The organism is Mesonia profundi (assembly GCF_031085155.1).
Lineage (GTDB): Bacteria > Bacteroidota > Bacteroidia > Flavobacteriales > Flavobacteriaceae > Mesonia > Mesonia profundi.
This window is the reverse complement of record NZ_JAVHUL010000001.1, coordinates 1-57231: the sequence shown is the minus strand read 5'-3', so window position 1 is coordinate 57231 and position 57231 is coordinate 1. Positions and strand designations below refer to the sequence as shown.

At 36.3% G+C, this 57231-nt stretch carries 60 protein-coding genes and 1 rRNA gene; 18 read left to right on the top strand and 43 right to left on the bottom strand.

The window, feature by feature from the left end:
• Positions 1-33: 33 nt before the first annotated feature.
• From rpsN to rpsL, 18 genes are all read right to left on the bottom strand, one after another.
• Positions 34-303: a 30S ribosomal protein S14 gene (gene rpsN, locus RBU60_RS00300; RefSeq protein WP_308862611.1), complete on the bottom strand. Its 270-nt coding sequence runs from the start codon at positions 301-303 to the stop codon at positions 34-36.
• Between the two features lie 2 nt (positions 304-305).
• Entirely contained in the window at positions 306-857 is a 552-nt protein-coding gene (rplE, locus tag RBU60_RS00295; protein WP_308862610.1) for a 50S ribosomal protein L5, read from the bottom strand.
• 2 nt (positions 858-859) lie between these two features.
• On the bottom strand, positions 860-1171 hold the full coding sequence (rplX, locus tag RBU60_RS00290; RefSeq protein WP_308862609.1) for a 50S ribosomal protein L24: 312 nt from the start codon (positions 1169-1171) through the stop codon (positions 860-862).
• A gap of 10 nt (positions 1172-1181) precedes the next feature.
• Positions 1182-1550, bottom strand: a complete 369-nt coding sequence (gene rplN / locus RBU60_RS00285) for a 50S ribosomal protein L14 (protein ID WP_308862608.1) — start codon at positions 1548-1550, stop codon at positions 1182-1184.
• 2 nt (positions 1551-1552) lie between these two features.
• A complete protein-coding gene (gene rpsQ / locus RBU60_RS00280) occupies positions 1553-1810 on the bottom strand; it encodes a 30S ribosomal protein S17 (protein ID WP_308862607.1) in 258 nt (85 codons plus the stop codon).
• 15 nt (positions 1811-1825) lie between these two features.
• Entirely contained in the window at positions 1826-2017 is a 192-nt protein-coding gene (gene rpmC, locus RBU60_RS00275; RefSeq protein ID WP_308862606.1) for a 50S ribosomal protein L29, read from the bottom strand.
• Between the two features lie 10 nt (positions 2018-2027).
• Positions 2028-2447 carry a 50S ribosomal protein L16 gene (rplP, locus tag RBU60_RS00270; RefSeq protein WP_111541887.1) on the bottom strand — a complete coding sequence of 140 codons (420 nt, stop codon included), beginning with the start codon at positions 2445-2447 and terminating at the stop codon, positions 2028-2030.
• Positions 2448-2465: 18 nt separating this feature from the next.
• Positions 2466-3191 carry a 30S ribosomal protein S3 gene (gene rpsC, locus RBU60_RS00265; protein ID WP_308862605.1) on the bottom strand — a complete coding sequence of 242 codons (726 nt, stop codon included), beginning with the start codon at positions 3189-3191 and terminating at the stop codon, positions 2466-2468.
• 8 nt (positions 3192-3199) lie between these two features.
• Positions 3200-3607: a 50S ribosomal protein L22 gene (rplV, locus tag RBU60_RS00260; protein ID WP_308862604.1), complete on the bottom strand. Its 408-nt coding sequence runs from the start codon at positions 3605-3607 to the stop codon at positions 3200-3202.
• Between the two features lie 8 nt (positions 3608-3615).
• Entirely contained in the window at positions 3616-3894 is a 279-nt protein-coding gene (gene rpsS, locus RBU60_RS00255) for a 30S ribosomal protein S19 (protein WP_308862602.1), read from the bottom strand.
• A 6-nt stretch (positions 3895-3900) separates the two neighbouring features.
• Positions 3901-4728, bottom strand: coding sequence for a 50S ribosomal protein L2 (gene rplB / locus RBU60_RS00250; protein WP_308862601.1), 828 nt, complete (start codon positions 4726-4728; stop codon positions 3901-3903).
• Between the two features lie 10 nt (positions 4729-4738).
• Positions 4739-5029, bottom strand: coding sequence for a 50S ribosomal protein L23 (gene rplW / locus RBU60_RS00245; RefSeq protein WP_308862600.1), 291 nt, complete (start codon positions 5027-5029; stop codon positions 4739-4741).
• 5 nt (positions 5030-5034) lie between these two features.
• Positions 5035-5664 (bottom strand): 50S ribosomal protein L4, encoded by a 630-nt coding sequence (gene rplD / locus RBU60_RS00240; RefSeq protein ID WP_308862599.1) that lies wholly within the window; start codon positions 5662-5664, stop codon positions 5035-5037.
• Complete coding sequence (gene rplC, locus RBU60_RS00235; RefSeq protein ID WP_308862598.1) at positions 5664-6278, bottom strand: 50S ribosomal protein L3; 615 nt, start codon at positions 6276-6278, stop codon at positions 5664-5666. Before rplC ends, rplD begins: the two co-directional genes overlap by 1 nt.
• A gap of 204 nt (positions 6279-6482) precedes the next feature.
• On the bottom strand, positions 6483-6788 hold the full coding sequence (rpsJ, locus tag RBU60_RS00230) for a 30S ribosomal protein S10 (protein ID WP_111541895.1): 306 nt from the start codon (positions 6786-6788) through the stop codon (positions 6483-6485).
• Positions 6789-6799: 11 nt separating this feature from the next.
• The gene (fusA, locus tag RBU60_RS00225) at positions 6800-8908 is read right to left on the bottom strand and encodes an elongation factor G (protein WP_308862597.1); all 2109 of its coding nucleotides are present in this window, start codon (positions 8906-8908) and stop codon (positions 6800-6802) included.
• Between the two features lie 5 nt (positions 8909-8913).
• Complete coding sequence (gene rpsG, locus RBU60_RS00220) at positions 8914-9390, bottom strand: 30S ribosomal protein S7 (protein ID WP_308862596.1); 477 nt, start codon at positions 9388-9390, stop codon at positions 8914-8916.
• Positions 9391-9413: 23 nt separating this feature from the next.
• The gene (rpsL, locus tag RBU60_RS00215; RefSeq protein WP_117157697.1) at positions 9414-9788 is read right to left on the bottom strand and encodes a 30S ribosomal protein S12; all 375 of its coding nucleotides are present in this window, start codon (positions 9786-9788) and stop codon (positions 9414-9416) included.
• 175 nt (positions 9789-9963) lie between these two features.
• Here rpsL and RBU60_RS00210 point away from each other — a divergent pair, with 175 nt between their 5' ends.
• The 6 genes from RBU60_RS00210 (at position 9964) to rlmB (ending at position 18906) form a co-directional block, all read left to right on the top strand.
• Entirely contained in the window at positions 9964-11658 is a 1695-nt protein-coding gene (locus tag RBU60_RS00210; RefSeq protein WP_308862595.1) for a POTRA domain-containing protein, read from the top strand.
• Positions 11659-11776: 118 nt separating this feature from the next.
• Positions 11777-14878, top strand: a complete 3102-nt coding sequence (locus RBU60_RS00205; RefSeq protein WP_308862594.1) for a SusC/RagA family TonB-linked outer membrane protein — start codon at positions 11777-11779, stop codon at positions 14876-14878.
• 13 nt (positions 14879-14891) lie between these two features.
• Positions 14892-16394: a SusD/RagB family nutrient-binding outer membrane lipoprotein gene (locus RBU60_RS00200; protein WP_308862593.1), complete on the top strand. Its 1503-nt coding sequence runs from the start codon at positions 14892-14894 to the stop codon at positions 16392-16394.
• 40 nt (positions 16395-16434) lie between these two features.
• Complete coding sequence (locus RBU60_RS00195) at positions 16435-17199, top strand: hypothetical protein (protein ID WP_308862592.1); 765 nt, start codon at positions 16435-16437, stop codon at positions 17197-17199.
• Between the two features lie 18 nt (positions 17200-17217).
• Positions 17218-18069 carry a hypothetical protein gene (locus RBU60_RS00190; protein WP_308862591.1) on the top strand — a complete coding sequence of 284 codons (852 nt, stop codon included), beginning with the start codon at positions 17218-17220 and terminating at the stop codon, positions 18067-18069.
• 102 nt (positions 18070-18171) lie between these two features.
• Positions 18172-18906 carry a 23S rRNA (guanosine(2251)-2'-O)-methyltransferase RlmB gene (rlmB, locus tag RBU60_RS00185; protein ID WP_308862590.1) on the top strand — a complete coding sequence of 245 codons (735 nt, stop codon included), beginning with the start codon at positions 18172-18174 and terminating at the stop codon, positions 18904-18906.
• A gap of 598 nt (positions 18907-19504) precedes the next feature.
• Here the strand turns inward: rlmB and RBU60_RS00180 are convergent.
• On the bottom strand, positions 19505-20293 hold the full coding sequence (locus RBU60_RS00180) for a rhomboid family intramembrane serine protease (protein WP_308862589.1): 789 nt from the start codon (positions 20291-20293) through the stop codon (positions 19505-19507).
• 92 nt (positions 20294-20385) lie between these two features.
• Here RBU60_RS00180 and RBU60_RS00175 point away from each other — a divergent pair, with 92 nt between their 5' ends.
• The gene (locus RBU60_RS00175) at positions 20386-21663 is read left to right on the top strand and encodes a replication-associated recombination protein A (RefSeq protein WP_308862588.1); all 1278 of its coding nucleotides are present in this window, start codon (positions 20386-20388) and stop codon (positions 21661-21663) included.
• Here RBU60_RS00175 and RBU60_RS00170 read toward each other — a convergent pair.
• The 4 genes from RBU60_RS00170 to radC all read right to left on the bottom strand — a co-directional run bounded on the left by RBU60_RS00170 (position 21660) and on the right by radC (position 25136).
• On the bottom strand, positions 21660-22400 hold the full coding sequence (locus tag RBU60_RS00170; RefSeq protein WP_308862587.1) for a hypothetical protein: 741 nt from the start codon (positions 22398-22400) through the stop codon (positions 21660-21662). The two genes, RBU60_RS00175 and RBU60_RS00170, sit on opposite strands and share 4 nt — an antisense overlap.
• Before the next feature lie 71 nt (positions 22401-22471).
• A complete protein-coding gene (locus tag RBU60_RS00165) occupies positions 22472-23158 on the bottom strand; it encodes a YjjG family noncanonical pyrimidine nucleotidase (protein ID WP_308862586.1) in 687 nt (228 codons plus the stop codon).
• The gene (locus RBU60_RS00160; RefSeq protein WP_308862585.1) at positions 23148-24434 is read right to left on the bottom strand and encodes a DUF7033 domain-containing protein; all 1287 of its coding nucleotides are present in this window, start codon (positions 24432-24434) and stop codon (positions 23148-23150) included. The genes RBU60_RS00165 and RBU60_RS00160 overlap by 11 nt, the downstream gene beginning before the upstream one ends.
• Before the next feature lie 3 nt (positions 24435-24437).
• Positions 24438-25136: a RadC family protein gene (gene radC / locus RBU60_RS00155; protein WP_308862584.1), complete on the bottom strand. Its 699-nt coding sequence runs from the start codon at positions 25134-25136 to the stop codon at positions 24438-24440.
• 137 nt (positions 25137-25273) lie between these two features.
• Between radC and RBU60_RS00150 the strand changes: the two genes are divergently transcribed.
• Positions 25274-25723, top strand: coding sequence for a DUF1569 domain-containing protein (locus tag RBU60_RS00150; RefSeq protein WP_308862583.1), 450 nt, complete (start codon positions 25274-25276; stop codon positions 25721-25723).
• Position 25724: 1 nt separating this feature from the next.
• On the opposite strand, the gene RBU60_RS00145 is transcribed toward RBU60_RS00150, so the two are convergent.
• The 3 genes from RBU60_RS00145 to RBU60_RS00135 form a co-directional block, all read right to left on the bottom strand.
• Positions 25725-27080 (bottom strand): UDP-N-acetylmuramate--L-alanine ligase, encoded by a 1356-nt coding sequence (locus tag RBU60_RS00145; protein WP_308862582.1) that lies wholly within the window; start codon positions 27078-27080, stop codon positions 25725-25727.
• Positions 27081-27292: 212 nt separating this feature from the next.
• Positions 27293-27721, bottom strand: coding sequence for a hypothetical protein (locus RBU60_RS00140; protein ID WP_308862581.1), 429 nt, complete (start codon positions 27719-27721; stop codon positions 27293-27295).
• A gap of 87 nt (positions 27722-27808) precedes the next feature.
• Positions 27809-27967 carry a hypothetical protein gene (locus tag RBU60_RS00135; protein ID WP_308862580.1) on the bottom strand — a complete coding sequence of 53 codons (159 nt, stop codon included), beginning with the start codon at positions 27965-27967 and terminating at the stop codon, positions 27809-27811.
• Between the two features lie 137 nt (positions 27968-28104).
• Between RBU60_RS00135 and RBU60_RS00130 the strand changes: the two genes are divergently transcribed.
• On the top strand, positions 28105-34572 hold the full coding sequence (locus RBU60_RS00130; RefSeq protein WP_308862579.1) for an alpha-2-macroglobulin family protein: 6468 nt from the start codon (positions 28105-28107) through the stop codon (positions 34570-34572).
• 9 nt (positions 34573-34581) lie between these two features.
• Here the strand turns inward: RBU60_RS00130 and RBU60_RS00125 are convergent, their stop codons facing one another.
• The 4 genes from RBU60_RS00125 to hpt all read right to left on the bottom strand — a co-directional run bounded on the left by RBU60_RS00125 (position 34582) and on the right by hpt (position 37582).
• On the bottom strand, positions 34582-35103 hold the full coding sequence (locus tag RBU60_RS00125; RefSeq protein WP_308862578.1) for a DUF4136 domain-containing protein: 522 nt from the start codon (positions 35101-35103) through the stop codon (positions 34582-34584).
• A gap of 301 nt (positions 35104-35404) precedes the next feature.
• Positions 35405-36424: a GTPase ObgE gene (gene obgE, locus RBU60_RS00120; RefSeq protein ID WP_308862577.1), complete on the bottom strand. Its 1020-nt coding sequence runs from the start codon at positions 36422-36424 to the stop codon at positions 35405-35407.
• Positions 36425-36478: 54 nt separating this feature from the next.
• A complete protein-coding gene (locus RBU60_RS00115) occupies positions 36479-37051 on the bottom strand; it encodes an adenylate kinase (protein WP_308862576.1) in 573 nt (190 codons plus the stop codon).
• Complete coding sequence (gene hpt / locus RBU60_RS00110) at positions 37052-37582, bottom strand: hypoxanthine phosphoribosyltransferase (RefSeq protein WP_308862575.1); 531 nt, start codon at positions 37580-37582, stop codon at positions 37052-37054.
• 159 nt (positions 37583-37741) lie between these two features.
• Here hpt and RBU60_RS00105 point away from each other — a divergent pair, with 159 nt between their 5' ends.
• The 3 genes from RBU60_RS00105 to RBU60_RS00095 all read left to right on the top strand — a co-directional run bounded on the left by RBU60_RS00105 (position 37742) and on the right by RBU60_RS00095 (position 41284).
• Entirely contained in the window at positions 37742-38899 is a 1158-nt protein-coding gene (locus RBU60_RS00105) for a 5-(carboxyamino)imidazole ribonucleotide synthase (RefSeq protein WP_308862574.1), read from the top strand.
• Positions 38900-39088: 189 nt separating this feature from the next.
• Positions 39089-39577, top strand: a complete 489-nt coding sequence (gene purE / locus RBU60_RS00100) for a 5-(carboxyamino)imidazole ribonucleotide mutase (RefSeq protein WP_308862573.1) — start codon at positions 39089-39091, stop codon at positions 39575-39577.
• A gap of 216 nt (positions 39578-39793) precedes the next feature.
• Positions 39794-41284: a carboxypeptidase-like regulatory domain-containing protein gene (locus tag RBU60_RS00095; protein WP_308862572.1), complete on the top strand. Its 1491-nt coding sequence runs from the start codon at positions 39794-39796 to the stop codon at positions 41282-41284.
• A 6-nt stretch (positions 41285-41290) separates the two neighbouring features.
• Here RBU60_RS00095 and RBU60_RS00090 read toward each other — a convergent pair whose 3' ends face one another.
• Positions 41291-42250 (bottom strand): lipid A deacylase LpxR family protein, encoded by a 960-nt coding sequence (locus RBU60_RS00090; RefSeq protein ID WP_308862571.1) that lies wholly within the window; start codon positions 42248-42250, stop codon positions 41291-41293.
• A 48-nt stretch (positions 42251-42298) separates the two neighbouring features.
• Positions 42299-42544, bottom strand: a complete 246-nt coding sequence (locus RBU60_RS00085) for a hypothetical protein (RefSeq protein WP_308862570.1) — start codon at positions 42542-42544, stop codon at positions 42299-42301.
• 261 nt (positions 42545-42805) lie between these two features.
• Between RBU60_RS00085 and RBU60_RS00080 the strand changes: the two genes are divergently transcribed.
• The gene (locus tag RBU60_RS00080; RefSeq protein WP_308862569.1) at positions 42806-44833 is read left to right on the top strand and encodes a M3 family metallopeptidase; all 2028 of its coding nucleotides are present in this window, start codon (positions 42806-42808) and stop codon (positions 44831-44833) included.
• Positions 44834-44853: 20 nt separating this feature from the next.
• Positions 44854-46128, top strand: a complete 1275-nt coding sequence (locus RBU60_RS00075; protein WP_308862568.1) for a chloride channel protein — start codon at positions 44854-44856, stop codon at positions 46126-46128.
• A gap of 108 nt (positions 46129-46236) precedes the next feature.
• Here RBU60_RS00075 and RBU60_RS00070 read toward each other — a convergent pair whose 3' ends face one another.
• From RBU60_RS00070 to ruvC, 3 genes are all read right to left on the bottom strand, one after another.
• Positions 46237-46788, bottom strand: a complete 552-nt coding sequence (locus tag RBU60_RS00070; RefSeq protein ID WP_407660185.1) for a glutathione peroxidase — start codon at positions 46786-46788, stop codon at positions 46237-46239.
• 52 nt (positions 46789-46840) lie between these two features.
• Entirely contained in the window at positions 46841-47395 is a 555-nt protein-coding gene (locus RBU60_RS00065) for a ferritin (RefSeq protein ID WP_308862567.1), read from the bottom strand.
• Positions 47396-47489: 94 nt separating this feature from the next.
• Positions 47490-48047 carry a crossover junction endodeoxyribonuclease RuvC gene (gene ruvC, locus RBU60_RS00060; protein ID WP_308862566.1) on the bottom strand — a complete coding sequence of 186 codons (558 nt, stop codon included), beginning with the start codon at positions 48045-48047 and terminating at the stop codon, positions 47490-47492.
• Positions 48048-48271: 224 nt separating this feature from the next.
• Here ruvC and RBU60_RS00055 point away from each other — a divergent pair, with 224 nt between their 5' ends.
• Both RBU60_RS00055 and RBU60_RS00050 read left to right on the top strand, forming a co-directional pair.
• The gene (locus RBU60_RS00055; protein ID WP_308862565.1) at positions 48272-48742 is read left to right on the top strand and encodes a hypothetical protein; all 471 of its coding nucleotides are present in this window, start codon (positions 48272-48274) and stop codon (positions 48740-48742) included.
• Positions 48743-48799: 57 nt separating this feature from the next.
• Complete coding sequence (locus tag RBU60_RS00050; protein WP_308862564.1) at positions 48800-49153, top strand: hypothetical protein; 354 nt, start codon at positions 48800-48802, stop codon at positions 49151-49153.
• 4 nt (positions 49154-49157) lie between these two features.
• Here the strand turns inward: RBU60_RS00050 and RBU60_RS00045 are convergent, their stop codons facing one another.
• The 5 genes from RBU60_RS00045 to RBU60_RS00025 all read right to left on the bottom strand — a co-directional run bounded on the left by RBU60_RS00045 (position 49158) and on the right by RBU60_RS00025 (position 53593).
• Entirely contained in the window at positions 49158-49634 is a 477-nt protein-coding gene (locus RBU60_RS00045; protein ID WP_308862563.1) for a hypothetical protein, read from the bottom strand.
• Between the two features lie 52 nt (positions 49635-49686).
• Positions 49687-50844 carry a tetratricopeptide repeat protein gene (locus RBU60_RS00040; RefSeq protein ID WP_308862562.1) on the bottom strand — a complete coding sequence of 386 codons (1158 nt, stop codon included), beginning with the start codon at positions 50842-50844 and terminating at the stop codon, positions 49687-49689.
• Complete coding sequence (locus RBU60_RS00035; protein WP_308862561.1) at positions 50845-51444, bottom strand: energy transducer TonB; 600 nt, start codon at positions 51442-51444, stop codon at positions 50845-50847. It abuts the gene before it with no gap.
• A gap of 135 nt (positions 51445-51579) precedes the next feature.
• The gene (locus tag RBU60_RS00030; RefSeq protein ID WP_308862560.1) at positions 51580-53232 is read right to left on the bottom strand and encodes a M56 family metallopeptidase; all 1653 of its coding nucleotides are present in this window, start codon (positions 53230-53232) and stop codon (positions 51580-51582) included.
• Position 53233: 1 nt separating this feature from the next.
• The gene (locus RBU60_RS00025; protein WP_308862559.1) at positions 53234-53593 is read right to left on the bottom strand and encodes a BlaI/MecI/CopY family transcriptional regulator; all 360 of its coding nucleotides are present in this window, start codon (positions 53591-53593) and stop codon (positions 53234-53236) included.
• Between the two features lie 134 nt (positions 53594-53727).
• On the opposite strand from RBU60_RS00025, the gene RBU60_RS00020 reads away from it, so the two are divergent.
• Both RBU60_RS00020 and RBU60_RS00015 read left to right on the top strand, forming a co-directional pair.
• Positions 53728-54231 (top strand): DUF456 domain-containing protein, encoded by a 504-nt coding sequence (locus tag RBU60_RS00020; RefSeq protein ID WP_308862558.1) that lies wholly within the window; start codon positions 53728-53730, stop codon positions 54229-54231.
• Position 54232: 1 nt separating this feature from the next.
• A complete protein-coding gene (locus RBU60_RS00015; protein WP_308862557.1) occupies positions 54233-55006 on the top strand; it encodes a 2-keto-4-pentenoate hydratase in 774 nt (257 codons plus the stop codon).
• An 81-nt stretch (positions 55007-55087) separates the two neighbouring features.
• On the opposite strand, the gene RBU60_RS00010 is transcribed toward RBU60_RS00015, so the two are convergent.
• From RBU60_RS00010 to rrf, 3 genes are all read right to left on the bottom strand, one after another.
• Positions 55088-55639, bottom strand: a complete 552-nt coding sequence (locus RBU60_RS00010; protein ID WP_308862556.1) for a nitroreductase family protein — start codon at positions 55637-55639, stop codon at positions 55088-55090.
• A gap of 5 nt (positions 55640-55644) precedes the next feature.
• Positions 55645-56781 (bottom strand): DegT/DnrJ/EryC1/StrS family aminotransferase, encoded by a 1137-nt coding sequence (locus RBU60_RS00005; protein WP_308862555.1) that lies wholly within the window; start codon positions 56779-56781, stop codon positions 55645-55647.
• A gap of 375 nt (positions 56782-57156) precedes the next feature.
• Positions 57157-57231, bottom strand: a 5S ribosomal RNA gene (gene rrf / locus RBU60_RS14170); the annotation flags it as partial.

Below are 57231 nucleotides of genomic sequence, written 5' to 3'. Positions count from 1 at the left end.
CTATCTGGAAGAACCTGCAACCTATTTATAATTTTACCAGCTTGCCTTCTTAACACCTGGAATTAATCCTTGATTAGCCATTTCTCTAAACATTACACGAGAAAGACCAAACTGTCTCATATACCCTTTTGGTCTACCTGTTAATTTACAACGGTTATGTAAACGTACAGGAGAAGAGTTTGCGGGTAATTTTTGTAATGCTTCATAGTCACCTGCTTCTTTCAAAGCGGCACGCTTTGCAGCATACTTCTTTACCATTTTTTCTCTCTTTACCTCACGGGCTTTCATTGATTCTTTAGCCATAATTAATTCTTTTTAAAAGGTAACCCTAGTTCAGTTAACAATGATTTCGCTTCTTTATCTGTAGGTGCAGAAGTCACAAAAGTAATATCCATTCCTGAAACTTTGTTCACTTTATCGATATTAATTTCTGGGAAAATTATTTGCTCAGTTACCCCTAAGTTATAATTTCCTCTCCCGTCAAATCCAGTAGCTTTTATTCCGTTAAAATCACGTACACGCGGAAGTGAAGCTGTGATTAAACGATCTAAAAACTCATACATGCGATCTCCTCTTAACGTAACCTTGGCGCCAATTGGCATACCTTTACGTAGTTTAAATGAAGCAACATCTTTCTTAGATATAGTTGATACGGCTTTTTGACCAGTAATCGCAGTAAGTTCGTCTACAGCGTGATCAATAAGTTTCTTGTCAGCTACAGCTGCTCCAACTCCTCTACTAAGAACAATCTTAGAAAGTTTAGGAACCTGCATTACATTTTCGTAACTGAATTCTTCTGTAAGAGCTTTAATGACCTTGTCTTTATACTCTTGTTTAAGTCTTGGTACGTAACTCATAACTAAATTACTTCATTAGATTTTTTTGAAAATCTTACTTTTTTGTCTCCTTCTACCTTATACCCCACACGTGTGGTGTTCCCGTCTTTATCTAATAAAGACAAGTTAGATATATGTATAGGTGCTTCTTTTTTCACAATGCCTCCTTGCGGATTAGATGCGCTTGGCTTCTCATGTTTTGAGATCATATTCACACCTTCAACAATTGCTTTATTTTTCGCCATCAACACTTTGTGTACTTTCCCCTCTTGACCTTTATGATCACCAGCAATTACACGTACAGTATCTCCTGATTTTATTTTAAGCTTTGTCATTTTTTCTGTATTAAAGCACTTCTGGTGCCAGTGATACAATCTTCATAAATTGTTTATCACGAAGTTCTCTTGCAACAGGTCCAAAAACACGTGTTCCTCTCATCTCACCCGTTGGGTTTAATAAGACACAAGCATTATCGTCAAAACGGATATATGATCCGTCAGCCCTACGCACTTCTTTTTTGGTACGAACAACAACTGCTGTTGAAACTGCTCCCTTCTTAATGCTTCCATTAGGAGTAGCTTCTTTTACACTAACAACGATTTTGTCTCCAACAGAAGCATAACGCTTCTTTGTACCTCCCAATACTCTAATTGCTAAAACTTCTTTAGCTCCGGTATTGTCTGCTACTTTTAATCTAGACTCTTGTTGTACCATAATTACTTCGCTCTTTCAATTATTTCTACTAATCTCCAACATTTAGATTTACTCATAGGTCTTGTTTCCATGATCCTAACTGTATCTCCTTCGTTGCAGTCGTTTGTCTCGTCGTGTGCTACGTATTTCTTAGTTTTCAAAACGAACTTCCCGTACATGGGATGTTTCATTTTTTTTACTTCAGCAACTACAATAGATTTCTCCATTTTGCTACTCGTAACAACACCTACCCGTTCTTTTCTTAAGTTTCTTTTTTCCATCTTACTTCAGCAGAATTATTGTAATTCTCTTTTTGTGATTTCTGTAGTCAAACGCGCGATAGTCCTTCTCACAGATCTTAACTGTGCAGGGTTATCTAAAGGCGTGATTGCATGTGCCATCTTCAAATCTCTATAAGATTGTTCAGAGCTAGCTACTTGTTCCTGCAACTCATCTACAGATAATTCTTTTACTTCTGATTGTTTCATAATTAAAAAATTATTCTTGATAATCTCTAGCTATAATAAATTTGGTTCTCACCGGTAATTTTTGAGCTGCTAAACGCAATGCTTCTTTTGCAATGGCTTGAGGCACCCCTCCAATTTCGAATAAAATTCTTCCCGGTTTGACAACTGCTGCCCAATACTCTACGTTACCCTTACCTTTACCCATACGAACCTCAAGAGGCTTTTTAGTAATTGGCTTGTCTGGGAAAATTTTGATCCATAAAGATCCTTCCCTTTTCATATAACGAGTGGCTGCAATACGTGCAGCTTCAATTTGGCGCGCAGTAACAAAATTAGAGTCTAATGATTTGATTCCGAAAGTACCGTTTGAAAGCCTATGCCCTCTTCCGGCATTTCCTTTCATACGTCCTTTTTGTTGCTTACGATATTTTGTTCTCTTAGGCTGTAACATTTCTTATTCTTTAAAAAATTACTTTCTACGACGTGACTTGTTACCACCTCGACCAGATCCAGATCCAGATTTTCCTCCTTGCTTCTTAGACAATCCAACAAGTGGAGAAAGTTCTCTTTTTCCGTAAACCTCACCTTTCATGATCCATACTTTAATACCCAATCTACCGTAAGTAGTGTGAGCTTCCACTAAAGCATAGTCAATATCGGCTCTAAAAGTGGAAAGAGGAATTCTTCCATCTTTGTACGACTCTGAACGTGCCATCTCTGCTCCGTTTAAACGGCCAGAAATTTGGATCTTGATTCCTTCAGAATTCATACGCATTGCAGCAGCAATAGCCATCTTTATTGCACGACGGTATGAGATTCTATTCTCAATTTGCCTAGCAATACTTGCTCCTACTAGATGTGCATCAACTTCAGGTCTTTTGATTTCAAAAATATTAACCTGAACCTCTTTTCCAGTAATTTTCTTAAGCTCCTCTTTTAACTTGTCTACCTCTTGCCCACCTTTCCCAATAATAATACCAGGTCTAGCTGTAGTGATAGTAACGGTTACAAGTTTAAGCGTACGCTCAATAATTACTCTAGATACACTAGCTTTAGAAAGACGAGCATGGATATACTTTCTAATCTTATCGTCCTCAGCTAATTTATCGCCGTAGTCATTTCCTCCGTACCAATTAGATTCCCATCCACGAATGATACCAAGTCTATTTCCGATTGGATTTGTTTTTTGTCCCATACTACTTCTTAGCTTTGTGTATTATTTTTAGATCCCAACACTAATGTAACGTGGTTTGATCTTTTTCTTATTCTATGTGCTCTTCCTTGTGGTGCAGGACGAAGTCTTTTCAACATACTCCCACCATCCACACGAATTTCTTTTACAAACAACTCTGCCTCTTCAACACTCGCATCTTCATTTTTTGCTTGCCAGTTAGCTATAGCCGACAACAAAAGTTTCTCCAATCTACGAGAAGCTTCTTTAGAATTGAATTTCAAGATTTGAAGCGCTTTTTCTACACCTTCACCCCTTACTAAATCCGCTACTAAGCGCATTTTTCGTGGGGAAGTAGGGCAGTTATTTAGTTTTGCAAAAGCTATCTGCTTTTTAGCTTCCTTTATTTGCTCTGCTCTTTCTCTTTTACGAACTCCCATAGCTTCAATTATTTTTTACCTTTATTTTTCGCACCTTGATGTCCTCTATACGAGCGAGTTGGTGAAAATTCTCCTAGTTTATGACCTACCATATTCTCTGTTACATATACAGGCACAAATTGCTTCCCGTTATGAACTCCTATAGTTTGCCCTACAAAATCTGGAGTAATCATAGAAGCTCTAGACCATGTTTTGATCACAGACTTCTTACCAGACTCAACATTTTGAGCTACCTTTCTCTCTAACTTATAGTGAACGTAAGGTCCTTTTTTTAATGAACGTGCCATATCTTATTATTTCTTTCTACGTTCTACAATATACTTATTACTCGACTTGGTTTTAGAACGAGTTCTGAAACCTTTAGCAGGAAGACCTTTTCTAGATCTTGGATGACCTCCAGCTGATTTTCCTTCTCCACCTCCCATTGGGTGATCGACAGGGTTCATCACCACAGGTCTTGTTCTAGGTCTTCTTCCTAACCATCTACTTCTACCAGCCTTACCAGACACTAACAACTGATGATCACTATTCGAAACAGCACCAATAGTCGCCATACAGCCCGCTAATATCATTCTGACTTCACCAGAAGGAAGTTTAACTGTAGCGTATTTCCCTTCTCTCGCCATCAATTGAGCAAAAGAACCTGCACTTCTAGCCATTACAGCTCCTTGTCCAGGACGAAGCTCAATACAAGAAATAATAGTACCTAATGGAATTTGATTTAACGGCATTGCATTTCCAATTTCTGTAGCTACATCTGCAGTACCAGAAACTAAATTTTGACCCACCTGTAGACCATTTTGAGCGATCACGTAACGCTTCTCTCCATCTTGGTAATTTAACAACGCAATAAAAGCAGTTCTATTCGGATCATATTCTATAGAAGCGACAGTTGCAGGAATTCCTGATTTGTCTCTCTTAAAATCGATGATACGATAGCGCTTTTTATGACCACCACCAATGTAGCGCATGGTCATTTTCCCTTGACTGTTTCTACCTCCAGATCTTTTGTTCGGAGCGAGCAAGCTCTTCTCCGGCTTATCAGTACTAATGGCGTCATACCCATTAACTACTCTAAAACGCTGACCAGGAGTGATTGGTTTTAACTTTCTAACCGACATTCTCTAATTCTTAAAGATTAGTATATAAATCTATAGTTTCTCCTTCCGCCACCTGTACAATTGCCTTCTTATAAGCATTTGTTTTACCAGTTACAACCCCCGTTTTTGTATAACGAGATTTGCGATCAGGACGGACATTCATTGTGCGAACTTTTTCAACCGAAACGCCATAAGCAGACTCAACTGCATCTTTAATTTCAATCTTGTTCGACTTATTATTTACTACAAATGCAAAGCGATTGTTTAATTCACTATCGCTAGTTGCTTTTTCTGTAATAATAGGTTTTATTAAGATACTCATAACGTTTATTTACTCAAGTTCGTTTCAATTCCTTCTAACGCACCTTCTAAAACTACCACTTTTTTAGCATTAAGTATTTTATAAGTACTTAGCTCAGAGGAAGTTATAACTTCAGAAGTTTTTAAATTACGTGATGACAAATATACATTTTTATTTGAATCACCCAAGATTATTAGAGATTTTTTACTATCAGCACCAATTCCCTTTAAAACTTCAATTAAGTTTTTTGTTTTTGGAGCATCAAATTTAAAATCTTCTACCACAACTATTTCGTTGTTTTTAGCCTTCTGACTAAGAACTGATTTACGTGCAAGACGCTTTAAGTTCTTATTCAATTTAAAACCATAATTTCTTGGTCTTGGTCCAAAAATACGACCTCCACCTCTAAAAATACCAGACTTAATACTACCAGCTCTAGCGGTACCAGTACCCTTTTGCTTTTTGATTTTTCTAGTACTTCCTACGATCTCTGCGCGTTCTTTAGCTTTATGCGTTCCTTGTCTTTGATTAGCCAAGAATTGCTTTACATCTAAATATACAGCATGATCATTAGGCTCTATTCCGAAAACAGCATCAGAAAGGTTTGCCTCTCTACCTGTTTCTTTTCCTTTAATATCTACAACTGCTACTTTCATTACTTCTGAATAGTTACGTAAGCGTTTTTGTGACCAGGAACACACCCCTTAACAACAATCAAATTCTTGTCTGTCACAACTTTTAACACTTTAAGATTTTGTACTTTCACTTTTTCTCCACCCATTCTTCCGGCCATACGCATTCCCTTGAAAATTCTCGCAGGATACGACGCAGCACCAACCGAACCTGGCGCTCTCAACATACTTTGCTGACCGTGAGTTCTTGTAGATCCTCTAAAGCCGTGTCTTTTCACGACTCCCTGAAAACCTTTTCCTTTAGAAGTCCCTGCTACATCAACAAATTCTCCTTCGGTAAAATGTTCTACGGTGATTTCATCACCTAATTTGTGTTCACTCTTATAACCTTGGAACTCGACAACTTTGCGTTTAGCAACAGTACCAGCTTTTTTAAAGTGCCCTTGAGCAGCTTTAGTGGAAGCTTTGTCTGATTTGTCATCGAAACCAAGTTGAAGTGCTTCGTACCCGTCAACCTCATTGGTTCTGACTTGGGTAACTACGCATGGTCCAGCTTGAATAACGGTACAAGGAATGTTCTTCCCGTTCTCGTCAAAAATGCTGGTCATACCGATTTTTTTTCCTATTAACCCAGACATAATTATTTATTTAAATTATTTATTTAAAAATATTCAGGATTGAAAATACCTTCCAATCCTGAATGTATCTTTCCGTTTTTCCTTCGCACGAAGCTCCAGACATGTAGTTCCCTGCATAGGCAGGAATCTGTTTTACCTTCTTGCAAAATAGAAATCTCACAAAACCAGTTTGGATTTAGAGATTCCTGCTTCCGCAGAAATTTATTAAACTTTAATCTCTACTTCCACACCACTTGGCAACTCTAATTTCATTAACGCATCAATCGTTTTTGAAGAAGAAGAGTAGATATCTAATAGTCTTTTGTAAGAACTAAGTTGAAATTGCTCTCTTGCTTTTTTGTTAACGTGCGGAGAACGCAATACGGTAAATATCTTTTTATGTGTTGGCAATGGGATTGGACCCGTTACTACAGCTCCAGTAGTTTTTACTGTTTTTACAATCTTCTCAGCAGATTTATCTACCAAGTTATAATCGTAAGATTTTAATTTTATTCTGATTTTCTGACTCATGTTACTTGATATTAGTCGTTAGTTCCTTTTGCTGCTTTGATCACTTCTTCAGAAATATTTGAAGGAGTTTCAGCAAAGTGAGAAAATTCCATTGTAGAAGTTGCTCTACCCGAAGATAAAGTTCTTAGCGTAGTTACATAACCAAACATTTCTGCCAAAGGCACTAATGCTTTAATTACTTTCGCCCCAGATCTATCTGACATATCGTTAACTTGACCTCTTCGTTTGTTAAGGTCACCTACGATATCCCCCATATTTTCCTCTGGAGTTACCACCTCATTCTTCATCATTGGCTCAAGAATAATTGCACCAGCTCCTTTTGCCGCTGCTTTATAACCCATTTTTGCTGCCAACTCGAAAGATAGTTGATCTGAATCTACAGGATGAAAAGAACCATCCTTTAAAGTAACTTTTAAACTATCCATCTGGAAACCAGCCAAAGGTCCGTTTTTCATCGCTTGAGTAAATCCTTTCTCTATAGATGGGATAAACTCTTTTGGAACACGTCCACCTTTAATTTGATCTACAAACTGCAAACCAGTTCCTTCGAAATCCTCATCAACAGGACCCATTTCAAATACAATATCAGCAAACTTACCACGACCACCAGATTGTTTCTTATAAACCTCTCTATGCTCTGTAGTCTTAGTTACCGCTTCTTTGTACTCTACCTGAGGCTCACCCTCACTCACCTCTACTTTAAATTCCCTTTTTAAACGATCTACTAGAATTTCGATATGCAATTCTCCCATACCAGAAATAATAGTTTGACCTGAAATCTCGTCCGTTTTCACCACGAAAGTTGGATCTTCTTCTGCTAATTTAGCTAAAGCCATCCCCATCTTATCCACATCTGCCTTAGTCTTTGGCTCTACCGCAATACCAATTACTGGTGCTGGAAAAGTCATAGATTCTAAAACAATAGGATGATCTAAATCGGTCAAAGTATCTCCCGTTTTAATATCTTTAAACCCAACTGCTGCTCCAATATCTCCAGCCTCAATTCTATCAATAGGCTCTTGCTTGTTAGCGTGCATTTGATACATTCTAGAAATTCTTTCTTTTTTACCAGATCTATTATTCAAAACATAAGACCCAGCATCTAAAGAACCTGAATACGTTCTAAAGAAAGCTAAACGACCTACAAAAGGATCGGTAGCAATTTTAAATGCTAATGCAGAAAAAGGAGAGTCTACATTTGGCTTACGAGATTCTTCGGCACCTGTATCAGGATTAGTTCCTTCAATAGCCTCAATATCTACCGGAGAAGGCAAGTAACGCATTACAGCATCTAACATCGCCTGAACTCCTTTATTTTTAAAAGCAGAACCACACATCATAGGTATGATAGACATATCTATAGTAGCTGCTCTTAAAGCTGCAATAATTTCATCTTCTGTAATAGAACTTTCATCCTCAAAGAATTTCTCCATTAAGGTTTCATCATATTCTGCCACAGCTTCAACTAGCTCAGCTCTGTATTTATTTACATCTTCTAAAAGTTCTGCAGGAATCTCAATTTCACTATAAGTCATCCCGAAGTTATCATCATCCCAAACAACTGCTTTTTTGGAAATCAAATCAACTACACCTTTAAAATCTAACTCATCACCAATAGGAACCTGCAATGGTACTGGATTACCTCCAAGCATCTCTCTAACTTGCTTACACACATTAAAGAAATCTGCACCCTGACGGTCCATTTTATTTACAAATCCTAATCTAGGTACTTTATATTTATCTGCCTGCCTCCAAACGGTTTCAGACTGTGGCTCCACACCATCTACCGCACTAAACAAAGCAACAACACCATCCAATACACGCAAAGAACGCTCTACCTCTACTGTAAAGTCAACGTGACCTGGAGTATCGATAATATTTACTGTAAACTCTGTATCTTTATACATCCATTTACAGTGCGTTGCAGCAGAAGTAATTGTAATACCTCTTTCCTGCTCCTGCTCCATCCAGTCCATAGTAGCAGCACCTTGGTGCGTCTCACCTATCTTATGATTTACCCCTGTATAAAACAAAATACGCTCGGTAGTGGTTGTTTTTCCAGCATCAATATGCGCTGCAATACCAATATTTCTTGTATATTTTAAATCTCTTTGTGCCATTGTTTCTAGAATCTAAAGTGTGAGAATGCTTTATTTGCTTCTGCCATTCTATGCGTATCTACTCTTTTCTTAACCGCAGCACCCTCTTCTTTAGCCGCAGCTAAAACTTCAGCAGCTAATTTTGCAGCCATTCCTTTTTCGTTACGTTTACGCGAAAATGAGATTAACCACTTCATAGCGGTTGATACTTTTCGGTCTGGTCTAATCTGGTTTGGAATTTGAAATGTAGCTCCTCCAACACGTCTACTTCTCACTTCAACGTGAGGCATAACGTTAGATAAAGCATCTTTCCACAACTCTAAAGCGGTTTTTTCTTCGTCCTGATTTTTTTCCTCTACAATCGCCATGGCGTCATAGAAAATCTTAAAAGCTACCGATTTCTTACCATCCCACATCATCATGTTAACGAAACGCGTCACTAACTGATCATTAAACTTTGGATCCGGTAAAAGAGGTCTCTTTTTTGCCTGTTTTTTTCTCATGTCTTCTCTTTAAAAGTTGTTAATTACTTCTTAGGGCGTTTGGCACCGTACTTAGATCTTCTTTGCGTTCTTCCTTCAACACCTGCGGTATCTAAGGCTCCACGAACAATATGGTATCTAACTCCTGGTAAATCTTTTACCCTTCCACCTCTAACTAATACTATCGAGTGCTCTTGTAGATTGTGTCCCTCTCCTGGAATGTATGCGTTAACTTCCTTACCGTTTGTTAACCTTACTCTCGCTACTTTACGCATCGCTGAGTTAGGTTTCTTAGGTGTAGTTGTATAAACACGCGTACAAACTCCACGACGTTGTGGGCACGAATCCAAAGCAGCCGATTTACTCTTCTTAGTTATTTTGGTTCTTCCTTTACGTACTAATTGTGAAATTGTTGGCATAATTTCTTTTACACTAATTATGTTAAAAAATATTTCCCCTATTTTTAGGGTTTGCAAATTTAGAAATAAATCTGAAATATTCAAATAAATATGAATTAAATTTCAGTGAGATTTTGATTCTTAGCAAATTGTACGCTATTTTCGTTTTATCTTCGTTATCCCTAAAAAGACATTCTTGAAATTCAAAACACTCCTTTACCCCTTTTTTTTACTCAGCTTTAATTCTAGTTTTAGCCAAGAGCTACATCTGTTTCTATTCAGCGAAAGCGAAAAAGAGCAAGAAATTATAACCGAAATAAATTATAAAAAAAATCATGCCAACATCAATTCCATGCAAATTGCCTTGACGGATTTTAAACAACAGCTTTTTAAAAGAGGCTATATTGATGCTGAAATAAAGAAAGCCAAAAACAAGAATCCGGAAGCTACTAAAACCTACAGCTATCAAATTTCTCTTCAGCAAAAATACACCTATATACATACCCAACTTCCAGACAGCTTTTCTGAAAAAGTAAAAAAGAAACTCTTTAAAGAAGTAGACCAAAAAAACTATACCCCCATTCCATTAATGCAGCTAGAAGAAAAAATTAATGAGATCAATAATTTTCTAGCCAATCAAGGAAAACCATTTACGTACTCTGAATTAAAAGAAATCAGTAAAAGAAATGATTCTCTCTTCGGAAAACTACAAAACACTCCCTCCAGCACCCGAAGCATTTCCAAAATTGAAATTAAAGGCTATGAGAAATTCCCAAAAAGTTATACTCAGCACTATCTCCACTTAAGAAAAGGACAATTATTCAATAAACAGGTAATCGACGAAAAAGTAGACCGACTCGAAAACCTAAGTTTTAGCGAATCCACCCGAAACCCCGAAGTGCTTTTTCAAAAAGACTCCACTACCGTCTTTCTTTACTTAAAAAAGAAAAACTCGAATAGTTTTGACGGATATGTAGGATTCGCGACCAACGAAGAAACCCAGAAGCTAGAATTTAACGGTTATTTAAACCTACAGCTCGAAAACAATTTTAATGCTGGAGAGAAATTCAGCATTCTTTATCGAAACGACGGCGAACAACAATTAGAATTTGACGTTAATCTAGAATTACCCTATTTATTCAACACCCCATTGGGAGTAGAATTGAATCTCAATTTATTTAAAAGAGACTCTACCTACACCAACACGCAAAAAAGCATCCAAGCGAATCACCAGCTCAACCCAAATTTAAAATTTAGCATAGGTTACTTCAACGAAAGCTCTAACAACCTACAAAACGAAAACCTCATTTCTTTCAATGAGGATTTTGACAGCAAAAGGCTCTTAATGGGAGCACAAATTTACTTAAAGCGTCATCCAAATTTATTTTTCCGAAGAAATTCTTTTATCAATACAAAAGTTGGCATAGGTTCACGAAAGACAAATTCAAAGAAAGAACCACAACAACTCTACAACATCAAAGTTCAATATCAATATTTGCTCAACCCCAGAAATGCCATAAGCTTAAACAACACATCTGGGTTTTTAAATTCAGGTTCCTACCTTACGAACGAACTTCCTCGCATAGGCGGAATCAATAGCATTAGAGGGTTTGAAGAAAACAGCATCAACGCTAAACTATTCAGTGCCTTTCAGTTAGAATACCAATACCTACTTTCTGCAAGTATTTACGCCCATACCATTACTGACTTCGCCTATTTAGAGACTCCAGAAATCAAAAACAAAGAAAACTTGCTAAGCTTAGGCTTTGGAATGGGACTAAAAACCAAAGTAGGTCACTTAAAACTCATGTTCGCTAACGGAAAAACAAAGGGACAAGGCTTTAATTTTAGCAACACTAAAGTGCACTTACAACTAATGGCTAGATTTTAACATTTGACGGGATTTATCATCGGATATCAAAACAAAAAGTAAAATATAAAGGAAAATAGTTGTGTAATTAAGTTTTTATTAAGATTTTTGGCATTGGCTAATTCAAATAAATTATAAAATGAGAACAAAGTTTAGTGGAATTCTAACGCTACTTCTAGCGTTTGTCGTGCAAATTACGTTTGCACAAGAAAAAACAGTTTCCGGGACGGTGACCGATGATCAAGGTCTCCCGTTACCAGGAGTTAACATTATTATCAAAGGAACTTCGTCAGGTACACAAACTGATTTTGATGGTATTTACAATTTGGAGGCATCAAATGGCTCAACATTAGTGTTCAGCTACATTGGTTTTGAAACCCAAGAGGTTACTGTAGGCGCGGCAAGCTCTTACGACGTTACTATGGAAGCAGGGAACACCCTTGATGAAGTAGTTGTAACTTCTTTTGGTATTAAAAGACAAAAGAAACAGTTGTCCTACCAATCTGAAGAGGTTGATGCAGAACAACTTAATGTAGTGCAGCCGCAAAACGTGGCACAAGGTTTAACTGGAAAAGTTGCCGGACTACAAATTAACACTACTAACAACGGAGTTAATCCTGGGACAAAAATTGTCTTAAGAGGTCTGCGTTCTATTAGTGGAAACAGTACAGCTCTTGTCGTTATTGACGGTAGTATTGCTTCTGAAGGTGCTTTTAACGCATTAAACCCAAATGACGTGGAGTCTGTAAACATCTTAAAAGGTGCTACAGCTGCTGTACTTTATGGTAGTGATGCCGCAAACGGTGCCTTGGTTGTAACAACTAAGAAAGGTTCTACTGAAAAGTTTAAAGTAGCAATTAACTCTACTACAACTTTTCAAGAAATTGCTTATATGCCAGAGTTTCAATCTGAATATGGTATTGGATGGCAAACACAGTACGAAAGAATTGAAAACACTAACTGGGGACCACGTTTTGATGGTGTGGTTAGACCTATTGGGCCTACCCTTTTAGACGGAAGTTTTCAGTCTGTACCTTACGCTCCTGTTCAGGACAACTTAAAAAACTTTTACGATACGGGTGTAACTTTACAAAACACCGTTTCTATTAGTGGAGGTGATGACACCAGTAGTTTTTACCTTTCTATTGGAGAGCAAGACACAAAAGGAATTGTTCCTGGTGACAAGTACAACAGAAACACGTTTAGATTTAATGGATCCAAAACTTTAGGTGATTTGACACTATCTGTAAATACAAGTTATTTCAGAGATGATACCAGCGTATCAGGTCAACAAATTGGAGCACAAGATCGTCCATTATATTGGTTTATCTTAAACACTCCTAACAACATTCCATTATCTAACTACCGTGACTGGAGAAACAACAAGTTTGCTAATCCTGATGGTTTTTACAACGGATATTACGAGAACCCTTTCTGGGCAGTTGACAACAACCGTGATAATGACAAGAGCGGGAGGTTCACCAGTAATATTTCTGCAGAATGGCAAGCTAATGAATGGTTAAGCTTTACAGGTAGAATGGGTATAAATACTCTAAGCACTATTGGTAAAGAGTATAGAAATGGGTTATCCTTTAATGATGATATCACTTACTCTAGACCAAACGCATCAACTTCGTTTGTAACCGATTATGAGCGACAGTATTTACAGTACACTTCTACTTTTATTGCTAATGGAGAATTTGACTTATCTGATTCTTTCTCTTTAGATGCTTTATTAGGTGCTACTAATTTTACTAGTGAAGACAGAAGAAGTCAAATTACTGCTAATAATATAAGTGTTGATGGTTTTTACGACATTTCTAACAGTGCAGGACAATTACAAGCTGCAGTAAATGAAGAAACGTACAGAACATACGGTTACTTAGGACAGTTAAATTTTGGATACAACGATTATTTATTCTTAGATGTGAGCGGTCGTTATGACTACACTTCTAGTTTACCTAGTGATGAAAATAGTTATTTCTACCCAGGGGTAGGACTTTCTTTTATCGCAACAGATGCTATTCCTAGTATTAAAGGAAATGTTTTAAATTACTTAAAAATAACCGCAAATAACTCTACGGTTTATAATGATTTAAAACCTTATGAAGCGGTTGAAAATTATTTACAGCCAGCATATTTCCCTTTTGCTAATACTAATGGTTTTACCATTCAAGGAACAGCTACAGATTCTGATCTTAAAAAGGAGAAAATTAACACTACAGAATTTGGTGCTAACTTCGCCTTCTTAAAGAATCGTTTAACGCTTGACGCCTCTGTATTTAAAACGACAACTACAGACCTTCTTACGCAGGTAACACCTTCTGTTACTTCTGCAGCAAGCTCTCTATTAACCAACATTGGTGAATTAGAAGGAAAAGGAGTAGAATTAACTTTAGGAGCTAAAATATTGAGCTTCCCAGAATCTGATTTCTCTTGGGATGCAAACATCAACTTTAGTGCTTATGAAACTGTAGTAAATGAAGTTTCAGAGCAAACAGATCAAGCAATTGTACAAGCATTTGCAGATGGTGGGATCTATGCTTCTGAAGGAGAGGCTTTCCCTCAAATTAAAGGTAGTTCTTATGTAAGAGATGATCAAGGAAGTGTTGTGGTAGACCAAAGCACTGGTAATCCAATTATTGGAGATGTGGTAAGTTTAGGTAAAACTACACCAGACTATATCATTGGCTTAACGTCTAACGTAAGATATAAAGGCTTTACTTTATCTACTACTTGGGATTATAGAACAGGACACGTTTATTACTCACAGTTAGGTCACCAGTTAGAATTTACAGGAAGATCTATGGCTAGTGTTTCATCTAATCGTCAAGATTTCGTAATTCCTAATTCTGTATACCAAAGTGGAACAGATGCTAATGGTAACCCTCAATATGTAACTAACACCAATATTCCAATTACAGGTGGTAGACAAAACTATTGGACCAACCATTACAACAATATTGCAGAAAATTATGTAAAAGATGCAACTGCAGTTAAATTGAGAGAGCTTGCCATACGCTACTCTGTGCCTTCTGACTTCTTAAAGAACACTCCTTTAAACAAAGTTAGTCTTGGAGTAGTTGGTACCAACTTATTAACTTGGTTACCAAAAGAAAACAGATATGCAGATCCAGAATTCAATAACAATACGGCTAATTCAAATGCAGTAGGTCTTGGTGGTTATTTTCAAACACCTCCTACAAGAACATACGGGTTTAACATTAATGTAGAATTCTAAAAAAAAAATGAAAATGAAAAAATATATTAAATACGTACAAGTATCGCTATTAGCACTCGCTATTAGTTCTTGTGATAACGATAATTACTTAGATGTCAATGTAGACCCTAACAACCCTACAGAGGTATCTCCAGATTTGATCTTACCAACGGCTCAAAACTACACGGTTAGAAACATGTACCTAGGTGTTGGGGGTAGATACACTAATACCTTTGGTAACATCATGATGGCTAACTGGAGTGAGACTGATGGTTATTCTTGGTATGATGATGAGTTTGGTTATATTATGGGCTCTAATTTTTACGATAGAATTTTTGATTACAGTTATATAAATACGTTAAAAACGTATCAAGAAGTAATCAATGCAGGTGATGAAACTACCGATAATTTTACTGCTATAGCAGAAATTATGAAAGCTTACCATTTTCAAATGTTAGTAGATGGTTACGGAGACATTCCTTATTTTGAAGCTTTACAACGAGAAAATGCTGCAACACCTGCATATGATAGTGCAGAAGCTATTTATGATGATTTAATTATCAAATTAGATGAAGCTATAACCACTATTAAGGAGGCAGATTCAGATGATCAAGTACCAGGTTCTGGTGATATCGTATTTAACGGTAATATGACTTCTTGGATCCAATTTGCCAATACTTTAAAATTGAGAATCTTAGTTCGTCAATCAGGAATGAGCAGCAAGCAAGCTTATATTCAAGAGAATATGAACAATATCGTTGCTGAAGGAAGCGGTTTCTTATTAGAAGATGCTTTAGTTAACCCTGGTTATTCGAATGATGATGGTAAGCAAAATCCATTTTTTCAGGATTTCGGAGAAAATATTGCTGGAGAAGCGGTTAACAATAATTTAGCCACTTGTGCTTCTGAGTTTGTAATCGATTTCTTACAAAATGCAAGTGATCCTCGAATTGATAGACTTTATGAAGAACCAGCTGGTGGTCATAAAGGAACACCTCAAGGTTTAACAAACTATCCTGACGGATTTGAAGCTGCAGACGTTTCTAATATTGGTCCTGGGCTATTGAAAGGTTCTACACAATCTTCTCCTATCATGTTAGCTGCAGAGAGTCTATTCTTACAAGCTGAAGCAGCTCAAAGAGGTTACTTAAGTGGAAATGCACAAGCTTTATACGAGCAAGCAATTACTGCTTCATTTAATTTCTTAGGTGCAGATGCTAATGAAGATGGTTCTACAGATGATGATGCTGCAACGTATTTTGGACAAAGTAAAACAAATGTAGGTTGGAGTAGTAGTGATCCTATTGAAGCTATTATTACCCAAAAATGGATCGCGTTAAATGGAACTAATGGATGGGAATCTTGGGTTGAGTACAACCGAACTGGATATCCTGCTAACGTACCTGTAGCACTAAACCAAACGAATGCAGACAGACCTGTAAGATTATCTTACCCAGCTTCTGAAAGAGTTGGAAATGCTGCTAATGTACCAAACCAACCAAATGAGTTTTCAGATAAAATTTTCTGGGCAAACTAAAAAAAAATAAAAGATGAAAAATATAAATAAATTTTTAATCGTGATTTTTGCATCTCTCGCAATGACTTCTTGTTTTGTAGATGATGATACAGCGATAGATGATTATGACCAAGGACCTAACTTAGTTGGGTTCACCGATGGCAAAGTAAATGCCAGTGTGACGGCAGATGGTGAAGATAAAACCTATATGGTAGCTACTGAAGTAGTAGGGCCTACAAAAAACGAAATTACTGAAAATGTAACTTTTGATATTTCTGTTGATGCCGCTTCTACTGCCGAGGCGGGAGTTAACTATGAGTTAAGTACTACCTCTGTAACTTTAGAACCAGGGCAAAACTTAATTAAAAGTTTCCCTATTACTATTTTAACGGCTGGTTTTGAGCCTCCATTAGAAACTGATCCAGTATTGATCTTAAATGTAACTAATGTAACAGGTGGTAACGGCGCAATCGCTAATGGTAGAACGAGACAAATAGAGATAACTATTAAATACCTTTGTTTCTCAGATTTAGCTGGTACTTACTTAGTAGAATATTCATCAGGCCCACAGCCACATGTGATTACCCAAGTTGAAAGTGGTGTTTATGAAATGAGTACTCTTCCTGGTTTCCCAGGTTCTGGTTATACAACCAATTTCTCTGATGTATGTGACGAATTAACCATTACAGGATGGCTTTTTGACGATGCTAACCCAATTCATGGAGTAGGCTTTGTTGCTGAAAATGGAAATATAGAGTGGACATCTATTAGTGTAGAAGGAGTAGCGGGCTACGAGAATTTGTCTTTTACAATGATTAAACAATAATAAAAACAAATTTTAATTATGAAAAACACATATAAATCAATATTAGTACTATTTGTCGGTATTCTTCTTTTCTCTTGCGATAGTCGTAAAGATGAGGATGCAGAGCCAATAGGATCCACAGAATTTTTACCAGAAGCCACCGTGACGGCAGATGTTTCTGAAGGTCAAATAGAGCAAGGTTCAATGATTACTTACGTAATTGAATTAGATAAGCCCTTTGCATACCCTACTCAGTTTAAAGCTACCTTAGCGGAAGGCAGTTCAGAAGGGATTAGAGTTGGACAAGACGTAGTATTAGGAACGACGAAAATTGCAGCCTATACTACTTCTACTGAAATTACAGTTAGTTTTCCTGATGATGGTTTTCCTCAAGAAACGTTGACGGCTAAAATTATTATTGAGCCTACGAATGCCACCAATGCAGCTAACTTAGAGAATGATCTTTCAACTAAAGTTTACACTTACGAATTATTAAATGTAAACAGTAATGAAGGTTTGACTGTTGGTATGAACTGGAATGAAGACCAAGCAACAGATATCGATGTTGTTGCCTATGACTCTGAAGGTTCTGAGCATTCTTTCGTAGCTACTGGAGATGTTCCTGAAGTTGAAGTACTTATTTTAAATACAGATGCTGATGGTACTTACTACGTAGGTATTGATCCTTACGAGTTAATTGAAGAGCAATTTGAATTTAACTTTGGGTTACATAAACCAAATGGAGAAACTGTTAGCTTTGAAGGAGTATTTGATAATGAAAACTTAGAGCAGTACACAGCAGATGTATCTCCTAGTTTAGAAACAGATACTTACAGGCTTTTAAAGATTGTTAAAACTGGAAGTGATTATACCATTAGTCAACTACCATAAGTTTTATATAGTCTAAGACTTTATGAAAACCACCTCCTAAAAGAGGTGGTTTTTTTATTATATATTGTTATTAAAGGCTGCTTTTTTTATTACTTTTGGAGCATGAGTGATTCAAAAATTTTCGGGCTTCATGCGGTCAAAGAAGCATTAGAAACCCAACAAGATATCGATAAGCTGTTTATTCAAAAAGCCATCTCCAGTGCTGGTATAAAAGAAATTGAACACGCTGCTAAAACTGCTAACATTCAGATTTCTTATGTGCCCTTAGAGAAGTTAAACAAACTTTCCAAAAATGGAAATCATCAAGGTGTTATTGCAAGTTGCTCTCCCATTCCTATCTTAGACATAGAAAACTTGGTAGAGAATGCTTTTAAAAGCACCCCTACTCCTATCTTTATTCTGTTAGACCAAATAAGCGATGTAAGAAATCTAGGAGCCATTATTAGAACTGCAGAAGCTATTGGAGCGCAAGGAATCATTCTTCCTAAACAAGGTACTGCTTCTATTAACGAACAAACCGTAAAAACTTCTACGGGAGCCATTTTTAATATCCCTATTTGTAAAGTAGACCATTTAAAAGATGCTTTGTTTTTCTTGAAATCCTATGACGTAAAAAGCATAGCCGCAACAGAGAAAACAGATCAACTCGTCTATGATATTGATTTAAATTTTCCTCTTGCTTTAATTATGGGAAGTGAAGGAAAAGGAGTCACTTCTGGAATCCTTAAAATGGTAGACTACAAAGCCAAATTACCCATGTTAGGCTCTACTTCCTCTCTTAATGTATCTGTAGCTTGTGGTGCAATCTTATACGAAATTGTAAGACAACGTTTGTAATACCTTTAACTCATTGTTCCTTGATGAAGAACTTAAACCCTGCCTTTGCCAGCAAGTAGGTTCATCCTGTCCGTTTCACACGCGGTTTTAGAATCAATGTGTAAGATATAGGAATTAGGAAAGAATAAGATTGGTCATTCAAGGTGCCGCTTCGGGGTGAGTAATCTCCTGTTAAAACACAAAAATAACTGTCATTCAGACTGAAGCACAACGAAAGGAAGAATCTCATGGTAGCGTATAAAATTCAATCAGAAAAAATATTTCCAGTTAATAAAATTTCTTCTACTTCGGAATAACAGTTTTCAGTGTGAGTATTCAGTAGTGATTAGTGAGAAAATCAAATTAAAAATGAACTCGAAGCTGAAGTTGAAGATTCAGTGTTAGAGGTGAGAAAAAATGAACTGAAGTCGAATTTGAAGCTGAAATTAACAAAATAACTGGCATTAAGAGTGAAAGCAATGAAGTCCCGCCTGCCACCTATTAAATAATGAAGAGCGGGCAAGGAAGCATCTTATCTTCGTTTTTTTAATCATATAGGAGAGTCTTAGCTTAATAATTAAAATTCCTCGTTGGAATAACAATAAAGCTAAAAGAACCCCTATTCTTTAGGAGTACCGTAAGTATGGTCAGATTTCCAATCGTAGTCTATGCTATGGGTTCTAGATGAATTTTCATGCTCATTCAAGGTTTCATTCTCCTCCTCTTCTTCTTTATAAAGTTCTGAGGACGGAACAAAGTTTCCGTTTTCATCAAAATGCTTCATAAACTCGTCATCCTTCTCATTATAGGAGGGTTTTTCCCAAGCATAAGAAGTGATAGGAATAGCACTTTTTTTATAAATAAAGGCTAAAACAATTCCGATAAGAAAACCAGAAAGATGACCTTCCCAACTAATGCCTTCTTCTCCAGGAAGTACTCCCCAAATTAAACTTCCGTAGAGAAAAACAACAATTAATGATAGCGCAATCAGCCTATAGTGCTTGGACCAGATTCCTTTAAAAAATAAAAAACTAGAGACAAGGTAAACAATTCCGCTGGCACCAATATGTACACTTCCCTTATCTGCAATCAACCAAGTTAAAAGACCGGTGAATAATGCGCCCCATAAAATCACTTTTAAGGCAATAGGTTTATAGAAATACAACAAGGCCATTAATAATACCAATAGCGGAATACTGTTGCTGTACAAGTGATCTATACTACCGTGAATAAACGGACTAAAGAAAATACCTCTAAGCCCCATTAAAGATTGGGGTTGCACGCCCAAATAAGTTAAGTTGACATGAAAACGAATCTCTACCCAATAAATAATCCACAAAAGAAGCACACTAAACAGCGGAACTGCTATCGTAAACAAAGAAAACTCTAAGGGATGCCTTTTTCGCATGGATGAAATTTAAAATTATGTAAACAAAACTTTAACCAAACTTGTTGGAGGTGTAAAATTGTCAGCGTTATTCTTATTTGTATTTTTGTAAAATGAATCGACCTTTAGCAGAACGTTTACGTCCAAAAAGTCTAGAAGACTACATTAGCCAAAAGCACCTTGTTGGAGACAAAGGCTCGTTAAGAAACCAGATAGAAAAGGGAATCTTACCTTCTCTTATCCTATGGGGGCCTCCTGGCGTAGGAAAAACTACTTTAGCTAATATTGTTGCTGAGACTACCGATAGACCCTTCTACACGTTGAGCGCAATTAGTAGCGGAGTAAAAGACGTGCGAGAAGTGATTCAAAAAGCAAAAAAGCAGGATGGTTTGTTCACGACAAAAAACCCGATTCTCTTTATTGATGAGATCCATCGATTTAGTAAATCTCAACAAGATTCGCTTTTAGGAGCTGTAGAAAAAGGTTATGTCACCTTAATTGGTGCGACCACAGAAAATCCTAGTTTTGAGGTCATCCCTGCCCTTCTCTCCCGTTGCCAAGTTTATGTACTCAACTCCTTCACAAAAGAAGACCTGATTGAGCTTTTAGAGAGAGCTATAAAAAAAGACAAGCTTTTAAGTTCTAAAAAAATTGAGTTGAAAGAAACCGAAGCCTTATTAAGAGCTAGTGGTGGTGATGCAAGAAAATTATTAAATATTTTTGAGCTTATTGTCAATTCTGAAGGGAAAGATGAAATTGTTCTTACCAACAAAATGGTAGAGGATAAAATTCAGCAGAATGTAGTACGCTATGACAAAACGGGAGAACAGCATTATGACATAATTTCTGCGTTTATCAAATCTATCCGCGGAAGCGATCCTAATGCGGCAGTATACTGGTTGGCAAGAATGATTGAAGGAGGCGAAGATGTTAAATTTATTGCGCGACGTTTAGTGATTTCTGCTAGTGAAGACATAGGCATTGCGAATCCAACCGCTCTAATTATGGCGAATAATACCTTTCAAGCGGTAACAACAGTAGGTTTCCCCGAAGCGCGGATTATCTTGAGCCAATGTGTGGTTTATTTGGCGACATCAGCAAAAAGCAACGCCAGTTATATGGCAATTAATAAAGCACAACAACTGGTAAAACAAACAGGGGATCTACCTATTCCCTTTGCGTTAAGAAATGCGCCCACCAAGCTTATGAAGGAGCTAGGTTACGGCGACAATTACAAATACGCTCATGATTATGAGAATAATTTTGTTGATTCAGAATTTTTACCTAAAGAAATTGCGGGAACCAAACTTTATGATCCTGGAGATAATAAGCGCGAACAAATTAATAGAGACTTTCTAAAAAATCGTTGGAAGAGCAAGTACAACTATTAAGCTTGTTTTTTAAAGATAGCCTGGTCTAGTTTTCCTGTTTCCTTATTAAAATATTCCACTTGCAAATCACCATTTTCTAGGATAATTAAAGATCCATTTAAGCGCTCAGAATTATAAAGTATGCTTCCGTTAGAAGTCTGATTAATAAAAGCTTCTTTACTTCCATATTCATCCATCAAAAGGTATCCCGCTTCTATTTTAGTTAATATAAATACTTCATTCCGAAAATGAAAAGATTTCCCTATTAGTTTCTTTAGGGAGGTTACAACGACAGATTGATTTGTGGCAGCAGTTTTTCTCTCTAATTGTCCTTTGTTTTGTTGCTTATTCATCTGAAGGTTTTCATTCGTATTGCCATTATACGCATAATGCAATCCTTTAAAAGAATCGAATGTATTAATAAGTGCCTCCTTATAACCTTCCTCTATTTTTTTCTTTTTACTTTTTCCTTCTCTACTTTCAAAAACCACATTACCAAAACAATCTTTTAATTTTAAAATCAATTTAGTATTAAAAGAAAAATAACTTGAGTTTACATTCTCAACATCAGCGTATAGCGCCAAACATTGATTAAAAATCAAATCTTTAGGAAACTTTTCCACTTCCATAAAAGTGATGAAGCCTTCTTGTTTTAATAAGAATTTGGTGGTTGTGTTTAATAGGTACTGATTATCTTCTTGAGATAATTTATATTGCATGGGAATCACCACATATTTAAAGTCATCTATGGTTTTCATGGTTTGGGAAAAACCGTTCCAACCAAATAGGGACAGTACACATAATATTACAATTTTGTTATTCATTGGGACTAAGTTAATAAAGTTTCTAATTCTTTTAATGTTTTAATTTTATAACCATGATGGCTTATTTTATCTTCAGGATCAAACAAAATGCTTTCCAAACCTGCGCGATTGGCACCTTTAATATCTGCTTCTAGATTATCACCTACCATCAAACTTTTACTAGAATGTACTTTTGCATCTGCCAAGGCTTTTTCAAATATTAGTGGATTTGGTTTCTTTACCCCCACATCTTCTGAAGTGATGACTGTATTAAAATAATGATCAATCTTAGAATTTTTCAATTTTAAATGTTGCACTTCTTTAAATCCATTGGTAATGATATGCAATTTGTAGATAGAACTTAGTCTATCTAAGACTTCATGTGTATCATCGAACAAAAAATTATACTCTGATAAATGCATTACGTAATCTTCTGAAAGCTGATGAATCACCTCATCTTCTATTTTATAATCTATTTTCATAAAAGATTCCTGCAAGCGATTGTACTTCAAATCCTCTTTTAATACTTTGTCTTCAGAGAAAAGTCTCCAATACAATCTATTAATGGGAATATAGGAATCCAAAAATTGGTCCAAATTTACCTTTAGCTTATTTTTAAAAAAAATCTTTTGAAACGTAAGGGCAGAGTTTTTTTCGAAATCCCATAAAGTATGGTCCAAGTCAAAAAAAATATCTGTAATTCTATTTTTCATTAAGGTAAGTTATCAAGTTCAAGTACTTTCTTTCTTTGTTCCAATCATCAAAATCTTTGTTATTCATCAAGATATTCAGGGAACCGCCTACTTTTTCTACATCCTCTTTAATTTTTTCCAATTGAGTTTTTAATTCAAAAAAAGTATGATGTTTAATACAATTGCTATTAAAAACAACTGGTTCTAACACCAAGGGAGAAATTCTTTCAAAATTTATATCATAATATAAAAAAGAAGTACACGTTCCCGCTCTAAAACCTACGGCTTCAGCGTAGCTCATAGAAAAATCTTGTTCTATTTCGAGTTTGTCAAAGTTATTATATAACGTGGGTAAATTTAAGTCAAAATTATAGCTTCCCACAAAACTCAAAGGTCGGTTTACGATAGACTCCCATCTTTTTTTCTCTAATTTCAACGTGGCAAAACTATACAAAGCTTCATAACCCGGTAGCAAACCTATTTCTCCATAATCACCCATAGATTTAATGAGGGTATGGTATTTAATCTTGTTATAACTTACATTTTTACTATTGATGGAGTAATTACTTAACTGAAACAAGAAATGCCATTTGTAATGATTTTGTTTTGATTCTTTCACTAAACCATCATAAATATCGTAAGGATCTTTAGTGATAAAAAACAAGACTTTAAATCGTTCAATAAGATCACTCACATCCAATTTAAAGAAATCTCTAAGACTAGCGCCTATACTTCTTACTAAACCCTTTTTTCTATATTTATAGGCTTCAGATACTGCTAAAACATTTTTATTTTGAAACTTTCGCTTTACGGAATTGTCTTTAGAAAAGCGTTCACATAACAAGGTATTAAATTTATAGGCCCATAAATCTACTACCGGTTGCTCCAAAAAATCATGCTTATATCCAATACTCTCTTCAAAGGGATATCTCCCAAAATCATCTTTTACATGAGGTAAGTATTCTTCATACCTGCTAAGCAAATAGAAGCTAGCCGAAAAAATATCATAAGGAATATCACTGCGCTCTGAAACTTTAAAAAAACAAGTGGTCTTGTCCCAAGAATAAAACTTTAAATCGACATCACTAAAACCTTGCTCATTCAAGAGACCTGCTTCCTGAATAAAAAACTCATTTCCCATTTTTTGTTTCCCATACGAAAGCTTCATGCCTTCGTGGGCCACAAATTCTTCAATTTTTGAAGTAAAGCCTATCTCATATCCTAAGATATTTGCGCATACTTGTTTAAAAGTATAATTAATTCTGGGCGTAAGTGTTTTAACGTAAATTAATAACATAAGCTACAGTAGTCCTTCATTGGCAAAGCTAAAATAAGATTTTTGAGTGACTATAAGATGGTCTAATACTTTTATATCTAAACTTTCACCTGCAATTTTTAGCTTTTGCGTTAGTTGCTTATCGGCGGTGCTGGGCTGGAGTGTTCCCGAGGGATGATTATGCGCTAAAATAATGGCCGTTGCGCCTATCTCTAAGGCGCCTTTAAAAGCCAAACGCACATCCACAATTGTGCCTGTAATTCCCCCTTTACTCAGTTGTAATTTTTGCAATATTTTATTGGAATTGTTTAAGTACAAAATCCAAAATTCTTCGTGATCTAAATCTCCAATAATGGGTTGCAGTACTTCGTAAACCGAATCGCTAGAAGTGACTTTCTTTCGCTGTAAAGCTTCTTCCCCCCTTCGCCTTCTTCCCAATTCTAGGGCTGCAACAATAGAAATCGCTTTGGCCTCCCCTATGCCTTTAAATTTCATTAATTGCTTTACGGAAACCTTCCCGAGTTGATTCAAGTTATTTTCTGAAGCTTGTAAAATACGTTTAGACAACTCCACCGCGCTTTCTTGCCGGTTCCCCGAACCTATTAAAATAGCAATCAATTCGGCGTCGCTTAAAGCCGTTTTCCCTTTTAGTAAGAGCTTCTCCCGAGGGCGATCTCCTTCTGCCCATTGCTTAATCGAAAAAGATTTTTTGTATTCTTCCATTTCTAAAGATAAGCACAAAAAAATAAAATACTATCCGTTGATGAGTTAATATAATTATTTAACGCTCAGAGCAATAGAAGAAATGTAAAAAGCCGTTAATAATTAAAAAAAAACTTACTTTTATAAAAAGAATTTTTATGAAGTCACTATTCGACGAAGAAACTTACTTAGAAATTAAGGAACGGTTGGAAACTATTTCTGAAAATTCTGAAAAACAATGGGGTAAAATGGAGGTGGCACAAATGTTTTATCATTGCCAGAAACCACTTTTAGTGGGGCTACAGAAAGAGAAACTAGCAAAGCCTAATTTTCTTTTTAAGATAGCGAGCAAACTGATAAAACCCATGTTTTATAACGATAAGGTTTGGAAACACGGACTTCCTACTGCTAAGGAACTTAAAGTAACTTCTTCTAAAGATTTTGATCTGGAAAAAGAAAAACTAGCTGCTCTCGTAAAAGAGTTTCATCAAAAGAAAAACCAAGAAGTATGGGAACCTCATCCTGTCTTTGGAGTCTTTACCAAAGAGCAATGGGGGAAAATGCAATACAAACACCTCAACCATCACCTGACCCAATTTGGAGTTTAATCTAATCTAAAAACCCATCTATAGTATCAAAATCTAAACCTCCATAATTTCCGCTACTCATCAATAATAAGGTAGTGTTCTTATAGTCTTGATTTTTAAGATACTCTTGAAAGGATTGCGGATTCGTATAAATTTTTAAGTTAGGATGTTGAAAAGCAGCTTCTATATCTTTTGCGTCAACCTCTTCCAATTTTTTAATCGCTACCGCTTCGGGAGAGTAAAAAACAACCGCTTCATCTGCTTCATCTAGCGTATTTTTATAATGTTTTAAAAACTCGGCATTTAAACTGCTATAGGTATGTAATTCTAAACAAGCTATCAATTTTCTTTTCGGAAATTGTTCTTTCACCGCCTGTGTGGTGGCTACTACTTTTGACGGACTGTGCGCAAAATCTTTATAAACGGTGGTAGACTTGGTTTCTGCTATTTTTTCTAATCGCTTAGAAGCTCCTTTAAAAGTACTTATTGCCTCATAGAATCCTTCTTCATCAACTCCCATATGCTGACACACCCATTTGGCGCCGGCAAGATTGTTTAAATTGTGTTTTCCAAAAACTTCTATGGGCATATCCCCTTCTGGAGTGACCAAATAGGTTTCTCCATCTTCAATAAAATACTCTGGCGTTTGGTAGGGATGCTTTCGGGTGGGTTTGGTTGCATTTTCAGCAACTTCTGCCACTATGGGATCTTCTTCGTTGTAGACTAACATGCTTCCGTTGATCATGGTATCTACAAAAACCTGAAACTGTTCTTTATAGTTTTCAAACGTAGGAAATACATTAATGTGATCCCAAGCAATTCCGCTAAGCAAAGCAATATTGGCCTTATATAAATGAAATTTAGGACGTCTATCTATGGCAGAAGACAAATATTCATCGCCTTCCAACAGCATAAAATCATTCTCTTTGGTAAGGTGAACCATGGTATCAAAACCGTCTAGCTGGGCGCCAACCATAAAATCTACTTCGAGATTGTGGTAATGCAACACATGCAAAATCATCGAAGTAATAGTGGTTTTACCGTGAGAACCGCCAATGACTACTCGGGTTTTTTCTTTGCTATGTTCGTAAAGAAACTCTGGATAAGAATATATTTTTAAACCGAGTTCCTGCGCTTTCAACAGTTCGGGATTATCAGGTTTTGCGTGCATTCCCAGAATAACCGCATCTAATTCTGAAGTGATTTTGTTGGAAAACCATCCCATTTCTTCTGGTAGTAAATCATACTTTTTAAGTCTGCTTTTTGAGGGTTCAAAAATCGCATCATCACTTCCTGAAACGGTTTCGCCTTTATGGTGAAGCGCCAATGCTAAATTGTGCATCGCACTTCCTCCTATGGCTATAAAATGTACACGCATAGTTGTTGTTTAAGCAATTAAAAGACAGTAGGTAAATATACTTCGTAGATAAATTTTGAGTCGTAAAAAATAGGTTTCGACTCCCCGCCAGAATAACTCTTTCAGGCTGGCGCTCAACCTGAAAAATTCGATAAAAATTATCTATCAAAATAACTACCAATCTCTATAAAAAAGTAAAGATATAAAATTTGAAAGTTTTCTTAGGAATAGAATTAGTTTTTAGTCCAATTATGAGCAGGATGTTTTTCCTGGGCTTCTTTTCTTAACTGTTGCGCTTCTTCTTGCTGGTCTAGCTTTTCTTCATAAAGCTGAATCAACTCTTTATAACAGGTCACTGAGCCTCCAATCTCAAGTGCTTTTTTATAATAATTCTGGGCTGCTTTATAATCCTCATCTTCGTTGGCTACATAGCCTTTTGAGAGCCAGCCGTCTACCGGACTAATCTTAAGCAGCTGGTCTGTATATTCATAAGAAGTAGCGGTACTGCCGCCCAAAATACCGGGCAATTGCATATAAAGTTTGGTAAGCGCCCATCGAGCTTCAATATGTTTTGAATCTAGCTCTGCAGCTTTCTTTAAATAAAATTTAATATCTGAAATGTAAAACGCAGCTTGCATTTTACTTAGAGTCAGCGCTTTCATTCCCAAAGCTCCCCCGTACTTAAAATTATAGATAGCGCTTTGCCGAAAAGTTCCTACAAGTTCTTCATAAACCTCAACTGCTTCGTCCTATTTTTCTTGTTGAGCATAGATGTCGCCTATATATTCTTGAGCTTTCCAGTAATTATCGTCTTCTTCTGAAACTTTTTTAAAATCTAATAAAGCTTCCGTAAAGCTTTCTTCCTCCATACTCATTACACCCTGACTGAAAGAGTTTTGCGCATTCAAAGTAAATGAAATTAGACTCAAAAAAACAAAAATATACCGCATAAAAATGGAAGTTGACATGCTATAACGCAGTTTCGCTTTCTACAAGCTGCAAGATAGAATTATAATTTTTATATCTTTAGAGAAAACACTTTAGAATGCTCAAAAAACTACTCCTTCTTTCTCTCGTCTTATTCATTTCGTCGACTGTTTTTGCTCAGAAAAAATTTGACCGATGGTGGGACAAAGTAGAACAGGATGAAAGAGCAGGCTTATTTATGGATGCTTATGAAAAAGCGGAGAAGATCTTAAAGAAGGCTGACAGAAAAGATAATCCGCATCAGTTTATAAAGGCCTTTTTATATGTTGAAAAATTTAAACTGCTTTTAAAAGACAATAGTCTAGAGGAGGTGCATCAAGATTTTGTGGAGGAAATAGGCAAACAGTCTTTTCCTGTAAAGAACATTTTATCTTCTTATCTAGCCGAAAGCTTAACGCAATATTACAACCAACATCGCTACCGCATACGAAATCGCACCAAGATTGATAGTATAAAGAGCGCTTTCACCACTTGGGATCAAGAAACTTTTCAAGAAAATATTGATGCTTATTATGAGTTATCTTTAACGCATAAAGATGAGCTCATAAAAATTCCGCTAAGCGACTATAAAGAAATTCTTTCTTATGGAGATAATTATGGTCGTTATAGAAGTAGCCTCTTAGACCTTTTAGCATTTCGGTATCTTAAAGCTATAGAACCAAGACAATCTTACAGTCTTTCTAAAAACAGTTTTCTTTTGGATGAAGCTAATTTCTTTAGTCTTCCCCAAAAATTTAGTCAACTTACTATCAAGCCAGAGAATACCTCTTCCAAACGCTATAAAACCCTAAAAATCTATCAAGCCTTAACGCAGGCTCACGTAAAAGAAAATAATAGTCTTTCGGTTTGTATTATTACTTTAGACCGATTCAAGTTCTTGGCAGAACATGGAAATTACGAAGATAACCAAGCAGAATACCTAAAAGCGTTGAAAAGCTTTTTAGCAAATACCACTTCAGCAAAAGAAAAAGCATGGATTGCCTATCATCTTGCCAAATTTTATATTGAAAACGCCAATAAAGCAAAACATCCCGATTATCCAGAAAAGGCATTAGAGCAGACTGAATACGTTCTTTCCTTAGACGCCAACACCATTCCTGAACGAGAAGTCTTAAAACTAAAAAAGAAAATTTATTCCAGCACATTTTCCGTAGAGACACAAGAGAGCCCTTTACCTAATCGGCCGATTTTAACACAGGTTACCACCAAAAACATCGACACGTTATATGTTTCAGTATACAAGGCTCCCGTAAATTTTTATACTTATAAAAAAAGAAATGCTCTTGTTACTAAAACGTTAGAAACTGCTGAAGCTATACATCAAGAAATCTTCAATCTTCAAAACCCAGATCCATTTTATGCTTACAGTACAGAATTTCTATCTAGGTCTTTAGAACCCGGACAGTACATACGTCTTTTTAGCACTAAAAAAAATCCAGATTTGGATACTGATATGTATCTATATCATATGATATATGTTACCGATTTAACCTACAACTTGTATGATTATGATAGAGAGCAGCATTTGTATGTACAGAGCAGAGAAACAGGATTATCTGTTCCTAAAACGCAAGTAAACTTGCAGAATAAGGAAAATTATGTTACCAATGAAGAAGGTTTTGTAATCTTAAAAGGAGAAAATAAATACTATTCTGAAAATACTTTATTAATTAAGGAGAAAGACAGTTTAGCTACTGAAGTGAGGTTCTCTAAAAAACATAGAAGATCTAGCTCTAACGTTGGGAATATAAAATCCCATATTCTTACCGATCGCAGTATCTATCGACCCGGACAGCCTCTTTATTATAAAGTCATTCTTTCTTACGAAAATGACAACGAGAGAAAGGTGGTTCCCAACGAAAAGCTAACCCTCATTTTAACTGATCCTAATCACAATAGCGTACAAGAAATAGAGCTCACCACCAATGAATTTGGATCGGCAGCTGGAGAATTGATTATTCCCGATAATAATCTTACGGGAAGCTACCGGTTAATAGTAGACGAAGCTTTTGATGATGAATCTCTCACCAATCGCTCCAATTTTTACGAGCAATCCACCACGATAAGCGTGGAAGAATACAAGCGTCCTACTTTTGAAGTGGAGCTCCTAAAGTTAGATTCTACTTATGTTTTAAACGACTCCGTTTCACTAAAGGGAAAAGCCGCTGCTTTCTTTGGCGGTAATCTTAGTAACGCAAAAGTGAAGTATGAAATTAACCGCTCGTTAAATCGCAATCCGCTATATAGACAAAGCTCTAGGTATATTCCGGTAGAAAGCACAAGAATAGCTTCAGGAACGGTTTCTACGAACGAAAAAGGAGAGTTTGCGGTTGATTTTAAAGCGGTTCCAGATAGTCTGGTTGCTCGTAAGTTTAAGCCTGTATTTACCTATTCTATCACCGCTTCTATCACCGATATTAATGGGGAAACACAATTCCAGAAGAAGCAACTTAAGTTTGGTTATCACGCCGGGGAAATACAAATTACATCTCCGCGACAAGTTCAGCTGCAAGAAGACCAAAAACTGAGGCTCCTGGCAAAAGATTTTAATGATAAACCTATAAAAGTTTCGGGACAGCTGTTGGTGTATCAGTACCAAACACCTCAACGAATCATTCACAGACGTCCTTGGCCAACCCCAGAAATACAGCGCATTCCTAAAGAAAAATTCTTGCAACATTATCCTTATTTTGCTTACGATAGTCTAGATGTAAAAGCGCATTGGCAAAAAGAAATCGTCAAAACCATCGACCTTAATTTTGAAGACCGCATAGAACTCGATTACAAGGACTGGAAGAAAGAGCTTAGTTCTGGCGAATATTTACTTCAGTTTAAAGGAAAAGATGATGCAAGCGATAGCATTACTACTTCTCTAGCCCTTCAATTGCGAAATAAGAAAGATGAAGACAATTTAAAAAATACAGAATTTGTGACCTTCTCTTCTAAAGTGGAGAAGAAGACAAAAAAGAATCTTATTCAAGCTCATTTCTACACTCCAATAGAGGGTTTAAACATCCTTTTGGAAGTGAATTATTCTGAGAAGCTTCAGTTAAAAAAATACATTCAGCTTCAAAAGGGAGATAATATAATTCCTATAGAAGTTGCTAAAAACATAGAAAATGTGGGGTTGAGATACGCTTTTACTACTCAAGGAATTTCGCAGCAACAAACAAAATCTGTTTCTATTCCTAAAAAGAAAAAGAAGGAAAAGACACTTCAGTTTGAAGTAATGAGCTTTAAAAACAAATTGAAACCTGGAAACGAAGAAACTTGGGAGTTAAAAGTACTAGATCAAAAAAACAAAGCTGCTGAGGCAGAAGTGTTGGCTAGCATGTACGACGCTTCTCTAGATCAATTTAAAGCACACGATTGGAGTATTCAATTATACCAAGAAAGAAATAAAGATATTTATTATGCTTTTCCTCATCTAAAACAGCAGAATACGAATGTAAGTTATGAAGCCTATAACAGAAGAAGAAACTTTAGTTCGTTTCGCTTTCGATTTTTAGGTAAGTTGATTTCTACTAATTTAAAGCATTTTGGATATCATTTCATTCATACAGATACCTATCAAAAAATTTATGTTTCTTCTTTGATTGAAAAAAATATAACCCACGAAAATGTTGTTGTAGGCGTAGTCATAGATGACGAAGGCTTACCGCTTCCTGGTGTAAATATTATTGTTAAAGGAACTTCTAAGGGTACACAAACTGATTTTGATGGCAAATTTATAATAGATTATGCGCCAAAAATGACTCTGATCATTTCTTATGTAGGATTTGATACGCAGGCCATACAAGTAGATCAACCGCAAAAGTTAAATGTGGTGATGCTAGCAGGGCATGCGTTAGAAGAAGTTGTGGTTACTGCTTTAGGCATAAAAAGATCCAAAGATCAAATTACCAGTTCTTATGAGATCATAAATACTGAAGATTTAATGAATCCCAACAATCCAGATGTTGTTAGAGACTTAGCGGGTAAGATCTCTGGATTACAAATAAAATCTATTCCTGGTGGTGGTTCTCAAATTGTTTTAAGAGGAAGTCGTTCTGTTTCAGAAAGTAAATCTCCTCTCATTGTGATTGACGGAAAAATTGCAAGCGCAGAAGATTTAGAAAAACTAACTCCTGCTCAAATGAGTAGTTTAAATCTATTAAAAGGAAGTAACGGTGCAGCACTATATGGGTCACAAGGAGCTAACGGGGTCATGATTATTACTACAAAAGCTGCCGAAAAAGAGTTACAGCAAGTACAAACGCGTACCAACTTGCAAGAAACTGCTTTTTTCTTTCCGCAGTTAAAAACCAATAAGAAAGGGGAAATCAGCTTTAAGTTTAAAAGTCCGGAAGCCTTGACGCGTTGGAAGTTTCAGGCCTTTGCTCACGATAAAAATCTGCATCAGGCGAAGTTAGATTTAACCAGTATGACGCAAAAAGACCTCAACATACTTCCTAATTTCCCTCGTTTTTTTAGAAGCAAGGATAGTATTATTATTTCCGCCAAGGTGAATAATCTAGCCGATAAAAGCCTTAACGGAATTATTCAATTAGAATTCACCGATGAACTCACACAAGAGAAAATCCCGCTTATCGTGGATGCTTCTTCCGTAAAGAATTTTAGCATTCCTTCTAAAGGAAATACCGAAGTGAACTGGAAGCTAGCCATTCCTGAAGGATTATCTGCTGTACGTTATCGCATTGTCGCCAAAGCAGGAAATTTTTCTGATGGAGAAGAAAATGTGATTCCGGTGTTTACCAATCGCATATTTATCACCGAGAGTTTACCCATTTGGCTTAATCCCAAAGAAGCTAAGTCGTTTAGCTTAGAGAATCTTAAAAATAATAAGTCTTCTACTTTAGAAAATCACCAACTTATTTTTGAATATACCAGCAACCCTATTTGGACCGCTATTAAAGCGCTTCCTTACTTGGTAGAATATCCTTATGACTGTGCTGAACAAACTTTTGCACGTTTTTTCGCAAACAATCTCGCCGAATTTCTCCTCAAACAGAATCCTGAGATTGAATCGGTTTTAAAAGAATGGGAGAAAAATGGGAGCTTAATCTCTGAGCTTAACAAGAATGAAGAACTCAAAAATATTCTTATTCAAGAGACGCCGTGGTTAAAAACAGCGCAATCCCAAGAAGAGCAGCAAAAAAGAATTGCCGATTTACTCGAGGCTAAAAAAGCTAGTGAAAGAGCCCAAAAGACCTTGGTTAAACTAGAGCAGATGCAATTAGGCTCTGGTGCTTTTCCTTGGTTTACTGGAGGGAGAGAAAATCTTTCTATCTCCTTACACATTTTAATAAGTATGGAAAGGTTAGAAAAAATGAATCAGGGGCTTTCTGATTTATCCAAATACCAGCAGATTAAAAATAAGCTCATCACTTACCTCGATAATGAATTTTTAGAAATAGAGAGAGAACATTATTCTAATCTTCAGCTTAATTATCTTTATGCCCGAAGTTTTGATGCGCTGCAGTCCAAACCAGAAATAAAAAAGTATAGTGATGAATTACTAAAGCAGTACCAAGAGGAATGGCTGAGTTTATCCATACAATCTAAAGTTACACTTGCTTTGGTCGCACATCGTTTTCAAGATAAAAAGCTTGCGAAGAACATTCTGGAATCATTAAAACAAAATGCGGTCATCAATTCTAACTACGGCATGTATTGGAAGGAGTTAACTAAGAGTTATGCTTGGTTTAATGACGCCATTGCCACCCAAGCCTTAGCAATGGAAGCTTTTAATGAAATTGATAAGAGTGAAGAAAGCGTTCGTCAATTAAAAACATGGTTGTTGCGAAACAAAAAAACCGAAGCTTGGAAATCTACCAAAGCCACCACCGAAGCGATTTATGTACTCTTAACCTATGGTACAACTAAAGCTGAACCAGAATTTCCTAGCATTAAAATAGGAGATAAAAAAATTACTCCCAAGACTGCCGAAGCTAAAACAGGGTACTTTAAAACTTCTTTTTCTTCGGAAGAAATAACGCCTCAAATGGGACAAGTTGATATTAATAACAAATCTCAAACTGCTCAATACGGCGGACTATATTGGCAATATTTTGAAGAGTCAGATCAAATAAAAGAGCATCAACAAGAGCAAATTTCTATTCAGAAGAACTTGTATAAAAAAGTAGAAACCAATGAGGGAAGCTCCTTAGAGCCTATAAATGAACAAAATTTAAACTTAGGAGATATCGTAGTGGTTAGACTTGAAATCAACGCCAAAGAGTCCTTTAGCTTTATGCACTTAAAAGATATGCGCGCGGCAGGATTAGAGCCTGTAGATGTAATTTCAAAATATAAATACCAAGATGGATTGGCATTTTACCAAAGCACGAAAGATGTGGCTACCCACTTTTTCTTTGACAATCTAAGAAAGGGAACTTATGTGCTAGAATATAGCTTAAAAGTGAATAATAAAGGAGACTTCTCTAATGGAACAACTCAGCTTCAAAGTTTGTATGCACCAGAATTTTCGGTACAAACCAAAGGTACTCGCTTAGAGATTGAGTAATGAAGAAAATTATTTTTCGGGAGGGAAGTTTTCTAGTGCTTTTTTAGCAATATCTAAGAAAGCCTCTTCTCGTTTTTGAGGAGAAAGTTCTTTATTGAATTTAGATTCTACTACCGCTTGCCAAAAAAGTTCGTCATTAAGTGCGTTGGTGAATTCTATGGTAAGGCTTATAAACTGTTTTGTTCCTCCAATAGGAATCCCGCCAGATATTCCTCCACGAACAACACCGCCTCCACTACCTACACCTACTCCAATCGTATTGTTGTTGTGTTCTTCATAAAACTCCGCATAAAAATTAATTCTAAAATCGGAGTTTTCACTTTGTTGGTAACCTTCATCCATCAAACTTTTAGACAAACTTCGTACCAATCGTTCTTCGTCTAATTCGCTAAGTCCAGATTTTAAATCGCTGTAGTAAGAAAAATTTTGACATTGCTCAAAGTCCATTTTTTCGTCATAATCATAGAAGGCTTTGGGTCCGCCACAAGAGATTAAACTTATCATACCCAGAAAAAAGAATAGCTGCTTCATTGTTTAATATTTAATTAAAAATCATTAGTGTCCGATTAAAACATTACAGAATTCTGTTGATTCAAACATAAAAGACGTTTAGAGGTTTTTTATTAAGTGACAGCTTGCTATTAAGTTTACCATTGAAATTTAAAAATTAATACGAATGCTTAATCAATTTAATCTAATTATCAGGCTATTAAAAATCAAGTCTTATGTCTTATCTCTTTCAGCGCAGCGGTCTTATATCTTAGTCGGATACGACTAATTAAAAATACTAAAAATAAAGCAGCTACTTCTAGGTGTAACGTATTCTTAACAGTTAATTTTTTTGCAAGGGCTCTTTATTTAACACTTCCCATAAGGTATCTTTTAACTTCTGTAAACCTTGTTGCGCCACAGAAGAGATAAACACATAGGGAACTTTCTTAAAAGCTTTCGCGACTTCTTTTTCTAATTCTGCTCTCAATTCTCCATCGAGCATATCACTTTTAGAAATAGCCAAGACACGATCTTTATCTAATAATTCTGGATTGTAACGTCTTAATTCGTCCAATAAAACTTCATATTGTTCTTCGATGCTTTCTACATCACAAGGCACTAAAAATAATAACGTAGAGTTTCTCTCAATATGTCTTAAGAAACGATATCCAAGACCTTTTCCTTCTGCTGCACCTTCAATAATTCCTGGAATATCTGCCACTACAAACGACTTATAGTCTCTGTATTCTACAATCCCAAGGTTAGGTTTTAAGGTGGTAAACTCATAGTTCGCTATTTTTGGCTTTGCGGAAGTAATCACAGACAGCAAGGTAGATTTTCCTGCATTTGGAAAACCAACCAATCCTACATCTGCCAAGACTTTTAACTCGAGCGTGATATCTCGTTCTTCTCCATCAATCCCTGGTTGTGCGTAACGAGGCGTTTGATTGGTAGAGGATTTAAAGTGCCAGTTTCCACGACCTCCCATTCCGCCTTCAGCGATAATAATTTCTTGTTCATCACTTACCACTTCAGCAATGATCTCCTCAGTTTCGGTATCTCTAACTACGGTTCCTAAAGGCACATCTACAAAGTTATCTTCCCCATCTGCTCCGGTACTCCGTTGCTTAGAACCATGTTCTCCGTGCGTGGCTTTAATGTGTCTTTTAAACGTAAATTCATGAAGCGTCCAAAGGTTTTTATTTCCGCGTAAAATTACGTGTCCGCCGCGACCACCATCTCCTCCATCTGGACCTCCTTTATCGATGTACTTCTCCCGGTGTAAGTGCATGGAGCCTTTCCCTCCTTTCCCAGAAGTTACATGTAACTTTACATAATCTATAAAATTCCCTTCTCTCATCTTAACTTCTCTGTTATAAATATAAAACACGGTGCAAAAACACCATTAAATACATTATAGTTGGTCAATCACATCACTTAAACGCGCCGTAATCTCTTCGATACTTCCTTCTCCATTTACACCGTAATACTTACTTTGTTTTTGGTAGAATGATTTTACGATAGCGGTTTCGTCGTGATATACCTTAATTCTCTTACGTATCACCTCTTCATTGGCATCATCTTTTCTTCCAGAGGTTTTCCCACGTTCTAATAAACGCTTCACCAAGGTTTCATCTGATACTTCTAAGGCAATCATCGCATTAATTTCCTCTCCTTTATTTGCTAAAAAATTATCTAGAGCCTCTGCTTGCATTTCTGTCCTTGGAAAGCCATCAAAAATAAATCCGTTGGCTTCCTTCTGTTTGTTCACCTCATCTTTCAGCATGCCTACAGTAACCTCATCGGGTACCAATTGACCATTCTCTATATAAGATTTAGCTTCTTTCCCTAAAGGCGTATCATTTTTCATATGATAACGAAAAATATCTCCTGTAGAAAGATGCATTAAATCATATTTCTCTTTAAGAATGGTTGCTTGTGTTCCTTTTCCGGCTCCCGGAGGACCAAACAATACTATTTTAATCATTTATTTTTCTTTTAATTGATATACTTCTGGTAAATTTCTTCCCAAACCGTCATAATCTAATCCAAAACCTACAATAAATTTATTGGGGATTTTTATCCCTATATAATCTAAGGTATGAGCTTCATGATAAGCTTCGGGTTTATAAAACAACGTCGCTATTTTAAAACTGGCTACTTCTTCTTCTTTTAAAATTTCTATAATTTTAGTTAAGGTATGTCCTGTGTCTACAATATCTTCTAGCACGATTACATCTCTACCTCTTAAATTCTCAACTCCAATAAGACTTTGCACGGCCTTGGTACTTTGGGTACCTTGATAGGAACTAAGTTTGGTGAATTCTATTTCACAATCTCCTGTATATTCTTTAGAGAGCGCTGCTACAAACGCGAATGCTCCATTAAGTACTCCAAGAAAAACTGGAGTTTTGCCTTGGTAATCTTCTTCTATTTGACTAGCTATTTTTTTTACCGCTTCTGCAATTTCTTGTTTGCTGATAAAGGGTTTAAAAAAAAGATCATGGATTTTTATCATACAGGATACTTATCTTCAGGCGCAAAGATAAAGATTTCACTTTAAAGTAGATTCATTCTTAGAAACCAATTCATTTTTTAATTTAATATCTCACTATTCCGAAGAAAAAACTTGGACAAACAAACCAAGAAACCTTATTTTTGTTCAAACACCACACCTATGAATTATTTTTCCTCTTCTTTTAAATTAGGCATCCTTGGCGGAGGTCAACTCGGTAAGATGATGCTTTACGATACTAGAAAATACGATATACAAACCTATGTCATAGATCCTAATCCCGAAGCTCCTTGCAAAATTGCCTGTGATCATTTTGAGGAAGGAGACTTGATGGACTATGATAAGGTCTTGCAGTTTGGCAGAAAAGTAGATGTCTTAACTTTTGAGATTGAAGGTGTTAATGTAGAGGCGTTGGAGCAATTGGAAAAGGAAGGGAAAAAAGTATATCCTCAAGCCGCGGTATTGAGAAAAATACAAGATAAAGGCATTCAGAAGCAGTTTTATAGCGATCATAACATTCCTACTTCTCCGTTTAAAGTGTACCAAGAAAAAGATGATCTTACCGAAGCTTTGGTAAGAAAAGAATGGGAATATCCTTTTGTTTGGAAAAGTTCTACTGGCGGATATGATGGAAAAGGCGTGAGTATTATTCGGGATGAAGAAGATTTAATTCCTGTTGCTAATACGCCTTGTATTGCTGAAAAAATGATTCCTTTTAAGAATGAATTGGCAGTGATTGTAGCCAGAAACCCTTCCGGGGAAGTAAAAACTTATCCGGTCGTGGAAATGGAATTTCATCCAGAAGCCAATCAGGTAGAATATGTCATTTGCCCTGCACGAATTGATTCCGCAGTAGCGAAAAAAGCACGAGAATTGGCGGTAAAAGTATCGGAAGCTTTTCAACATGTAGGCCTTTTGGCAGTAGAGATGTTTCAAACCCAAGACGATGAAATCTTGGTGAATGAAGTCGCGCCAAGACCGCATAATAGCGGGCACTACAGTATTGAAGCCAGCTACACCAACCAGTTTGAACAACATTTAAGAGCCATATTAGATTTGCCTTTAGGTGAAACCGAAAGTAAAGTGGGCGGCGTGATGGTAAATTTGGTAGGTGAAGAAGGTCACAAAGGACAGGTGAACTATCAAAACATCGAGAAAATTATGCAAATGCCAGGCGTGACTCCGCATATTTATGGTAAAAAACAAACGCGTCCTTTTCGGAAAATGGGGCATGTGACTATCGTAAATAAAGACATAAATGAAGCTAGAAAAATTGCCGAAGCTGTGAAGAAAGAGATAAAAGTGATTAGTAGTGAGTGATGAAGTTGAAATTGAAGTTGAAGTTGAAGTTGAGTTCAGTATTCAGTATTCAGTATTTTAAAAGTGAAAGATGAATCAGTGGTGGTTGAGTGAAATTAGATAGCCCCGAAACTTCGGGGTGTATCGAAACCAAAGCGGTGACAACAACTAGATTGTAAATCAGAAAAAATAATTTTATAAATTCATAAGATGAGTAAAGTAGGAATAATTATGGGAAGCACTAGTGATCTTCCTATTATGCAAGAAGCCATAGACATTTTAAAAGACTTTGATATTGAGGTGGAAGTAGATATTGTTTCGGCCCACCGCACGCCAGATAAACTTTTTGACTACGGCAAAAACGCTCACGAACGCGGAATGAATGTCATTATCGCTGGAGCTGGCGGCGCAGCACATTTACCGGGAATGATTGCTTCACTTTCTCCGCTTCCTGTAATTGGAGTGCCCGTAAAATCTAGAAATTCTATCGACGGCTGGGATTCTGTACTTTCTATTTTACAAATGCCAGGCGGTGTTCCTGTAGCTACCGTTGCTTTAGATGGTGCTAAAAATGCAGGTATTTTGGCCGCTCAAATTATTGGAACTTCAGATAAAAGTGTTTTAAATAAAATTCTGACTTACAAAGAAGGCTTGAAGCAAAAAGTAATTGACGGCGCAAAAGAAGTGAATAAAGGTTAAAATTCAGAAAAACTTAGTGATAAAGTAATTTTTCAGGAAACACCTGAAGGCAATTTTGAGCGCCCGCCCGGATGAAACGTTCGGACGGGACAGCCCGAAAAAATACTTCCTTCGTCGGAATGACAATTCTATATAAAATCAAAGTTATCTTAAACTAAAACCAGAGTGTTTCAAAAAAAAGTAGCATATTTATAGCAACTATCTAAAACTGCTACTATGCAAAAAAAATACTTCCTACCGTTTTTTAGCCTGTTATGCCTTACAGGTTTTTCTCTATCTGCTCAGCAACTTTCGGGTAAACTATTCTCAAAAGAAACCAATGAAAGCATCCCTTATGCTGCCGTACAAATTGGTGAGAATTATGGCGTGATCACCAATAATGAGGGCGAATTTCAAATTAACGTGGAACGCTTTTCGGCAAATGATTCGCTTCACTTCTCTTCTATGGGTTTTGTAGAACAAAAGATAACTTTAAAAAATTTTAAGCCCAACAGTACGATCTATTTAAAAGAGGACGTAAGCCAATTAGAAGATGTGTTTTTGGTAAATAAAAACTTATCTATGGAAGAAATCATGACCAAAGTCAATGAAAATCTAGATAAAAACTACAACTATAGTTTAAAGAAATTTGACATTTTTTCCAGAAAACAATCGACTACCAAGGTACTCGATATGGAGTTTGAAATTAATAAAGCTACTTTTTTAGACAAATCGGTTCGTAAAAATTTTAATAAGAGCATAGACAGTTTACTTCACATCAACAAAAATTCTACCAACACCTCTTATTCAGAAAGTTATACCCAGATTTTTATAGGGTCTTCACTGGACAGTCTTAAAGTTGACTTGCAAAAAGTAACTCAACTAAAAGACGAGACCAAAGCGGGAGACGCAGAAGACTTTTCTTCTCAAGTCTTTGGAAAGATTGCAAAAAATTTAAAGAGTAAAAACACTTTTAAAGTGAAATCGGGGCTTCTACCTATAGATGATTCTTTAGAAGTAGGCAAGTCGTTTAAAGTAAATCGTTCTCAAGATTCTCTCCTCACCAAAGAGGTAAAATCAGCTTATGCGAGAAGCATGAAACATAGTGCCAATTTACATCCAGGAAAATTGGAATTTATAGAAGATTTTAAGGCATATGATTTTACTCAAGAGAAAATTACAGGCTATCAAGGAGAAATGGTCTACGTTTTAAATTTTGTTCCGCGCAAGGGAAGAGCAAAATACCATGGAACACTTTATATTTCTTCGGAAACTTTTGCGATTGTAAAAGCCGAATATGAATTGGGAGAAGGCGAAAAAGCCGCTGGAATGAATCTTAAATTTTTATTGGGTATCAAATACCGAAGAAATAAAAATACAGGTGTAGTTATCTTTAAAAAAAATGCACAAAATACGTATGATCCTATGTATATGAAAAGTAGCACTCAAGATTATGTGTACCTCAACCGTAGTTTTAAATTTAAAGAAAATACAGATGACCGCTCTAATCGTATAAAATTTAAGTTTGATTTATTAGCAGAAAACGATTCTAACATCAACCAAGAACTCTTATTTGTAAAAGCGGAACCTATTACCACAGAAACCTATAACTCGTTTACAGAAAAAGAAGGCGTAGTCATCGAGAAAATAAAGAAATACAATGCTTCCATTTGGAAAGACTACAACATTATTTCTCCAGAAAGTGACTTAAAAGAATTTGAATATTAGAATAATCTAAAACCTATACCCAATTTTTATTCCGCCCCAGTTTGCGGCATCGCCGTCTTTAAACTCGGGAGTTGTGGTTGTTCTCGTGTATTCAACATACAAGGTTTTGCTTCTTAGTATAAGTCCGTAATTAAACTGACCCGTGAATCTCTTTACATCACTAGAAGAAATGGTATAAACACTTTTGGTATTAAAAAGTCCGCCTTGTAAACTAGCATCATAGCCTACCAACCTAAACACAGATTGTCCAAAAACATAAACCTGAAATTTATTTTTATTCTTAGCGGAAGAGAATCCGTTATTGATTAAACCTAAAGTCGCATTTGCGCCAACAGAAGCATTGGTAAAAAGACTTCCTAATTGGAGTTCAGATTGTGCTTGTAGGGAGAAAAAATCGGCATAGCGAAACATTTGTTTTTCATAAGCCAGTTGATAGTTTATCACCACATCATTTTCAATTTGATTTCTCCAACCATAAGGAATTTTATTTCCTGTAGCTTCGTGAATACTCCGCTGCATTTCTCCGCCAAAAGCCCCCGGACCTATCATTCCTAAACCTAAAGAAGAGGTTAATCGGGAAGAATTGACAGTATCTTTTGCAACCAAGAAACTTTTTAGGATTATGACCGCAGTAAAAGGCCGGTCCCCCAATTGAATCTCTCTACTCACATAATCATCGGGTGTAAACCCAATATGCTCTAGAGCCAAGCCATATAATTTCTCTGTTTGCTTCGGCTTTAAAAATAAAAAATTAAGAGGGTTCTTCTCAAAAAAAGGCAAAGCGAGTTCGAATTGATATCCCTGGGTATAATTTTTATCCGCGGAAGCGAAATAATCATTATCGTAATTGAACCTAAAATAAGACGCGCTTTTCATGTCTCTAAAAGAAGAAGTATGCTCTATTTTTTGAGCTGATAAAGAAAAACTGATTCCTAATAAGAGTAAAACATATAGACTTTTTCGCATACTTTATGTACGCAATCGACACGAATAGAGTTTTAAGCCGAAAAAAAGCTATTTCGTTTCGCTACTGTTTCGAGTAAGTGCAAAGTAAATGACATAAAACCAGCTAAAAATACCGTGAAGAATAGCCCATAAAATAGATTTATTGCGTTCCCATGAAGTTACGACTGCAATTACACTGCCCAATCCCACTCCTTTCTGCACAACAGAAGTAGTACTTGTAAAGTCGCCTGTATCTGCAAAAACAGTTGTGGAAACCAGCAGAAAATATCCTAAAAAAAGAAGTTGTTTTATCATATTTAATAATTTTTTTTATCCGTTTAGTTTCTAGTGTAATCAGATAATAGTGTTAATGTCACGTCGAGCGGAGTCGAGACGCTTTTGTTTAACCTTTCGACTCCGCTCAAGGTGACAAAAACTAGTTTGAGGAGTGAATGCGGATATTTAATAAATTTTAAACCAAAGTACAATTTTTAAATTAACTTCATTTTATTACGTTAACTTTTAAGATTGGACTCCTACTTTGTAACTTTGCTTTTCTTAAACTGAAATACTTTTATGAATCAGAATAATCCACTTTTGCAGTCTTTTGAAGAGGCTCCATTTTCAAAAATAAAAACCAAACATTACCAACCGGCAATCAAAGAAGCAATTGCTTTGGCAAAAGCAGAAATTGATGCCATTACCGCTTCCGCGGAAGCGCCAACTTTTAAGAATACCATAGAAGCTTTAGAAAATAGCGGCGAAACCTTAAGTAGAGCCACCAGCATTTTCTTTAACTTGAATTCTGCCGAAACGAACGACGAGATTCAAGAAATAGCCCAAGTAGTTTCACCTTGGTTAAGTGAATTTGGTAATGACTTAACGCTAAATGAAGCCCTTTTTAAACGCGTAAAAGCGGTTTACGACCAAAGAGATTCCTTAGAGCTGAGCGTAGAAAAACATAAATTGCTAGAAAAGCATTACAAATCTTTTAGCCGCAATGGGGCGAACTTAAACAACGAAGACAAAAAGGAATTAAGAACCTTAGACAGTGAGCTTTCTAAATTATCTCTGACTTTTGGCGAACATGTGTTGGCAGAAACCAACAATTATGAATTGCTCATCACCGACGAGAGTAAATTAGATGGTTTACCCGAATCTGAAAAAGAAAGCGCTGCCCAATTAGCGAAAGAGAAAGGAAAAGAAGGTTTTATTTTTACTTTACAGCATCCTAGTTATATTCCGTTTATGAAGTACGTGAAAAACCGTGAACTACGTAAGGAACTTTCTATCGCGTTTGGTGCCAAAGCATTTCAAGACAATAAATATAACAATGAAGAAATCGTTTTAAAAATCGCCAATTTACGCCATAAGCGCGCTAATTTATTAGGTTATAAAACGCACGCCCATTTTGTGTTGGAAGAGCGTATGGCCAAAACACCCGAAAAAGTAAATGGCTTTTTGGAGGAATTGCTAGAGAAAGCAAAACCTGCAGCAGAGAAAGAATTTAAAGAACTTACCGCTTTTGCTCAAGAATTGGATGGATTAGATCATCTTGAAAAATGGGACAGCGCTTATTACAGCGAAAAGTTAAAACAGAAGTTGTTTGACGTAGATGATGAGCAACTGAAGCCTTACTTTCAATTGGAAAATGTGATTGATGGCGTTTTTACCGTAGCCAACAAACTCTACGATTTGCAGTTTAAAGAAGTGCACGACGTAGATACCTATCACGAAGAAGTAAAAACCTACCGGGTAACCGATGTCAACGGAGAAGAAGTTGCCCTATTTTACGCCGATTTCCATCCGCGCGAAGGAAAAAGGGGTGGCGCTTGGATGACGGTTTACCGCGATCAAGAAAAGAAAGACGGAAAGAATATTCGTCCGCATATTTCTAACGTATGTAATTTTAGCAGAGCCACAGCCAAAAAGCCTGCTTTACTAACTTTTAATGAAGTGACTACGCTATTTCACGAGTTTGGACATGCCTTACACGGGATGCTTGCCAACACCAAATATGCTAGTCTTTCGGGAGCTTCGGTATATTGGGATTTTGTTGAGTTGCCGAGTCAGGTGTTAGAAAATTGGTGTTACGAGCCAGAAGCCTTAGCACTTTTTGCCAATCATTATAAAACAGGAGAAATTATTCCGAAGGAATTGATTGAGAAAATAAAGAAATCGGCGAACTTCCAAGAAGGGATGCAAACCCTAAGGCAGCTGAGTTTTGGAATGTTAGATATGGCTTGGCACGGAATTGATCCTTCTACGATAAAAAATGTAAAAGAACACGAAACACAAGCGTTTGAAAACACGAAATTGTTCCCAGATGTAGCCGAAAATTGTATGAGTACTTCGTTTTCTCATATTTTTCAAGGCGGTTATTCTGCCGGCTATTATTCTTATAAATGGGCCGAAGTATTGGACGCCGATGCCTTTGCGTATTTTAAAGAAGAAGGGATTTTTAATAAAGAAGTAGCTACAAAATTCAAAGAAAACGTACTAAGTCAAGGCGGTACAGAAGACCCTATGGTGTTATATAAACGCTTTCGCGGAAAAGAACCTAACCCAGAAGCTTTGCTTAAACGTGCAGGTTTAATACATTAGCAGCTTCAAAAAAAAATCACGTGAAAATAAAGAGTAAAAAGAGACTAGTTACTTATCTCAACATTTTAGACAAACCGATAAGGTTTAGACCTTTTCTATTTAGTAGAATGTTTTTACTGTGGGCTCTTGTAGGAGTTATTGGTGGGATCTCTGCTGGGGCTTACTGGATTGTATTAGAATTTCTCACCCATCAAATGGCATTTTTTGACGGGTGGTTAGTGATTCCCGTCATGGCTTTTAGTGGGTTACTCGCGGGTTTAATTATCCATTTTATTGGCGATCCTGGAGAGATGGACCTTATTGTGAACAACATTCGTTTTAACAAAGGAAAGTTGAACCCTAAGAATAATCCCTCCATGATTATGTCCTCCTTACTTTGCGTTGCCTCTGGAGGAAGCCTAGGTCCCGAGGCACCTTTGGTACAAGTCACCGGTTCTACCGGATCTTGGCTGGGAAAAATATGCCGACTTAAAGGAGAACAATTGCGCTCGCTTAGTATTGCTGGGATGGCTTCGGGATTTACCGCTTTATTTGGCGCTCCATTGGGAGGAAGTTTATTTTCACTAGAAATTCTGCATTACAAACACGCTGTAGAATACTACCAAGCGATTATTCCTGCTTTCGTGGCCAGTTGCTTTAGTTACATCATTTTTGCCTTAATCGTACATTTAGGATTGGGTCCCATTTGGGATTTACCCACCTATGAAATGAGTAATCTATTCGATTTTGGCTATGCCATTCTCTTTGCTTGTTTTGCAGCCCTTATAGGTTGGGTGTTTATTTTATGCACCAAATCTTTAAAACAGCTCTTTAAAAAATTGGATTCCCCCATCTATGTGAAAACTTTAATAGGCGGAATTATTCTAGGAATTATTTCATTTTACTTTCCGCTTACCCGATATTTTGGGCATCATGAAATTAACGATTTAATTTTTAGCGACTCCTCCCTTTACTTTCTTGGAGCAATTCTAATCTTTAAAATTCTAGCTATTTCAGTAACGGTAACTTCAGGTTGGCGTGGAGGATTTATTATCCCTTTGTTTTTTGTAGGTGCTACTTTAGGTTTAATCTTGCATCACTTTTTTCCGGGTATTAATTTATCCCTTACCATTATAAGCTGTATGGCAGCCATTAATGCTTGCGTAACCAGAACTCCTATGAGTACCACTATTTTGTTAGCGACTTTAACGGGATTTGAATATTTGGTTCCTATTTTATTTGCGAGCCTTACCGGTTATTTTCTAGCTCCGCGGGTACCTTTTATTAGTTCTCAAATGAAAGAAGTAAAGGAATAATACCAATTTTCCCTTAAAATAGAATTGGCATAAGGCTTTCGCCGAATAAAAAAACCGATTAGTAATTCAACTAATCGGTTTCTATCTTTAAGCTTTTTTGCTCTTACTTTATTCCTCAATCCAACTCACAATACTTTTATCGTTGGGTAAGGTTTTAGGACTAATTACTTTAACCAACTTTCCGTTTTCGTCAATCAAGTATTTCTGAAAATTCCATTCCACTTCAGAATCTTCTAATCCATTTTTAGCTTTCTGAGTTAGAAACTCATACAGCGGATGCATATCTTTTCCTTTTACAGAAATTTTACTCATCATAGGAAAAGTAACACCATAATTTTTCTCACAAAACTGAGCGATTTCTTTATCGCTTCCGGGTTCTTGTGCTCCAAAGTTATTGGCAGGAAAACCAATAATTGTAAAGTTATCGTTTTTATAGCTTTTATAAATTTCTTCTAACTGCTCATATTGTGGTGTAAGTCCGCATTCGCTTGCGGTATTTACTAACATCACTTTTTTTCCTTTCAGCGAAGCGAGATCAAACGTATTTCCTTCAATATCTTCTAGCTTAAATTGATAAATTGTATTTTCCATAGAGGTTGATTTTTGGGCTTGAATCATAATGCTGAACATTAAAATACAGCATGTGAGTACTTTTTTCATAGGTGTGATTTCTTCCGTAAAGAATTATACCAATTCTTATTTAAAATTGATATTACAAAGGATGATTACTACTAGCATCTCTAGCTAATTCTGTTTCATCTTCTCTTTTTCCAATCTGAGAATCGAAATAATACAAGGACTCTGAAGTCGCTTTTGGTCCGCCAGCAATTTTCAACTGATCCATAATATCTAGTACCATCGCTTCTTCCTCAATTTGTTCTTTTACAAACCATTGTGCGAAATTCCACGTAGCCCAATCTTTTTCTTCTTGAGACAACGAAACGATGTCATAAATGGCATTGGTATTATCAATTTCATGCTGAAAAATTTTCTCAAAACACTCTTGAATATTTTTAGGATCTGCAGGAGGCGCTTCTACTCCACCAATTTTTGGTCTTCCCCCGCGCTCCATAATATATTCCATTACTTTGGTCATATGATCGCGTTCTTCTTGAGAGTGTCTAAATAAGAAATTAGCCACTCCTCCATAGCCTTCACTATCTGCCCACACTCCATAAGCCAAATAAATTTGGGAGGCATTGGCTTCTTTTTCAAGTTGATGATTTAATATTTTTTCTACTTTCTTGGATAATCTGTTGGTGTTCATAGTCTAGTTTTTTACTAAATTATGAAAAGATTATCCCATAAGCTCCCATCTTCAAAAAGATTTAACAAAGAAAAAGTGTAAAGAAATAGAAGTATTACTTCAGCTTTTTAGGGTTCTGTTTTACAAAAGCTTCCCAACCTGTATAGCTTTTACCTACTTCTACCCTGCCTTGATTATAAAAATGACAAACGGCAGCAGCCAAACCATCAGTAGAATCGAGGTTTTTAGGTAAGGTTTTTAATTTTAAAGTGCTTTGTAACATACGAGCAACTTGCTCTTTGCTGGCGTTTCCATTTCCGGTAATTGCCATCTTTATTTTTTTGGGAGAATATTCTGTTATGGCTACTTCTCTACTTAATCCTGCTGCCATCGCCACACCCTGCGCACGTCCCAACTTTAGCATTGACTGCACATTTTTTCCGAAGAAAGGAGCTTCAATGGCAATTTCATCGGGGTGATACGTATCGATCAACTCGATGGTACGCTCAAAAATGAGTTTTAGTTTCACGTAATGATCACTGTATTTTTTTAGAATCAACTCATTCAGCTGCAAAAATTCCATCTCCTTGCCTACTACTTTGATGAGTCCAAATCCCATAATAGTGGTCCCTGGATCAATCCCTAAAATTATTTTTTCTGTTTTTGAACTCACTTGGTATCTTCTTGGTTAGGCTTCTTAATATTAAATTGCTACTTCTCACAAAGCTAAACAATTGTTTTTAGTAGACTTCAATTTTAGAATTTCGTTTTGACCTATTTGTCCTAGTTTTTATGCTTTGAAAGCTATTCAGGGAAAGGCAGAACATTTATAAAACAATCCACAATCGACCTTCCCTAAGCTAAGAATTATTAAATTTGAGAAACACCCCACCCATTATGAAATCACTTTTCACGATTTTCATTACGCTATTTGTATTCAATTTATCAAGTGCACAAAAAAATCACACCTATCAAGGAGACACCTATTCTCTTATAAAAACTGTAGATGGAGAGCTCGTTTTATTATACAATATTATAGATGGAAGATACCGATATTTTATTGCTAAAAATGGAGAATTAGAGGAGCTTCTCAACACCAAAGTTGACGGGGAATACAAGAGAGAATACCAAGCCACTTTACAAAATTTCACCAGCGATAAAGATATTCCTACAGATAGAATTAATTTAACCTTGGCGAGTTTAAAGGAGTTTACCATTCAATACTATACTTTAAAAGATAAGAGTTTTGAAGACTTAGAATCCAAAAGAGATTATAATTTCCGGTTAGGATTCTTTGGCGGAATTAGCAATATAATCTACACTGCAAACCCTACCAACGAAACGGCTTCACTTCTTGGGGCAGAATGAGAGGTTTATAGCTACAAAAAATTAAAAAGACATTCCGCCTTTGTACAGTTTAAGTATGTGTTTGAGTCAGAGGAGTACAAATATTCAGAAGCAAATTTTTCTCTCAATTACCGTTTTAAAGTAATCAATCTAACCGATTTTCATTTATTCGTTAACACGGAATTATTTAATCTTCGCTTTTATAATGAAAAATTTAGCATTATAGACTCTGCAGATCCAAGTAATAATGAAAAGATAAATAGAACCGGAAGTGAATTAAATTTCCCTGTAAGCTTTGGTGCTGGGATTGCTTATCGAATTACTCCTAATGGTTTTTTAACCCTTAGTTACAACGATGTAGTTTCAATTATGGAAGACAGCAACGGAGAATTTCCCGTAGACATCACTCTAGGTTATAAATTTAAAATATAATGCTCTATTCAGATTGAATCGTTAGCGGGAGTTGAAAACTGGTACTTACCGGGATTCCTCGTTTTTGAGCGGGATAGGTTTTAGGTAAACTAGAAACAGCATCTCGTATCCAGGTTTTAAATTCTGGAAGTTGAGAATAGAGATGCGAAGAAGCTTTTAAAGAGTCTATTTTTACTTCTCCTTTAGCCGAGATTCCCATAAACACAACTACTTTTTCTTGTAAGCTATCCTGTAAAACTACTTGATGCGCAGCCAAACTTTGATAAATAACGCGGGTTACTTGTTGCTCAAAACAACGTTTTTGCTCCGATTTATTTTCACACTTTTCACATTCGGGAAAGCTAGGGTAAGTCTCCACATCATTCCAGTTGATATGTTTGAGTTCTTCGGCTGCTATTTCGTCAGAAAAAATCTTCTTGGTTTCCAATTGTTGACAACCTAGCAGCACCACTAATAAAAATAGCCACGTAATTTTATACATAAGGTAAATGTAAGTAAATCAGCGAAAAGAAGAAGAGTAGAAACTTAAATTCTTAGTCTGCTTTTTTAGATAAGTGGATTTCCTTTTTAAGATCAGAAATTCTTCGTTTTGACAACTTGATAAAAATCGATGCCTTTGGTTCTTCCTCAAACTTGTTAAGGAATAATGCGTAGTAGTTAAGCCGCGTTTGCAAGTCGGCATAATAGTTATCAGCGGCCACTGCCAACTCAAACTGACTTCTCATTTTTTTTGGATCCTCTTCTAACGCCAACTTAAAATAATGCATGGTCTTTTTATACTCTTGTTTTCCCTTATAAGCTAAGCCCAAAGATTGATAGTTTTCATCCAATTTCGGCTTAGAAAGCAATAAAGCCATGAGTAAATATCTCTCTGCGTCTTCCAGTTTCTCTTTATGTAAGTATAATTTTCCTATGTATAAATGAGCCGACGCATTTTCAGCATTAAATTTTAACACATGTTGATAAGCTTCTATGGCCTTTGTGATAAAAGCTTCTTGGTAATAACACATCCCAAGTTTTTTCCAAACACTTTCTGAAGTGTAACCCAACTGAATCACTTTTTGATATCGCTTTAAAGCGGAAGAATAATCCCGTTGACTATACGCATTTAAGGCCGAAAGCAATTGCATTTTGATGTTTTTGGGCGCACTTGTTAAGGCTTTTTGAGTGAGGTTTTCGGTTTCCTTAAATGCTTTATTCTGGTAATGGTAAGAAGCCAATTCATACAAAGCATTTTGATGCGTAGCGTCTTGTTGTATGGCTTTTTCAAAAAACTGATAGGCTCTAGGATTTTTCAGTTTTTCCTTGATGAGTCCCAACTGATACTGAAAATCTGGATTTTGAGGGTATTGCTGAATTAATTCCGTGTAAACGCTATCTGCTTTTTTATATTGATACGTAAGTCTTAATAGTTTTCCATAATTAGCTTTAGCCACCACAAGCTTCGGATTCTGCTGAATTGATTTTTCATAAGCTATCAACGCCTTATTCAAATCTCCTCGTGCTTGTTCCGCAGAAGCTATTTTTTGGTAAACAGAAGCCGAAAGAGAATCTTGCTTTTCATATAAATGAATCGCTTTTTGATAATCACCTACGGCATACAAACTATCGGCCATAGCAAGAGTCGAAGTTTGCGCTCCGACTCTTGGCATTATAAAAACAATAATTAAAAAGCTAACTACTTTCAACATCTATTTCATTTCAAAAATAATTGGCAACGAATAAAGTACGCTAACAACCTCTCCTCGATGTTTCCCAGGTTGCATTTTAGGTATGCTATAAACTACTCGCTTTGCTTCCTCGCTTAATTTGAGATGAGAAGCACGAGCATCAACATCTTTCACCCTACCTTCTTTAGAAATGGTAAACCGAACATAAACTCGATTCACTCCTTCTTGAGCAAACTCTTCTACGCCCTTGGTGTCAAAATTAGAATTTACGTAATTTTTTATTCCTTCACTTGTACAATGCTCAATTTCCTCCTTGCTTAAACTTTGGTCACAACCTTTATAGGCAGGAACCAAATCTATGGCAGAGTAAGGAACTGCATCCACGTCTGTATTTAGATTTTTTTTGACAGTTACAGCATAACTTTCTTTTAAAGAATCTTGAATATACTTTCTAAACTTTGCGATTTCTTCGTCTTTTATTTGCTCTTTATCATATTGTGATAACTTCTCATTTCCTTTATTACCCACATTAGATGGGTTCACAGAACATGAAGTCACGCTAAGCATAAGTGCCAATAATGGCAAAATAATATTCGTCGATAATTTTATTTTTTGTAACATAAGTATTCGTTTTTTAATTAATAAATCCAGTTCGATTTGTTTCATATATTTTGACAAACCTTTATATGGTAAAGCAAGAGCCGAGGCTTATACTCCGACCCTTGCATTTTAAATTAGATTGAGTTTAGTATATCTCTAGTTGATTTGAAAAATAATTGGCAACGAGTAAAGTACATTAACCGCTTTTCCATCTTGCATTCCTGGCTGCATCTTAGGCAAACTGTTTACTACGCGTTCTGCTTCTTCGCTTAATTCGGGGTAAGGAGCACGAGCACCTACATCCTTTATACTGCCATCTTTTCCGATAGTAAAACGAACATAAACGCGGTTTACTCCTTCTAAGTCAAGCTTTTTTCCTAAACCTGTATTAAAGTTAGCATTAACAAAAGCTTTAATTTTATCACTCGTACATTTTTTAATCTCATCATTGCTTAAACTTTGGTCACAACCAGGATATGCAGGTACGAGCTCTATGGCGGTGAAAGGGATACCTTCCGATTTAGCTGGAGATTGGGGAACGACAGTTTTACGATGAGCTACATAATCCTCATAGGTTTGCTTGTAGCCTGTAGACTGCATATAATTATGGTTTTTCTGATCTTCATCATTCCATGTTCCTTCTTTAATTTTTTGTTCTTTAGAACTTTTCAGAATCCATTTGGAATAAATTTTAAACCTATAATAAGAATCTTTTGATTTAATGTGCTTTCCTTTTTCAGTAAAGAAAGCTTTTGTGATTTCATCAAAACCTTTACCTTCTTCTTCCATAAAATTTAATTCTTTTTGAAGATTGTTCATTAGTTGAACATCTTCCTTAGAAAAATCAGCAGGCGGTGCAGGTGGCGGTGGCGGTGGCGGAGCGGGAAGTTCAGAGGTATTGGTTTCTACAATTTCTTCATTATCTGAACATGAAACATAGGTCAGCATGAGCGCGATTAAAGGCAAAACAATAAGGTACTTGAGTTTTGCACGGGTCGATGATTTTGATTTTTGTAACATAAGTATTCGTTTTTTGATTAATGAATGATTAAAAAATTGATTGATGAATGAGATTTGATGCGTTCCAAAAGCTACATTGAGAAGGTTTTGGTAATATTGTTTTTTAGAAGTGTGACGCGTCACCGCTTCGTCTGCGATATATTCATGCAAACTGCTGAGTTGTTTTTGGTAGGCATAAATGGCTGGATGAAACCAAAAAATTAATTTAAGTGCTTCAAAAAAGAGTAAATCAAGGCTGTGTTTTTGAGAAACATGCACCAACTCGTGTTGTAAAATATAATCTCTTTGTTCGGCAGGGATTTCATCTCCCATAAAAATCTGGTTATAAAAGGTACACGCCATTTGGCTATCCTTTACTTGATAATAAGCAGTTCCACGATATTCTTTTAAAATTCCAGTTTTCATAAAACGATGAAACTGAAAGGTTTTTTTCAGTAATAAAAAGAACGCGACCATAAAACCAAGTCCGTAAAGAAAGAGAACTCCATATTGTAAAAACCAATCTTTCCAATTGGGAGACGACATCACTTGCTGTGCCATTTGTTCTTCTCCCGCTGCACCAGAAAAATCGCCCAATAATACAGGCGGTAAATTGACAAAAGCCTGTCCTACTGCGTTGGTTGGACTTAAAATATCTAAATTAATTAAAGGTAAGATTAACGCCACACACGGACTAAGCAATAAATACCAACGGTTGTGCTGAAAAAAAGTTTCCTTCTTTAAAAACACCAAGTAAACGATATAAAATACCGCTAAAAACAAACTGAATTGCAAAATATATAATCCCATCTTATTGTTTTTTATTGATTTCTTTTAAAATTTCTTCCAATTCTGTAGTACTTAAATCATTCTTTTTTACAAAAAACGATAACATACTTTTCATGGAGCCATCAAAATAATTGTTCATCAGCTTAGTCATTGAGAACTTACTGTAGCTGTCTTTTTCGACCAACGGAAAATAATCATGGCCTCTTCCTACTTTCTTATAGCCTACAAAACCCTTGCTTTCCAAGATTCTTACAATGGTAGAAACCGTATTGTAAGCGGGTTTAGGTTCTGGCATTTCTTCAATCATAGCGGCTACATTGGCTTCTTTTAATTTCCATAATTGTTGCATCACCTCTTCTTCGGCTTTCGTTAATTCTTTCATACGGCAGTTTTATCTTAATTCATTAGGTGTAATTCCTTAAAAAATATAACTTACTTTTGGTTTAAACTTTTTAAGAATACTCAAATATAACTAAAATTTTAGTTTAAACTAACTTTCTAGTTAAAAAAATACTTATGGATTTAATTTTACTGTTTCTAGGTCTCATTTTATGTCTAGTAGGGATCGCGGGTACATTTCTTCCCGCATTACCGGGAATTTCCTTGAGTTGGCTAGGTATATTGATGATTTATTTGACCTCTGTGGTAGAGATAAATTATACAGTTCTTGTGATTACTTTTGTGATTGCAGCCGGTATTCTTATTTTAGACTATGTGATTCCTGCAGCGGCCAGCAAAAGATTTGGAGGGAGTAAAGCCGCCGCAATTGGGACGACGCTGGGCTTAATTGTAGGTATTTTTGTTCCCATTCCTTTTGGAATTCTCATCGGGGCATTTTTGGGAGCCTTCCTAGGCGAACTTTTATTTAACAAACAAAGCAATACTAAAAAAGCTTTTCGTGCCGCCACAGGGTCTTTTTTAGGATTTTTAGCTTCTTCCTTTGTGAGTTTCCTTACAGCCTGTGTATATTTGGGAATATTTATAAGTATTTTTATTCAACACTTTCAATCCTTTTTTTAAAATGACGCATCAAGAAATCGCCGCTATTTTGTTACAAGCAGAAATTACTCAAAAAGCTTGTGAACCTATTCGTACGCATTTACCCGACTTAGATTTAGACTCGGCTTATGCCATTCAAAAACTCAATGTAGATGAAAAAATAGCAAAAGGCGGAATTGAAGTCGGGAAAAAAATAGGTCTTACTTCTTTTAAAGTGCAAGAACAATTGGGCGTAGATCAACCCGATTTCGGGATTTTACTTCAGCATATGCAATTTAATCAAGGGGAGAATCTCGCTTTCGCGGATTTGATGCAACCCAAAGCTGAAGCTGAAATTGCTTTTGTATTAAAACATGATTTAGAAGGAAATCAACTCACGACTGAAGATATCATCAAGGCGACAGATTATGTCGTAAGCGCTATTGAAATTGTAGGTAGCAGAATTAAAGATTGGAACATAAAAATCACCGATACCATTGCAGATAATGCTTCTTCTAGTCATTTTATCTTAGGAAGTAAAAAACTATCCATACAAGATATAGATTTAGAGAACAGTAAAATGCAGCTTTTTGTGAACGATGAATTGGTTTCTGAAGGCGACGGGACTTCTTGTATGGGAAATCCATTAAATTCGGTCGTTTGGTTGGCGAATAAAATGAGTGCTTTAGGAAATCCGCTTAAGAAAGGAGAAGTAATTCTATCAGGAGCTTTGGGTCCAATGGTGAATTTAAAGCCTTCCGATAAGCTAAAAGCTACGATTGAAGGCCTGGGAGAAATTAGTTTTGACGTAGACTAATTGATATTTGTAATTAGTCGTGTCCGACTAAGATATAAGACCCTCCGTGCCGGCATACAGCGGTCTAGCATCTTAAATTAACTACAACCAAGTCACTTTATCTTCTATAGGCTTGCGTTCTCCCTTCGGAATTTCGCCATCATAATTGCCCACATAAAAGAAACCTAAGCATGTTTCATTTTCTTTCATCGGAAGAAAATCTCCCATCTGGTTGATAAGCGTTGGAGAACTCCAATAACTGCCCAGTTTTAATTCGGTAGCCATTAACCACATATTTTGAACCGCCATAGCAGTAGCAGCAACCTCTTCCCATTCGGGGACGCGTTCTTTAAGATCACGTTCCATGCAAATTACAATCACGTGACTTGCTTGTAGCGGTTTAGCTTTAATCTTTTGTAGCTTAAATTCAGAAAACTTCGTGGTAGTTTTTCGATACATATCTGCTAAGAAATCTCCCAAGTTCTCTAATTGATTTCCGGTAACCACATAAAAACGCCAAGGTTCCGTCTTACGGTGCGTAGGAGCCCAGTTGGCAGCTTCTAACAGTTGCACTATCTCTTCTTTGCTTACTCGGTCTTGATTATATTGCGCAGGAAAAACGGAACGTCTCTCCTGAATGGTTTTTAGTATCATAGAAGTTAAAAAATATTTTGTACCACCTTGGTAATTCTTTCGCGCTCCTCATCCGTTAAATTAGAACCTGAAGGCAAACACAAACCTTCCTCAAATAAATGTTCCGCAACCTTCTCTCCATAGTAAGGAGCATTCTCAAAAATGGGTTGTAAATGCATAGGTTTCCATAAAGGTCTACTTTCTATGTTCTCCTTTTCAAAGGCTAAACGTAGATCTTCTCGAGTAATTCCGTTCGTTAACTTAGAATTCACCGTAATAGCACTGAGCCAATGATTAGAATAAAAGTCATCATGAGGTTCTTCAAAGACCTCAATTCCTTCAATCGAAGCAAATAAGTCTTTATAAAAAAAATGCATTTTTCTTCGTAATGCAATGTGATCTTCTAAAACTTCCATCTGTCCTCTTCCAATCCCCGCACAAATATTACTCAGTCTATAATTATAGCCCACGTGACTGTGTTGGTAATGTGGTGCATCGTCTCTAGATTGTGTGGCATAAAAAACAGCTTTTTTCTTCTTCTCTTCCGAAGAACAAACCAAAGCTCCTCCTCCACTGGTGGTAATAATTTTATTTCCGTTAAAGGATAAGATTCCATACTCAGAAAAAGTTCCACACTTCTGGTTCTTATACGTAGAACCCAAAGCTTCTGCCGCATCTTCAATGACCGGAATAGTATAATCCTTAGCCACCGCCATAATTTCATTCATTAACGCAGGCATTCCATAGAGATGAACCACAATAATGGCTTTAGGTTTCTTGCCCTTTTTAATTCGGTCTTCAATCGCTTCTTTTAAAGCCTTCGGACACATATTCCATGTGCTCTTTTCACTATCCACAAACACAGGTTGAGCTCCTTGATACTTGATAGGATTCGCTGAAGCGGAAAAAGTAAAAGACTGACAAATTACTTCATCATCTAAACCGACTCCGAGCTGAATTAAAGCTAGATGAATCGCGGCTGTTCCGCTACTCAATGCGGCAACCTCTTTGTTGTTTCCTATAAATTGCTTTAAGTCCTGTTCAAAACCATTAACATTAGGTCCTAACGGAGCAATCCAATTTTCGTCAAAAGCGGTATGGATATAGTTAATTTCATTTCCTCCCATATGTGGAGAAGACAACCAAATTTTAGATAAAGTCATTCCTGAAGTAATTTTTAGATCTGAAGCGTAAATTTATTCCTTTTCTTTTAGAATACATAGAAACTCTAGTCTAAAAATGAATAAATGAAATCGAAATAGAACCTAAAAAATGATTAGCGGTGGCTGAGTGATTTTCGATAGAAAATTGTATCGAAGCCACAATCCCTTTGTAGTAGAATTCAAGTGAAATTAAAGCTGAAACTGTTAAGAGAATTAAAAAGAAGTCTTTTCCAAAGAAAGGCTGGTGCGTCCCCCAAGCTTCGGGAGTATCGCGTACTTTTAAATCTCACTAGTCTAATCCCTTAAAAAAAGGCATAAAAAAACCCTCCACTATATTTAGTGAAGGGTTTATAAAACCTACCAATTGGTAGGCAAAAAAGGCGACGACATACTCTCCCACAATAAGCAGTACCATCTGCGCTAACGGGCTTAACTTCTCTGTTCGGAATG

Excerpts from the sequence above, each read along its gene's own strand:
- rpsN (WP_308862611.1), bottom strand. The coding sequence starts at position 303 with ATGGCTAAAGAATCAATGAAAGCCCGTGAGGTAAAGAGAGAAAAAATG.
- rplE (WP_308862610.1), bottom strand. The coding sequence starts at position 857 with ATGAGTTACGTACCAAGACTTAAACAAGAGTATAAAGACAAGGTCATT.
- rplX (WP_308862609.1), bottom strand. The coding sequence starts at position 1,171 with ATGACAAAGCTTAAAATAAAATCAGGAGATACTGTACGTGTAATTGCT.
- rplN (WP_308862608.1), bottom strand. The coding sequence starts at position 1,550 with ATGGTACAACAAGAGTCTAGATTAAAAGTAGCAGACAATACCGGAGCT.
- rpsQ (WP_308862607.1), bottom strand. The coding sequence starts at position 1,810 with ATGGAAAAAAGAAACTTAAGAAAAGAACGGGTAGGTGTTGTTACGAGT.
- rpmC (WP_308862606.1), bottom strand. The coding sequence starts at position 2,017 with ATGAAACAATCAGAAGTAAAAGAATTATCTGTAGATGAGTTGCAGGAA.
- rplP (WP_111541887.1), bottom strand. The coding sequence starts at position 2,447 with ATGTTACAGCCTAAGAGAACAAAATATCGTAAGCAACAAAAAGGACGT.
- rpsC (WP_308862605.1), bottom strand. The coding sequence starts at position 3,191 with ATGGGACAAAAAACAAATCCAATCGGAAATAGACTTGGTATCATTCGT.
- rplV (WP_308862604.1), bottom strand. The coding sequence starts at position 3,607 with ATGGGAGTTCGTAAAAGAGAAAGAGCAGAGCAAATAAAGGAAGCTAAA.
- rpsS (WP_308862602.1), bottom strand. The coding sequence starts at position 3,894 with ATGGCACGTTCATTAAAAAAAGGACCTTACGTTCACTATAAGTTAGAG.
- rplB (WP_308862601.1), bottom strand. The coding sequence starts at position 4,728 with ATGTCGGTTAGAAAGTTAAAACCAATCACTCCTGGTCAGCGTTTTAGA.
- rplW (WP_308862600.1), bottom strand. The coding sequence starts at position 5,029 with ATGAGTATCTTAATAAAACCTATTATTACAGAAAAAGCAACTAGCGAT.
- rplD (WP_308862599.1), bottom strand. The coding sequence starts at position 5,664 with ATGAAAGTAGCAGTTGTAGATATTAAAGGAAAAGAAACAGGTAGAGAG.
- rplC (WP_308862598.1), bottom strand. The coding sequence starts at position 6,278 with ATGTCTGGGTTAATAGGAAAAAAAATCGGTATGACCAGCATTTTTGAC.
- rpsJ (WP_111541895.1), bottom strand. The coding sequence starts at position 6,788 with ATGAGTCAGAAAATCAGAATAAAATTAAAATCTTACGATTATAACTTG.
- fusA (WP_308862597.1), bottom strand. The coding sequence starts at position 8,908 with ATGGCACAAAGAGATTTAAAATATACAAGAAATATTGGTATTGCAGCG.
- rpsG (WP_308862596.1), bottom strand. The coding sequence starts at position 9,390 with ATGAGAAAAAAACAGGCAAAAAAGAGACCTCTTTTACCGGATCCAAAG.
- rpsL (WP_117157697.1), bottom strand. The coding sequence starts at position 9,788 with ATGCCAACAATTTCACAATTAGTACGTAAAGGAAGAACCAAAATAACT.
- RBU60_RS00205 (WP_308862594.1), top strand. The coding sequence starts at position 11,777 with ATGAGAACAAAGTTTAGTGGAATTCTAACGCTACTTCTAGCGTTTGTC.
- RBU60_RS00200 (WP_308862593.1), top strand. The coding sequence starts at position 14,892 with ATGAAAAAATATATTAAATACGTACAAGTATCGCTATTAGCACTCGCT.
- RBU60_RS00190 (WP_308862591.1), top strand. The coding sequence starts at position 17,218 with ATGAAAAACACATATAAATCAATATTAGTACTATTTGTCGGTATTCTT.
- rlmB (WP_308862590.1), top strand. The coding sequence starts at position 18,172 with ATGAGTGATTCAAAAATTTTCGGGCTTCATGCGGTCAAAGAAGCATTA.
- RBU60_RS00180 (WP_308862589.1), bottom strand. The coding sequence starts at position 20,293 with ATGCGAAAAAGGCATCCCTTAGAGTTTTCTTTGTTTACGATAGCAGTT.
- RBU60_RS00175 (WP_308862588.1), top strand. The coding sequence starts at position 20,386 with ATGAATCGACCTTTAGCAGAACGTTTACGTCCAAAAAGTCTAGAAGAC.
- RBU60_RS00170 (WP_308862587.1), bottom strand. The coding sequence starts at position 22,400 with ATGAAAACCATAGATGACTTTAAATATGTGGTGATTCCCATGCAATAT.
- RBU60_RS00165 (WP_308862586.1), bottom strand. The coding sequence starts at position 23,158 with ATGAAAAATAGAATTACAGATATTTTTTTTGACTTGGACCATACTTTA.
- RBU60_RS00160 (WP_308862585.1), bottom strand. The coding sequence starts at position 24,434 with ATGTTATTAATTTACGTTAAAACACTTACGCCCAGAATTAATTATACT.
- radC (WP_308862584.1), bottom strand. The coding sequence starts at position 25,136 with ATGGAAGAATACAAAAAATCTTTTTCGATTAAGCAATGGGCAGAAGGA.
- RBU60_RS00150 (WP_308862583.1), top strand. The coding sequence starts at position 25,274 with ATGAAGTCACTATTCGACGAAGAAACTTACTTAGAAATTAAGGAACGG.
- RBU60_RS00145 (WP_308862582.1), bottom strand. The coding sequence starts at position 27,080 with ATGCGTGTACATTTTATAGCCATAGGAGGAAGTGCGATGCACAATTTA.
- RBU60_RS00140 (WP_308862581.1), bottom strand. The coding sequence starts at position 27,721 with ATGAAAGCGCTGACTCTAAGTAAAATGCAAGCTGCGTTTTACATTTCA.
- RBU60_RS00130 (WP_308862579.1), top strand. The coding sequence starts at position 28,105 with ATGCTCAAAAAACTACTCCTTCTTTCTCTCGTCTTATTCATTTCGTCG.
- RBU60_RS00125 (WP_308862578.1), bottom strand. The coding sequence starts at position 35,103 with ATGAAGCAGCTATTCTTTTTTCTGGGTATGATAAGTTTAATCTCTTGT.
- obgE (WP_308862577.1), bottom strand. The coding sequence starts at position 36,424 with ATGAGAGAAGGGAATTTTATAGATTATGTAAAGTTACATGTAACTTCT.
- RBU60_RS00115 (WP_308862576.1), bottom strand. The coding sequence starts at position 37,051 with ATGATTAAAATAGTATTGTTTGGTCCTCCGGGAGCCGGAAAAGGAACA.
- hpt (WP_308862575.1), bottom strand. The coding sequence starts at position 37,582 with ATGATAAAAATCCATGATCTTTTTTTTAAACCCTTTATCAGCAAACAA.
- RBU60_RS00105 (WP_308862574.1), top strand. The coding sequence starts at position 37,742 with ATGAATTATTTTTCCTCTTCTTTTAAATTAGGCATCCTTGGCGGAGGT.
- purE (WP_308862573.1), top strand. The coding sequence starts at position 39,089 with ATGAGTAAAGTAGGAATAATTATGGGAAGCACTAGTGATCTTCCTATT.
- RBU60_RS00095 (WP_308862572.1), top strand. The coding sequence starts at position 39,794 with ATGCAAAAAAAATACTTCCTACCGTTTTTTAGCCTGTTATGCCTTACA.
- RBU60_RS00090 (WP_308862571.1), bottom strand. The coding sequence starts at position 42,250 with ATGCGAAAAAGTCTATATGTTTTACTCTTATTAGGAATCAGTTTTTCT.
- RBU60_RS00085 (WP_308862570.1), bottom strand. The coding sequence starts at position 42,544 with ATGATAAAACAACTTCTTTTTTTAGGATATTTTCTGCTGGTTTCCACA.
- RBU60_RS00080 (WP_308862569.1), top strand. The coding sequence starts at position 42,806 with ATGAATCAGAATAATCCACTTTTGCAGTCTTTTGAAGAGGCTCCATTT.
- RBU60_RS00070 (WP_407660185.1), bottom strand. The coding sequence starts at position 46,788 with ATGAAAAAAGTACTCACATGCTGTATTTTAATGTTCAGCATTATGATT.
- RBU60_RS00065 (WP_308862567.1), bottom strand. The coding sequence starts at position 47,395 with ATGAACACCAACAGATTATCCAAGAAAGTAGAAAAAATATTAAATCAT.
- RBU60_RS00055 (WP_308862565.1), top strand. The coding sequence starts at position 48,272 with ATGAAATCACTTTTCACGATTTTCATTACGCTATTTGTATTCAATTTA.
- RBU60_RS00045 (WP_308862563.1), bottom strand. The coding sequence starts at position 49,634 with ATGTATAAAATTACGTGGCTATTTTTATTAGTGGTGCTGCTAGGTTGT.
- RBU60_RS00040 (WP_308862562.1), bottom strand. The coding sequence starts at position 50,844 with ATGTTGAAAGTAGTTAGCTTTTTAATTATTGTTTTTATAATGCCAAGA.
- RBU60_RS00035 (WP_308862561.1), bottom strand. The coding sequence starts at position 51,444 with ATGTTACAAAAAATAAAATTATCGACGAATATTATTTTGCCATTATTG.
- RBU60_RS00030 (WP_308862560.1), bottom strand. The coding sequence starts at position 53,232 with ATGGGATTATATATTTTGCAATTCAGTTTGTTTTTAGCGGTATTTTAT.
- RBU60_RS00025 (WP_308862559.1), bottom strand. The coding sequence starts at position 53,593 with ATGAAAGAATTAACGAAAGCCGAAGAAGAGGTGATGCAACAATTATGG.
- RBU60_RS00020 (WP_308862558.1), top strand. The coding sequence starts at position 53,728 with ATGGATTTAATTTTACTGTTTCTAGGTCTCATTTTATGTCTAGTAGGG.
- RBU60_RS00015 (WP_308862557.1), top strand. The coding sequence starts at position 54,233 with ATGACGCATCAAGAAATCGCCGCTATTTTGTTACAAGCAGAAATTACT.
- RBU60_RS00010 (WP_308862556.1), bottom strand. The coding sequence starts at position 55,639 with ATGATACTAAAAACCATTCAGGAGAGACGTTCCGTTTTTCCTGCGCAA.
- RBU60_RS00005 (WP_308862555.1), bottom strand. The coding sequence starts at position 56,781 with ATGACTTTATCTAAAATTTGGTTGTCTTCTCCACATATGGGAGGAAAT.